The sequence below is a fragment of the Dehalobacter sp. genome, assembly GCF_030063005.1.
Classification (GTDB): domain Bacteria; phylum Bacillota; class Desulfitobacteriia; order Desulfitobacteriales; family Syntrophobotulaceae; genus Dehalobacter; species Dehalobacter restrictus.
Genome location: NZ_JAPDHR010000027.1, coordinates 1 through 57,671, shown reverse-complemented (window position 1 = coordinate 57,671; position 57,671 = coordinate 1). Strand labels below are relative to the sequence as shown.

At 46.9% G+C, this 57,671-nt stretch carries 63 protein-coding genes (2 of these 63 only partly in view); 61 read left to right on the top strand and 2 right to left on the bottom strand.

What is annotated here, in order from left to right; all coding sequences use genetic code 11:
* A protein-coding gene (gene fliM, locus OKX56_RS08800; protein ID WP_019226138.1) for a flagellar motor switch protein FliM crosses the window boundary here: on the top strand, positions 1 to 3 show its final stretch. 990 nt of this gene lie to the left of the window's left edge; only the last 3 of its 993 coding nucleotides appear in the window; its start codon lies off the left edge, out of view; its stop codon occupies positions 1 to 3.
* On the top strand, positions 1 to 1,183 hold the 3' portion of the coding sequence (fliY, locus tag OKX56_RS08795) for a flagellar motor switch phosphatase FliY (protein WP_019226139.1). 5 nt of this gene lie to the left of the window's left edge; only the last 1,183 of its 1,188 coding nucleotides appear in the window; its start codon lies beyond the left edge, outside the window; it ends in the stop codon at positions 1,181 to 1,183. Before fliM ends, fliY begins: the two co-directional genes overlap by 8 nt.
* A 17-nt stretch (positions 1,184 to 1,200) precedes the next feature.
* Positions 1,201 to 1,563, top strand: coding sequence for a response regulator (locus OKX56_RS08790; protein ID WP_019226140.1), 363 nt, complete (start codon positions 1,201 to 1,203; stop codon positions 1,561 to 1,563).
* A gap of 2 nt (positions 1,564 to 1,565) precedes the next feature.
* Entirely contained in the window at positions 1,566 to 2,054 is a 489-nt protein-coding gene (locus OKX56_RS08785; protein WP_019226141.1) for a FliO/MopB family protein, read from the top strand.
* Entirely contained in the window at positions 2,038 to 2,688 is a 651-nt protein-coding gene (fliP, locus tag OKX56_RS08780; RefSeq protein ID WP_019226142.1) for a flagellar type III secretion system pore protein FliP, read from the top strand. Before OKX56_RS08785 ends, fliP begins: the two co-directional genes overlap by 17 nt.
* 58 nt (positions 2,689 to 2,746) lie before the next feature.
* Entirely contained in the window at positions 2,747 to 2,995 is a 249-nt protein-coding gene (gene fliQ, locus OKX56_RS08775; protein ID WP_423779586.1) for a flagellar biosynthesis protein FliQ, read from the top strand.
* A 23-nt stretch (positions 2,996 to 3,018) separates the two neighbouring features.
* Positions 3,019 to 3,798: a flagellar biosynthetic protein FliR gene (gene fliR, locus OKX56_RS08770; RefSeq protein WP_019226144.1), complete on the top strand. Its 780-nt coding sequence runs from the start codon at positions 3,019 to 3,021 to the stop codon at positions 3,796 to 3,798.
* Positions 3,786 to 4,853: a flagellar biosynthesis protein FlhB gene (gene flhB, locus OKX56_RS08765; protein WP_019226145.1), complete on the top strand. Its 1,068-nt coding sequence runs from the start codon at positions 3,786 to 3,788 to the stop codon at positions 4,851 to 4,853. The genes fliR and flhB overlap by 13 nt, the downstream gene beginning before the upstream one ends.
* A 545-nt stretch (positions 4,854 to 5,398) precedes the next feature.
* Positions 5,399 to 7,462 (top strand): flagellar biosynthesis protein FlhA, encoded by a 2,064-nt coding sequence (gene flhA, locus OKX56_RS08760; protein ID WP_019226146.1) that lies wholly within the window; start codon positions 5,399 to 5,401, stop codon positions 7,460 to 7,462.
* The gene (gene flhF / locus OKX56_RS08755) at positions 7,463 to 8,653 is read left to right on the top strand and encodes a flagellar biosynthesis GTPase FlhF (protein WP_019226147.1); all 1,191 of its coding nucleotides are present in this window, start codon (positions 7,463 to 7,465) and stop codon (positions 8,651 to 8,653) included.
* Positions 8,646 to 9,512 carry a MinD/ParA family protein gene (locus OKX56_RS08750; protein ID WP_019226148.1) on the top strand — a complete coding sequence of 289 codons (867 nt, stop codon included), beginning with the start codon at positions 8,646 to 8,648 and terminating at the stop codon, positions 9,510 to 9,512. The genes flhF and OKX56_RS08750 overlap by 8 nt, the downstream gene beginning before the upstream one ends.
* Before the next feature lie 54 nt (positions 9,513 to 9,566).
* Positions 9,567 to 10,217, top strand: coding sequence for a flagellar brake protein (locus OKX56_RS08745; RefSeq protein WP_242837088.1), 651 nt, complete (start codon positions 9,567 to 9,569; stop codon positions 10,215 to 10,217).
* A 2-nt stretch (positions 10,218 to 10,219) separates the two neighbouring features.
* The gene (locus tag OKX56_RS08740) at positions 10,220 to 10,816 is read left to right on the top strand and encodes a chemotaxis protein CheC (protein ID WP_019226150.1); all 597 of its coding nucleotides are present in this window, start codon (positions 10,220 to 10,222) and stop codon (positions 10,814 to 10,816) included.
* Positions 10,813 to 11,295 carry a chemotaxis protein CheD gene (locus tag OKX56_RS08735; protein WP_019226151.1) on the top strand — a complete coding sequence of 161 codons (483 nt, stop codon included), beginning with the start codon at positions 10,813 to 10,815 and terminating at the stop codon, positions 11,293 to 11,295. Before OKX56_RS08740 ends, OKX56_RS08735 begins: the two co-directional genes overlap by 4 nt.
* Entirely contained in the window at positions 11,295 to 11,711 is a 417-nt protein-coding gene (locus OKX56_RS08730) for a hypothetical protein (protein WP_019226152.1), read from the top strand. Before OKX56_RS08735 ends, OKX56_RS08730 begins: the two co-directional genes overlap by 1 nt.
* 15 nt (positions 11,712 to 11,726) lie before the next feature.
* Entirely contained in the window at positions 11,727 to 12,479 is a 753-nt protein-coding gene (locus OKX56_RS08725) for a FliA/WhiG family RNA polymerase sigma factor (protein WP_019226153.1), read from the top strand.
* Positions 12,480 to 12,578: 99 nt separating this feature from the next.
* Complete coding sequence (locus OKX56_RS08720) at positions 12,579 to 13,856, top strand: flagellar hook-length control protein FliK (protein ID WP_019226154.1); 1,278 nt, start codon at positions 12,579 to 12,581, stop codon at positions 13,854 to 13,856.
* Between the two features lie 15 nt (positions 13,857 to 13,871).
* Positions 13,872 to 14,348 (top strand): flagellar hook assembly protein FlgD, encoded by a 477-nt coding sequence (locus tag OKX56_RS08715; protein ID WP_019226155.1) that lies wholly within the window; start codon positions 13,872 to 13,874, stop codon positions 14,346 to 14,348.
* A gap of 26 nt (positions 14,349 to 14,374) precedes the next feature.
* Positions 14,375 to 15,298, top strand: coding sequence for a flagellar hook-basal body complex protein (locus OKX56_RS08710; protein ID WP_019226156.1), 924 nt, complete (start codon positions 14,375 to 14,377; stop codon positions 15,296 to 15,298).
* A gap of 143 nt (positions 15,299 to 15,441) precedes the next feature.
* Entirely contained in the window at positions 15,442 to 16,275 is an 834-nt protein-coding gene (locus tag OKX56_RS08705) for a flagellar hook-basal body protein (protein ID WP_019226157.1), read from the top strand.
* Positions 16,276 to 16,277: 2 nt separating this feature from the next.
* Complete coding sequence (gene flgB / locus OKX56_RS08700; protein WP_019226158.1) at positions 16,278 to 16,685, top strand: flagellar basal body rod protein FlgB; 408 nt, start codon at positions 16,278 to 16,280, stop codon at positions 16,683 to 16,685.
* Positions 16,686 to 16,716: 31 nt separating this feature from the next.
* Positions 16,717 to 17,496, top strand: coding sequence for a flagellar hook-basal body protein (locus tag OKX56_RS08695; protein WP_019226159.1), 780 nt, complete (start codon positions 16,717 to 16,719; stop codon positions 17,494 to 17,496).
* Positions 17,497 to 17,536: 40 nt separating this feature from the next.
* Positions 17,537 to 17,965, top strand: a complete 429-nt coding sequence (locus OKX56_RS08690) for a chemotaxis protein CheW (RefSeq protein WP_019226160.1) — start codon at positions 17,537 to 17,539, stop codon at positions 17,963 to 17,965.
* A gap of 126 nt (positions 17,966 to 18,091) precedes the next feature.
* The gene (locus OKX56_RS14935) at positions 18,092 to 18,202 is read left to right on the top strand and encodes an RCKP-type rubredoxin-like domain-containing protein (protein ID WP_019226161.1); all 111 of its coding nucleotides are present in this window, start codon (positions 18,092 to 18,094) and stop codon (positions 18,200 to 18,202) included.
* A 116-nt stretch (positions 18,203 to 18,318) separates the two neighbouring features.
* Positions 18,319 to 18,657 (top strand): hypothetical protein, encoded by a 339-nt coding sequence (locus OKX56_RS08685; RefSeq protein ID WP_242836949.1) that lies wholly within the window; start codon positions 18,319 to 18,321, stop codon positions 18,655 to 18,657.
* 115 nt (positions 18,658 to 18,772) lie between these two features.
* A complete protein-coding gene (locus tag OKX56_RS08680) occupies positions 18,773 to 19,396 on the top strand; it encodes an adaptor protein MecA (protein ID WP_019226163.1) in 624 nt (207 codons plus the stop codon).
* 21 nt (positions 19,397 to 19,417) lie between these two features.
* Here OKX56_RS08680 and OKX56_RS08675 read toward each other — a convergent pair whose 3' ends face one another.
* Positions 19,418 to 19,600, bottom strand: coding sequence for a hypothetical protein (locus OKX56_RS08675; protein ID WP_019226164.1), 183 nt, complete (start codon positions 19,598 to 19,600; stop codon positions 19,418 to 19,420).
* Between the two features lie 143 nt (positions 19,601 to 19,743).
* Here OKX56_RS08675 and selA point away from each other — a divergent pair, with 143 nt between their 5' ends.
* The 4 genes from selA (at position 19,744) to OKX56_RS08655 (ending at position 25,869) form a co-directional block, all read left to right on the top strand.
* The gene (selA, locus tag OKX56_RS08670; protein ID WP_019226165.1) at positions 19,744 to 21,189 is read left to right on the top strand and encodes an L-seryl-tRNA(Sec) selenium transferase; all 1,446 of its coding nucleotides are present in this window, start codon (positions 19,744 to 19,746) and stop codon (positions 21,187 to 21,189) included.
* A gap of 151 nt (positions 21,190 to 21,340) precedes the next feature.
* The gene (selD, locus tag OKX56_RS08665; protein ID WP_083221881.1) at positions 21,341 to 22,435 is read left to right on the top strand and encodes a selenide, water dikinase SelD; all 1,095 of its coding nucleotides are present in this window, start codon (positions 21,341 to 21,343) and stop codon (positions 22,433 to 22,435) included.
* Positions 22,432 to 23,673: an LCP family protein gene (locus OKX56_RS08660; protein ID WP_019226166.1), complete on the top strand. Its 1,242-nt coding sequence runs from the start codon at positions 22,432 to 22,434 to the stop codon at positions 23,671 to 23,673. The genes selD and OKX56_RS08660 overlap by 4 nt, the downstream gene beginning before the upstream one ends.
* 246 nt (positions 23,674 to 23,919) lie before the next feature.
* Positions 23,920 to 25,869, top strand: coding sequence for a FapA family protein (locus OKX56_RS08655; protein WP_019226167.1), 1,950 nt, complete (start codon positions 23,920 to 23,922; stop codon positions 25,867 to 25,869).
* Here OKX56_RS08655 and OKX56_RS08650 read toward each other — a convergent pair.
* A complete protein-coding gene (locus OKX56_RS08650) occupies positions 25,866 to 26,783 on the bottom strand; it encodes a Na/Pi cotransporter family protein (protein ID WP_019226168.1) in 918 nt (305 codons plus the stop codon). The genes OKX56_RS08655 and OKX56_RS08650 overlap by 4 nt on opposite strands.
* Positions 26,784 to 27,197: 414 nt before the next feature.
* Between OKX56_RS08650 and OKX56_RS08645 the strand changes: the two genes are divergently transcribed.
* From OKX56_RS08645 to OKX56_RS15035, 31 genes are all read left to right on the top strand, one after another.
* The gene (locus OKX56_RS08645) at positions 27,198 to 27,977 is read left to right on the top strand and encodes a histidinol-phosphatase HisJ family protein (protein ID WP_019226169.1); all 780 of its coding nucleotides are present in this window, start codon (positions 27,198 to 27,200) and stop codon (positions 27,975 to 27,977) included.
* 352 nt (positions 27,978 to 28,329) lie between these two features.
* The gene (fdxA, locus tag OKX56_RS08640) at positions 28,330 to 28,500 is read left to right on the top strand and encodes a 4Fe-4S ferredoxin (RefSeq protein WP_019226170.1); all 171 of its coding nucleotides are present in this window, start codon (positions 28,330 to 28,332) and stop codon (positions 28,498 to 28,500) included.
* Between the two features lie 167 nt (positions 28,501 to 28,667).
* Positions 28,668 to 29,090: a Fur family transcriptional regulator gene (locus OKX56_RS08635; RefSeq protein ID WP_019226171.1), complete on the top strand. Its 423-nt coding sequence runs from the start codon at positions 28,668 to 28,670 to the stop codon at positions 29,088 to 29,090.
* A gap of 253 nt (positions 29,091 to 29,343) precedes the next feature.
* Entirely contained in the window at positions 29,344 to 31,512 is a 2,169-nt protein-coding gene (locus OKX56_RS08630; RefSeq protein WP_019226172.1) for a glycoside hydrolase family 2 protein, read from the top strand.
* Positions 31,513 to 31,609: 97 nt separating this feature from the next.
* Positions 31,610 to 31,804, top strand: a complete 195-nt coding sequence (locus OKX56_RS08625) for a DUF1858 domain-containing protein (RefSeq protein WP_015043552.1) — start codon at positions 31,610 to 31,612, stop codon at positions 31,802 to 31,804.
* Between the two features lie 169 nt (positions 31,805 to 31,973).
* Positions 31,974 to 33,233 carry a patatin-like phospholipase family protein gene (locus OKX56_RS08620; protein ID WP_019226173.1) on the top strand — a complete coding sequence of 420 codons (1,260 nt, stop codon included), beginning with the start codon at positions 31,974 to 31,976 and terminating at the stop codon, positions 33,231 to 33,233.
* Between the two features lie 176 nt (positions 33,234 to 33,409).
* Positions 33,410 to 33,847, top strand: a complete 438-nt coding sequence (mraZ, locus tag OKX56_RS08615; protein ID WP_019226174.1) for a division/cell wall cluster transcriptional repressor MraZ — start codon at positions 33,410 to 33,412, stop codon at positions 33,845 to 33,847.
* A gap of 77 nt (positions 33,848 to 33,924) precedes the next feature.
* Positions 33,925 to 34,863 (top strand): 16S rRNA (cytosine(1402)-N(4))-methyltransferase RsmH, encoded by a 939-nt coding sequence (rsmH, locus tag OKX56_RS08610; protein ID WP_287896176.1) that lies wholly within the window; start codon positions 33,925 to 33,927, stop codon positions 34,861 to 34,863.
* Between the two features lie 21 nt (positions 34,864 to 34,884).
* Entirely contained in the window at positions 34,885 to 35,409 is a 525-nt protein-coding gene (locus OKX56_RS08605; protein WP_019226176.1) for a septum formation initiator family protein, read from the top strand.
* Between the two features lie 47 nt (positions 35,410 to 35,456).
* A complete protein-coding gene (locus tag OKX56_RS08600) occupies positions 35,457 to 37,514 on the top strand; it encodes a penicillin-binding transpeptidase domain-containing protein (RefSeq protein WP_019226177.1) in 2,058 nt (685 codons plus the stop codon).
* Between the two features lie 78 nt (positions 37,515 to 37,592).
* Complete coding sequence (locus OKX56_RS08595) at positions 37,593 to 39,071, top strand: UDP-N-acetylmuramoyl-L-alanyl-D-glutamate--2,6-diaminopimelate ligase (protein ID WP_019226178.1); 1,479 nt, start codon at positions 37,593 to 37,595, stop codon at positions 39,069 to 39,071.
* Entirely contained in the window at positions 39,061 to 40,470 is a 1,410-nt protein-coding gene (locus OKX56_RS08590; RefSeq protein ID WP_019226179.1) for a UDP-N-acetylmuramoyl-tripeptide--D-alanyl-D-alanine ligase, read from the top strand. Before OKX56_RS08595 ends, OKX56_RS08590 begins: the two co-directional genes overlap by 11 nt.
* Before the next feature lie 125 nt (positions 40,471 to 40,595).
* Positions 40,596 to 41,603: a phospho-N-acetylmuramoyl-pentapeptide-transferase gene (gene mraY / locus OKX56_RS08585; protein ID WP_019226180.1), complete on the top strand. Its 1,008-nt coding sequence runs from the start codon at positions 40,596 to 40,598 to the stop codon at positions 41,601 to 41,603.
* An 18-nt stretch (positions 41,604 to 41,621) separates the two neighbouring features.
* On the top strand, positions 41,622 to 42,989 hold the full coding sequence (murD, locus tag OKX56_RS08580) for a UDP-N-acetylmuramoyl-L-alanine--D-glutamate ligase (protein WP_019226181.1): 1,368 nt from the start codon (positions 41,622 to 41,624) through the stop codon (positions 42,987 to 42,989).
* A gap of 19 nt (positions 42,990 to 43,008) precedes the next feature.
* Positions 43,009 to 44,124: a putative lipid II flippase FtsW gene (ftsW, locus tag OKX56_RS08575; RefSeq protein WP_019226182.1), complete on the top strand. Its 1,116-nt coding sequence runs from the start codon at positions 43,009 to 43,011 to the stop codon at positions 44,122 to 44,124.
* Positions 44,125 to 45,234, top strand: a complete 1,110-nt coding sequence (gene murG / locus OKX56_RS08570) for an undecaprenyldiphospho-muramoylpentapeptide beta-N-acetylglucosaminyltransferase (protein ID WP_019226183.1) — start codon at positions 44,125 to 44,127, stop codon at positions 45,232 to 45,234.
* 65 nt (positions 45,235 to 45,299) lie between these two features.
* The gene (gene murB / locus OKX56_RS08565) at positions 45,300 to 46,175 is read left to right on the top strand and encodes a UDP-N-acetylmuramate dehydrogenase (protein WP_025206026.1); all 876 of its coding nucleotides are present in this window, start codon (positions 45,300 to 45,302) and stop codon (positions 46,173 to 46,175) included.
* 21 nt (positions 46,176 to 46,196) lie between these two features.
* Positions 46,197 to 47,459, top strand: coding sequence for a UDP-N-acetylglucosamine 1-carboxyvinyltransferase (murA, locus tag OKX56_RS08560; RefSeq protein ID WP_019226185.1), 1,263 nt, complete (start codon positions 46,197 to 46,199; stop codon positions 47,457 to 47,459).
* Between the two features lie 61 nt (positions 47,460 to 47,520).
* Positions 47,521 to 48,246, top strand: coding sequence for a cell division protein FtsQ/DivIB (locus tag OKX56_RS08555; protein WP_019226186.1), 726 nt, complete (start codon positions 47,521 to 47,523; stop codon positions 48,244 to 48,246).
* A gap of 13 nt (positions 48,247 to 48,259) precedes the next feature.
* On the top strand, positions 48,260 to 48,604 hold the full coding sequence (locus OKX56_RS08550) for a small basic family protein (protein WP_019226187.1): 345 nt from the start codon (positions 48,260 to 48,262) through the stop codon (positions 48,602 to 48,604).
* Between the two features lie 152 nt (positions 48,605 to 48,756).
* Complete coding sequence (gene ftsZ, locus OKX56_RS08545; protein ID WP_019226188.1) at positions 48,757 to 49,821, top strand: cell division protein FtsZ; 1,065 nt, start codon at positions 48,757 to 48,759, stop codon at positions 49,819 to 49,821.
* 340 nt (positions 49,822 to 50,161) lie between these two features.
* The gene (locus tag OKX56_RS08540; RefSeq protein WP_019226189.1) at positions 50,162 to 50,614 is read left to right on the top strand and encodes a peptidoglycan-binding domain-containing protein; all 453 of its coding nucleotides are present in this window, start codon (positions 50,162 to 50,164) and stop codon (positions 50,612 to 50,614) included.
* Between the two features lie 312 nt (positions 50,615 to 50,926).
* Positions 50,927 to 51,820, top strand: coding sequence for a sigma-E processing peptidase SpoIIGA (locus tag OKX56_RS08535; RefSeq protein WP_019226190.1), 894 nt, complete (start codon positions 50,927 to 50,929; stop codon positions 51,818 to 51,820).
* A gap of 32 nt (positions 51,821 to 51,852) precedes the next feature.
* A complete protein-coding gene (gene sigE / locus OKX56_RS08530) occupies positions 51,853 to 52,557 on the top strand; it encodes an RNA polymerase sporulation sigma factor SigE (protein WP_051008283.1) in 705 nt (234 codons plus the stop codon).
* 80 nt (positions 52,558 to 52,637) lie between these two features.
* Positions 52,638 to 53,411 (top strand): RNA polymerase sporulation sigma factor SigG, encoded by a 774-nt coding sequence (gene sigG, locus OKX56_RS08525; RefSeq protein WP_019226192.1) that lies wholly within the window; start codon positions 52,638 to 52,640, stop codon positions 53,409 to 53,411.
* A gap of 69 nt (positions 53,412 to 53,480) precedes the next feature.
* Positions 53,481 to 53,738: a YlmC/YmxH family sporulation protein gene (locus tag OKX56_RS08520; protein WP_019226193.1), complete on the top strand. Its 258-nt coding sequence runs from the start codon at positions 53,481 to 53,483 to the stop codon at positions 53,736 to 53,738.
* A gap of 87 nt (positions 53,739 to 53,825) precedes the next feature.
* Positions 53,826 to 54,626 carry a peptidoglycan editing factor PgeF gene (gene pgeF, locus OKX56_RS08515; RefSeq protein WP_019226194.1) on the top strand — a complete coding sequence of 267 codons (801 nt, stop codon included), beginning with the start codon at positions 53,826 to 53,828 and terminating at the stop codon, positions 54,624 to 54,626.
* A gap of 24 nt (positions 54,627 to 54,650) precedes the next feature.
* Positions 54,651 to 55,622 carry an efflux RND transporter periplasmic adaptor subunit gene (locus OKX56_RS08510; RefSeq protein ID WP_019226195.1) on the top strand — a complete coding sequence of 324 codons (972 nt, stop codon included), beginning with the start codon at positions 54,651 to 54,653 and terminating at the stop codon, positions 55,620 to 55,622.
* A 120-nt stretch (positions 55,623 to 55,742) separates the two neighbouring features.
* Positions 55,743 to 56,432 carry a YggS family pyridoxal phosphate-dependent enzyme gene (locus tag OKX56_RS08505; RefSeq protein WP_019226196.1) on the top strand — a complete coding sequence of 230 codons (690 nt, stop codon included), beginning with the start codon at positions 55,743 to 55,745 and terminating at the stop codon, positions 56,430 to 56,432.
* Positions 56,433 to 56,481: 49 nt separating this feature from the next.
* Entirely contained in the window at positions 56,482 to 57,009 is a 528-nt protein-coding gene (locus tag OKX56_RS08500) for a cell division protein SepF (RefSeq protein WP_019226197.1), read from the top strand.
* Positions 56,960 to 57,349 carry a YggT family protein gene (locus tag OKX56_RS15035; protein ID WP_502851079.1) on the top strand — a complete coding sequence of 130 codons (390 nt, stop codon included), beginning with the start codon at positions 56,960 to 56,962 and terminating at the stop codon, positions 57,347 to 57,349. Before OKX56_RS08500 ends, OKX56_RS15035 begins: the two co-directional genes overlap by 50 nt.
* Positions 57,350 to 57,671: the final 322 nt, after the last annotated feature.

Genomic DNA, 57,671 nt, shown 5'->3' with positions numbered 1-57,671 from the left:
TAACGGAATGCTTTCGCAGGAGGAGATAGATGCCTTGCTGTCCGGTTCGATGGATATCGATTCCCATGAGGCCGACGAGCCTGTTTCCCGCAGCAGCCAGCATATTGAGCTTACTGATATGGAAAAAGACGCTATGGGAGAAATTGCGAATATATCGATGGGGACAGCAGCAACGACGCTATCTCAGCTTGTTGGAAAGCGCGTTGAGATAACTGCTCCAAAAGTTGATTTGACCACAGCAAAGAAAGTATTTGAAGATTATCCCGTGCCGCATGTACTGATTGATGTCAAATATACAAAAGGGATTGAAGGATCCAATATGCTGGTTCTTTCCCGAGAAGATGGTTCCATTATTGTGGATTTGATGATGGGAGGAACCGGCAAGAATCCGACAAATGAACTGTCCGATATCCAATTAAGCGGCATTTCAGAAGCGATGAATCAAATGATGGGGTCAGCGGCCACATCCATGTCCACGGTGTTTAATTCCGTTGTGGATATTACACCACCCCGCGTTATCGTAGCGGAGAAGGACGAGGAGGCCTATGAATTAAGCAAGAATCTGAATGCCGATGAATTATTGATCAGAGTATCTTTTAGAATGATCATTGAAGGAATTATTGACAGCGTTCTGATTCAGGTACTTCCGTTTGACGTCGCCAAAGGCATGGCCGATAAGCTTCTGGGACAAATGTACACGGCATCGGCTCAGGAAACAGTACCGGAGCCGATGCCCCAGTATACTGCACCGTCCGACCCGGTACAGCTTGAGCCGAATATTCCGAGACCTCAGGCTCCGCCACCTTTGCCAATGGAAACCAAATGGCAGCCGCCCGTGGATTTCCCCTCCCCGAAGGTCCAGCCGACCTTTGTGCAGCCGGCGCAGTTTGCACCGCTTTCTTCAGGGGGGCTCGCAAGTCTACCGAACAATTTAGGATTGATTTATGATGTTCCGCTTCAGGTCAATGTTGAACTTGGTAAAGCAATAAAAACCATTAAGGAGATCCTGGACTTGGGTCCCGGATCCGTCGTTGAACTTGATCGCCTGGCAGGTGAACCGGTTGATATGATTGTCAACGGAAAACTAATTGCCAAATGTGAGGTTGTCGTGATCAACGAGACCTTTGGTATCCGTATCACAGAAATTGTGAATCCAAATGAAAGAATTGACACATTAAACTAGATCGAGGAGGAAGAATCGTGAGTAGAACAGTTTTGCTTGTTGATGACGCTGCTTTTATGAGAATGATGCTCAAGGATATCCTGGTCAATAATGGTTATCAGGTTGTTGGTGAGGCAGAAAACGGGAGGGTTGGAGTCGATAAATACATGGAGCTGAAACCGGATATTACGGTTATGGACATTACCATGCCCGAAATGGACGGGCTTCAGGCTGTAAAAGAGATCAGAACCAAGGATCCGCAGGCCAAAGTCATCATGTGCAGTGCAATGGGTCAGCAGGCCATGGTTATTGAAGCCATCCAGTCCGGAGCAAAGGATTTCATCGTCAAGCCCTTCCAGGCGGAAAGAGTGCTTGAAGCGATCGCCAAGGCGCTGAAATAGCCATGAACGATTATGATAAACTGCCTTATCCCGGTGCTTCAGGAGCTGCGGGATCAGCGGTAACCCCAACGGAAGCTTTTTCCTGGCCCGGTCTGATCGGGATGATTGTGGTTTTTCTGATTATTCTTGTCGTGGCCTTATGGCTGATCAAACGGCTGAACCGTTTCTCCATGCGGAGTATCCAGTCTCCGTGGGTAAGGGTCCTTGACCGGCAGGTTTTAAACGGCCAGCAGGCACTGTACCTGGTCGAAATAGCCGGGAAGATCCAGGTTCTCGGTGGGACGGACCATCATATTACAAAGGTGGCTGAGATCGATGATTTGGATGTGGCGGCTGAAATTCTTGATGAAATTGCACGACAACCGCAAGAAAAAATGGATGAATGGATGTCCGTGATCTGGAAGAAGTTAAAAAAGAAACAAAAGAATGAACCGTTTTCTGCTGAACTTGAGAGATTTCTCAAGGAGGAAAAAAATGAACATTACACTTGATGCAGGCCAGACCGGCTCTGCCGTTCAGATCCTTTTACTTGTTACGGTCCTTTCCTTTGCACCGGCTATTCTGGTATTAATGACTTCTTTCACCCGAATTGTTGTCGTTTTATCTTTTGTCCGTAATGCGCTGGGAACACAAACGCTGCCTCCTACCCAAGTCATTATCGGACTTTCCTTGTTTCTGACTTTTTTTGTCATGATGCCAACGTTCAACGAGATTAATACCCATGCGCTTCAGCCTTACATGAAAACCCAGATTACCAAGGAGGAAGCCTTGGACAAGGCCGAACAGCCGCTGCGAACGTTTATGTTCAAACAAACCAGAGAAAAAGATCTGGCGTTGTTTGTGAATATGGCCAAAATAGAGCAGCCCAAAACGTATGGGGATATCCCCACGTATGTTTTAATCCCGGCTTTTGTCATCAGTGAATTGAAGACGGCTTTCCAGATGGGTTTTGCGATTTTTATTCCTTTTATTATTATTGATATGGTTGTATCGAGCACGCTGATGTCGATGGGGATGATGATGCTACCTCCGATGATGATTTCCCTGCCGTTCAAGATATTGCTGTTTGTTTTGGTTGACGGATGGTCATTGGTGGTGAAGTCTCTGGTTTCAAGTTTCAGTTAAAGGGTCCCAAGAAATTTGCCAGAGGTGAAACGGAATGTCTGAAAATCAAATTCTTGCGATGGCTAAAGAAGCCATAGCGGTAGCAGTCATTGTTGGCGGACCGATCCTGGCCGTGAGCTTGCTTATCGGCCTTGTTGTTAGTGTCTTCCAGGCTATGACGCAAATACAGGAGCAAACGCTGTCCTTTATTCCAAAATTATTGGGTGTTGCCGTGATTCTGCTTATCCTGGGTCCTTGGATGCTCAATGTGATGACCACTTACACGGCAACGCTCTTTACGGAGATTGCCAAATATGCCCGGTATTAAAGCGGTCCAATGGAGGACGTAACTTGAACCTGTCTGATTACTTACAGTGGAATCTTATTTTATTTATGCTTATCTTTTCCCGCTGGGCAGGAGTGGTCATGCTTGCGCCGGTGTTCGGTGCCAAAGGCGTTCCGGCGATGATAAGACTTGGTCTCGCCGCAGGGCTGTCAGTCGTTGCCTATCCGCTGATTCAAGCCCAAAACCCCATGATACCGAATGAATGGATTCCGCTGATCGGAGTACTGGTGAAGGAGATACTCCTGGGGCTGACGATGGGATTCATTATCAGCTTGCTTACGATGGCTATGCAGGGAGCCGGGCAGCTGATTGATTTTCAGCTCGGGTTTATGACCGGAAACATTGTTGATCCGATCAATGGTATGCAAAGCCCGATGACAGGAAGTTTCCTAGCTTTGCTGGCGACCATGCTTCTTCTGGCTACCAATTCCCACTACTATATCATTGCTGCGGTGACCAGAAGTTATGAATTTCTGCCGATTAATCCTTCTGGTGTGAACTACGGCGCAGCATTCTTTATAGACATTACCGGGAAGGTCTTAAGTTTATCGCTGCAGATTGCGATGCCGATCTTTGGTGCCATCTTACTGGCCGATGTCGGTATCGGCCTTTTAGCGAAGACCGTACCCCAGCTTAATATATTTTCTGTGATATTCCCAGTAAAGATCATCTTTGGCCTCGCCATGCTGTACTTGATGATTACTTTCTTTGGTGATACGGTATCGCGGGTTTTTGATGTTACGATGCAGTGGTTTTTTGAACTGTTGAGGGGGTGGCGTACATAGCAGAAAAAAGGTTCCCGGCGACTCCTAAAAAAAGGCAGGAAGCCCGTAAAAAAGGCCAGATACTGAAGAGTCAGGAACTGACTTCGGCCGTAATGCTTCTGGCTATCGTCGGTTTGCTGAAAATGTGGCTGCCGAATGTGTTTCAAAGATTAGCCAACATTTTTACGTACACAGCAAATTTTTCCGGGGACTGGAATCTTCAGTCCCTCTGGAAGGTTGTTATCGATATTTCCTGGCAGTGCCTGCTGATTCTGGCTCCAGTATTTGCGGCTGCGCTGGTGGTCGCATTTGCTGTAAATATCCTGCAGACGGGACCGGTATTCATTACCGAACCTATGATTCCGAAATTCTCGAGGATGAATCCTGTTGAAGGGGCCAAGAGGATGTTCGGGCTGAAGGCCCTGGTCAATTTGGTCAAGTCTTTATTCAAAGTACTGGTAATCGGTTATTTTCTTATCGATATCATTCGCAAAAACATGGATGTATTTCCGGCGCTGCAAGGGGCTGAAGTCGGGCAGTCCGTCATTTTTTTAAGCGGATTGTTGTTTGAAATGGCCTGGAAGATCGCGCTGGCCTTTCTGGTGATTGCGTTTGCAGATTTCCTTTATCAATGGTGGGATTATGAGAAAAACCTTAGGATGTCCCAGGAAGAAATCAAAGAAGAATACAAACAAACGGAGGGAGATCCGCTCATCAAGGGTCAGATTAAGAAGCGCCAGCGCATGATGGCTATGCGCCGAATGATGGAGGACCTGAAGCAGGCAGATGTCGTCATTACAAACCCGACGCATTATGCAGTCGCCTTAAAATATGATACAGCCAAATATCCTGCTCCCTATGTCGTCGCCAAAGGGCAGAATGAAATAGCTTTAAGAATCAGGGCGGTTGCGGAAGAAAACAATATTGTGATTATGGAAAACAAGCCTTTGGCCAGATCGCTTTATTCCCAGGTTGAGCTGGGACAGGTTGTGCCGGGGGAGCTATACAAGGCGGTCGCCGAAGTCCTCGCGTTTGTCTTCCGTCTCAACAAGAAGAGACGATCCTATTCCGCGTAGCGGGAGCTGGCACCATTATGTCGGGGCAAGTCTGCGTGCCACAATTCCGCTTTCGGCCGTTGTGCCATCCATGGCACAAAAGGCCGCGTTGCGCCATCCAGGCTCCGCTCGCCGCGGAACTGTGGCACGCAGACTGATCTTATGCTTATTATAGGGTCTAGCTTTTTTGCCCCGAATTGAACGTAAGCTCATTCACGCAGGTTTGTATGCCATTGTGGAATTATGTACTTGCAGACCTATTCCAAACTATGAGAACATGCAAACAGTAAACTTCTTGAAGGAATACCCAAACAAAGATAGCTTCAGAGATAGGTCTCCGTGATATATAGCCAGCGTCAGCGGAGCATGGAGTGCGCAGCGCGGCCTTTTGACGGCCACGGATGGCCTAATGTCGCGGTGCCACGGATGGCAAGGAGCGACGCGTCAGGAAGACGCAACGGCCGAGAGCGGCTATATATCACGGAGACTTACCCCAAAAGTTTTTTTGAATGGATCCAAGGATCATTTTTGAAAACACAGAATTAAGTAAAGGAGGATACGGCAGAATGGCGACGACAACTCGCGCGGGCAGATTAGCAAGAAATACGGATATTATCGTAGCCATCGGCATCGTCGGCATTATTGTCGTCATGGTCCTTGGCGTGCCCGCAGGCTGGCTTGATTTTCTTATCACCTTGAACATTACCGGGTCAGTCCTGATTCTTCTGCTGGCTGTCTTCACGAAGGACCCGCTGGAGTTTTCCGTACTGCCTTCTTTACTGCTGACCATGACACTGTTTCGACTGGCCCTGAACCTTTCCACCACAAAACTGATTTTGCTCGAGGCTCACGCGGGGCAGGTCATTCAGCAGTTTGGACAGTTTGTTATCCAGGGAAATCCGGTTGTCGGTTTTATTGTGTTCTGCATCCTAGTCGTGGTACAGTTTATGGTCATTACCAAAGGTGCGGAGCGCGTATCCGAAGTCGGGGCACGCTTTACCCTGGATGCGATGCCCGGAAAACAGATGAGCATCGATGCCGATCTGAACGCCGGCATCATCACGGATCAGGAAGCCAGGACCCGAAGACTCAATATCCAGCAGGAAGCGGATTTTTACGGCGCGATGGACGGGGCCAGCAAGTTTGTCAAAGGGGATGCCATTGCGGCAATTATTATCCTGCTGATTAACATTATCGGTGGCTTTATTATCGGGATGGTAACCAAGGGCATGGCGGTCACCGACGCGCTATACACCTATACGCTGCTGACGATCGGAGACGGTCTGGTAACCCAGATCCCGGCACTGCTTATTTCCACAGCCACAGGTCTCATCGTGACAAGAGCCGCATCGGACAGTAATCTTGGCCAGGATCTAGCCAAACAGCTCTTCAGGACGCCAAAGGCGCTCTATATTACTTCCGGGGTATTGATAGCCCTTGCTATTTTTGGTATGCCTCGGGTACCCATGCTGATGTTTGCCGCAGCTACTGCCGGCATGGGTTACTATCTTCAGCGCAGCACTGCTCAGGCAGCCAAAATAGAATCGGCGGCGGCGGTTAAAAACGATATGGATGAGACCAAGAAGCCTGAAAATGTGATGAATATGCTTGGAATGGATCATATGGAGCTGGAGATCGGCTATGCGCTGATTTCGCTGGTTGACGCCGGTCAGGGAGGGGATCTTTTGGACAGGATTATTCTGATCCGCAAGCAGCTGGCTGGGGAACTTGGATTTATCGTTCCGGTGATCAGGGTCAGGGATAATATGAACCTGCAGCCGAATCAGTATACGATCAAACTGAAAGGCGCTGAGGTTGCTTCCGGGGAATTGATGACCGATCATTACCTAGCTTTCAGCGGGGGGATCGAGGATGATTCCATCCAGGGCGTTCCGACCAAAGAACCGGCCTTTGGCCTTGATGCCAAATGGATTAATGCGTCGGTCAGAGAGCAGGCAGAACTTTCCGGATATACCGTCGTCGATGCACCGACAGTACTCGCGACCCATCTGACGGAAATTCTTAAAACGCATGCCCATGAGATTATCAGCCGGCAGGATGTGAAGAAGTTAATGGACCATGCCAAGGAACAGTCGCCGGCAGTCGTTGAAGAGCTTATTCCTGACCTGCTCAGCCTGGGGCAGGTTCAGAAGGTGCTCAGCAATCTGCTGCGGGAAAGGGTATCGGTCAGAGATCTGGTGACGATCCTGGAAACGCTCGCGGATAGTGCTCCTTTGACAAAAGATATCGACAGGCTTACCGAACATGTCCGGCAAGGCTTGGCCCGCCAGATTGTACAGCCCTTCCTGAATCCTCAAAAAAAATTGCCGGTACTCACGCTTGAACCGAGGATTGAGCAGATGATTTTAGATAACCTTCGTCCTTCGGACTATGGCAGTTACGTAAATATTGATCCGAATGTTTTGCAGAAGCTCTTAAAAAAAATAGGTGCCCAAGTGGAAAAAATCATGCTGCAGGGACACAATCCCGTAATGTTGTGTGCTCCTGTGGTCAGGATAAGTTTAAAAAGAATGACAGAGCGTCAGCTTCCTCACCTGGTCATCTTGTCTTATAATGAACTTGTACAGGGAATAGAGGTTCAGGCTCTTGGAATGGTGGTGTTGGATTAAATGAGGGTGAAACGGTTCATCGGTGACAATGTGGCGGATACAATGGGGAAGATCAAACGGGATCTTGGGTCGGAGGCAGTGATTCTGCAGACCCGCCAAATTAAAGAAGGCGGATTCCTGGGTTTTTTTGCGCGTACAAAAGTGGAAATTACCGCAGCGATTGAAGATAGGCAGCCGAACCATGCCGCGATGAACCCAGCGGAGGAGGAACCTGTCAAGGTCGTTAATACGGATGCGATAAAGAAGGCCTATGAAGCTTACAGAGAAAAAGAAAATGAAAACACGAGAGAGCAGCGTATTTCCTATGATGCCCAGTCCGAAATCAAACAAATGCACACGATTCTGAAAGAAATCAAAGGGCATATCACCAAAGGGGACGTAAGCATCAGTGCCGAATCCAAACCTTACTCTGACTGGATCCATTTTATGACGGATAGAGGGGCCAGCAGAGAAACTGCCGCTGAACTGCTCGAGCCTATTAAAAACGATCTTGCCGAAGATCAATGGAAAAATAATGTGAAAGTATTTGAACTGTTGGAAAATCAAGTAGAGCGGCTATGTTCAAATACCGAAGTTATCAGGCCCAGCAAATCCAGGACATTGGTGGTCGCGATGGTAGGACCTACCGGAGTCGGGAAAACAACAACCATTGGGAAGCTTGCGGCAGGTTTCAGCATCATTGAAAGAAGAAAGGTCGCGCTGATAACAGCCGACACATTCAGAGTAGCGGCAGTGGAACAACTCAGAACTTTCGGAGAAATCATCGGTGTTCCGGTTGAAGTCGTTATGACGCCGGAAGGGTTAAGAGAAGCGATTGACATCCATGCCGACAAAGAGCTTATTTTTATTGATACAGCCGGACGCAGTCCACAGCACGATCTTCATATGGATGAATTGGAAGCTTTTCTGGACAAGGCAAAACCTGATCTGACAATGCTTGTCATGAGTGTTACGACCAACCTGGCTGACCAGATGAAAGTCTATGAAAGATTTAAAAAATTATCCACGCATCTGATCTTAACGAAGCTGGATGAGAGCTTTTCTCTCGGTTCCATACTTGATCTCTTGGCAAAAACCAATTTGCCTGTTGCTTATTTAACAAACGGACAGAATGTCCCGGATGATATTGATGCAGCTACTTCCGAGAAACTTACCCGGTACGTTCTTGGGGAGGAAAATCCATATGTATGACCAGGCCAGTACACTCCGGCAGATGGCGAGTGAAAGAGAAGTTACGGTACCAAAAAATATGCGGGTCATTGCAGTCAGCAGCGGGAAAGGCGGTGTGGGCAAAACCAGTTTTGTGGTGAACTTGGCCCTTGCTCTGGCTGAATACAATTACAAGGTGATCATTCTGGACGGTGATCTCGGGCTGGCTAATGTTGATGTCGCTTTTGGGATCACGCCGAAATACAATATTAAGCACCTGCTGACCGGCGAAAAAAGAATTGAAGATATTCTTTACCCGATTGGCAAAGGAATCAAAGTATTGCCTGGAGCATCCGGGATGGTAGAGCTCGCCAATTTGGACAGGGGACAGCTGAAAAATGTTCTTGTTAATCTTGGCCGTCTCGAAAAAATGGCGGATATTCTGCTGATTGATACCGGAGCTGGTTTAGGACATACCGTATTGAACTTTATCAGTGCTGCGGACGATGTCATTCTCGTTCTGACGCCGGAGCCGCCTTCCATGACCGATGCTTATGGGCTGATCAAATCAATCAAAAGCCCGACCGGAAAAGTGAATCTCAACATTGTGGTGAATCGGGTCAAGAGTGAGGAAGAAGCCAGGCAGGCCTATGAAAGACTGGAGCATGCGGTTACGAAGTTTTTGGGTATGCCCATCAGTTTATTGGGATGGGTTTACGACGATCCGTCAGTCGGGCGCTCCGTGATGGAACAAAAGCCGGTTGGGCTATTGGATCCTCAAAGTTATGCTTACCGATGCGTCCAATGGATTGCAGGAAATGTTGCGGGCGTATTTATGCAGCCTCCGACTCAAAACAGCGGGATTAGAGGATTTATTTCTTCTCTGTTGAAATTAAAATAACGTCTTTTGTCAAACGAAAATGATATGCCTGGTCAGAGCGCTATTTGGGGAGTGATGAAGGTGCTCTATAAAGACAAAATCTATGAGGGCTTAAGTGTCCAGATCGTAGTCCCTGAAGGAGAATATCAAGGCAGATATAAGACCAGGGTTGAAGAGGTTGGGCAAAAAATCATAACAATCGGGGTACCGGTTGTTGATGGTCAGTTTATTCCGCTCAGAGAGGGAACCGCGTTGGAAGTTGTATTTGTCGACGATCTGTCGGCGTATTCCTTTTCGACCGTTCTGATTAAAAGGTTTTCTGTGCCTATTCCAACGTTTATCATTGAATTTCCGGAAAAGATATTCAAAGTTCAAAGAAGAAAATATGTCAGGATCCAAGTCGTCAGTCCTCTTCAATATAGGACCGTGGAAAAAGAAGGTTTAGGGATTGAGCAGAAAGGATTTATGCATGATTTAAGCGGCGGCGGTTTGCTTTTTCAGACAAAAGGGTGTGTACCCGAAAAAACGCTGGTCGTAGTGGAACCTGTCATTGGGGATACGGCGATGCAGATTCCGGCAATAGTCGTTCGTTGCGTGAAAGAAGAAGAAAAAAATGCTTTCCTGGTTTCAGCGGAATTTTATGAGATTTCTGAAAGAATGCGTGATAAAATCATTTCCTATGTTTTTGAGCTGCAACGAGAGATGCGTAAGAAAGGATTGGTTTGAACATGGAGATATCTGCAATCAGGCTGGAAGCCTTTAAGGAAATTGGGAATATAGGTTCCGGGCATGCGGCAACATCACTTTCTAAGCTGCTGCAGGCAAGAATAGATATGTCCGTTCCGAAAGTTTGGCTTGTGCCACTCGAAAAGCTTAACGAGGCGCTTGGTGAGTATGATACGGTCCAGGTGGCCCTTTATCTTAAAGTTGAAGGTGATGCCCCCGGAAAGGCCATATTTGTCCTGCCGACTGAAAGCGCCAGGGTTATTGCCCAGAAATTGCTTGCGCTTCCGGAACGCCCGGATATTTTTGAGGACGAAATGGCGCAGTCGGCACTGCAGGAAGTCGGAAATATTCTGGTTAGTTCCTTCGTGATTGCATTATCCAAGTTTTCCGGAGTTTTTCTTCAGCCGTCCGTTCCGGCCATGGCCATCGACATGGTCGGCGCGATGATTGACGGTGTCCTGCTGGAAGAAGGGATGATCGATGACGACGTTTTGATCATAGATACGAAATTATCCGGAGTTAAAGAGGTGGAAGGAAAATTTTTCTTTATTCCGAATAAAGGTTCACTTGATAAATTATTAGGAGTATTCGGTATATGAGCAAGATGATCGTTGTAGGGATGGCTGATTACAAAGTAGGAAGAGCGCCTGACAAGCTGATGACGGCCGGCCTGGGTTCGTGTATCGGGATATGTGTCTATGATCCGTCAACCCAGATCGGAGGAATGGCCCATATCATGCTTCCAAGCTCTTTGGAGAGCCTTCAGGGCAATCCGGCAAAGTATGCTGATACGTGCCTGGCCATGATGCTTGAGGAAATGCTTAAGTTAGGGGTCATGAGATCGAGACTCAAAGCCAAAATGGCCGGCGGGTCTCAGATGTTTTCGTTTGGGAATAAGGCACCGCTCTTGAAAATCGGAGAGCGCAACGCGCAGGCAGTGGAACAGGAATTAAAGAAGGTCGGGGTTCCTCTGCTCGTCTATGACGTTGGCGGCAGCTTCGGGCGGACGATCACTTTTGATATTCAATCTGGCGATTTGCATGTGAGAACGATTAACCATGGGGAAAAGGTGATCTAATGGTGGAGTCTGATAAAAAACTTGAAGAAAACGCATTCAGACTGTCAGTTGTCAGCGCCGGAATTGTTCTGGTGTTTTCCATCTTCAACGGTTATCGTTATCCTGCTATTATACTCCGAACCATACTGGCTTTTTTATTTATTTATCTTTTAGGCAAAGGGCTTATTCTATTATGGAACGGAGTTGCTCCTCCGGTTAAAGAAGAAAAACCGTCTTCCAGAATCGATATCTTCCTAGGGGATACTGAAAGTCAGGACGATAACGCTCCCTACGAGACGGGGCAGCCGAAAGAGAGCCTTCAGTCACTGAAAAAACGGGTTCCGGGCCAAATCAACAACCAGATGATGGATCATTTGCCGGATGCAGCGGCCAGAGCGGAGATTGTCAGAAAAATGGGCTGGAGTGATGATCAGTAAGGAGGTGTAAGCCGCATGTATCAAGGACAATATAATACACCCAAACAAGCTGTATGGACAGAAGAGCATTTAGAGAAATTCCTGCCGCTCGTGAAGAGGATTGCAGGTCGGCTGGCGATGTCACTGCCGGAACATATTGATCAGGAAGACTTATTCGGTTACGGCGTATTTGGATTACTGGATGCGCTTCAGAGATTTGACCCTTCCCGCAGCGTGAAATTTGAAACGTACGCAACGTTAAGAATCAGGGGTTCGATCATCGACGGATTAAGATCGATGGATTGGGTTCCGCATTCGGCCCGTCAGAAGGTTAAACAGGTTACCCAGGGTTATGCTCAGCTGGAAAACCAGCTCGGACGCAGCCCAACACTGGAAGAAGCAGCCCGGCATCTGGATATTTCCGTTGATGAATTGAATGCGACCTTGCTGCAGGGACAGTATATGACACTTGTATCGATCGAAGATGCCAATTTCCATGATAACGAGGACATTACCGGTTCACCTCTTGATTTGATCATCGACCCGAGCTCGCAGGATTCGTTCGGCCAGATCGAAAAAGAGGAGCAGAAACAAATTTTGACAGAAGCCATTGAGAAATTATCAGAGAAAGAGAAGCTGGTGATCGCTTTATATTACCGGGAAGAGTTGACTTTAAAAGAGATATCGGCGGTGATGAACTTATCGGAATCGCGGATCTCCCAAATTCATTCTCAAGCCATCTTACGGTTACGGGGCTATCTCGGGAGACAGAAAAAAAATATTTTTTAAACCATTTTTGAGGACAAAATGGTTTTTTTATTTGACAGACACTAAAGTCCGGACGAAAGTTTGCCGATATATTGAATAGCAGTACAAGGAGGTGAAAGGATGAATGTAGTTTTGACGCCTGTCAATGTTGAAGGAGCAAAAACGGATTCTGCAGCAGGAAAAGAAGGGAAGGGCATTGACCAGAACAACCTTCTGTTTGCGCTTTTTATGCAGAATTTGGATCCTTCCAGCAAGGCTGATGAACAAACGCTTGGAGAAGTGGCGGGAGATCGTTCGGATTCCAATTCCGGAGAAGACACCGTTTCTGACGGGATGGCTTCGGAACTGGGCACATATCTGCAATTTCTTCAAAATTTATTTCCGGCTGGCATGGAGGCCACTTCCGGATCAAACGGAGACCAAAATAGTTCCCGGGTATCAGGTTCAGCGTTAAAAGAAAGCAATGCTGCCTGGATGATGCTTGAACAAGCCTTGAAAGAGGTTCTATCCTCATCAGCAGGGCAACCCGATAAGATTATGGCTAAGGGTGAAGGTTTGCACCTTGGGAATTACCTGAAGGCTTTCGGACTAAAAGGGATTTCTAGTTCAACAGCCAATTCTCTCGATCCAGCGGAGTTGGATGATATAGTAGGTTATTTAAAAGAACTTTCTGGGGAAATTATTTCACAGAAAAACCAGAATAATCAAGCAACAAACGTTTTTAATACGAATGCGAAGCTGCTTAACTGGCTGTCCGATAAATTATCTCTGATTCAAGATAAGTACGGAGCAGACAATTTGGACACGGCAGTCCAGGATAACCTAACCGGTGTGGCAGCGGCCGATGACGCTCAAAACCACGCGATGGACAGCATGATAGACCCCAACCAGATCTTTGGTTCGGGAGACAAGACCGATGCGGCGCTTTCCGGTTCAATGACGGATTTAAGCAGTGGGAAAGCAGGATCGCTTAGTGCAAATTCGGTCTGGAACCAGGTTTTGGACATTCTGAACAAACAGGGTCTGAATTCTCGAGAGATTAAGGAGCTCACCATTCAGTTGCAGCCGCAGGATCTTGGAAAGCTGAATGTATCGATGAAGCTGGAGAATGGGCAGCTGCATCTGGTCCTTAATGCTTCTGAGCAGGCTACGGGATCTTTGCTCCAGAACAATCTGCAGGACCTTCGGAACGGTCTTGCCCAGATCGGTGTTTCGTGCGGAACGCTGGAAATGGGCTACCGTCAGAATGACCAGCAGTCTTCACAGGACAGGAGCAATTACCGCAGTCAGCAGGAGACAGCCTTAACCCTTCAAGAAGAGGCAGGCGGTATTTTGCCGGTGTTTACTTCTTACCTGACTTCAAATATACAGGGCAATCGCATTAATGTCAGTGTCTAAAACGAGGAGGAAACGATGGCAAGCGTTTATCATGTAGCCGGTTCGACGACGGATACAACCAAACCCACAGACACCAAAAGCAGTACCGACAATGCAGCTTTGGATAAACAGGCTTTTCTTCAGCTTTTGATTGCTCAGTTGAAAAACCAGGATCCAATGTCTCCGATGGACAATTCCCAGTTTGTTGCCCAGCTTGCTCAGTTCAGCTCTCTGGAACAAATGGGCAATATGGCAACGGCGATTGATGAATTGAAGGAAAGTATGGTTACGTTAAACAGCCAATCGCTGCTTACCCAAGGTGCTGCGATGATCGGCAAAGAGGTTGTCGGGCAAATCACGACCGATGGGAAAACAGAAAAAATCACGGGAACAATCTCCTCAGTTAAATGGTCGGAGGGTTCTTTAACACTGATGATCGGCGACCAAGCGCTGGGTATGGAAGATATTCTGGAAATAAGAGAAGCCGGAACCGCTGATCCCGTTACGGAATAAAAAATAATTATTGGAGGTAGCGCCTTATGATGCGTTCATTATATTCAGCCATTACCGGTCTGAAAAATCATCAAACCAGTATGGACATCATCGGTAATAATATTGCGAATGTGAATACTGCCGGTTATAAAAGGCAGAGGGCCAGTTTTGCAACGATGCTCGGCCAGCAGATCCGCGGAGCTTCCGCGCCGACAACAACGATGGGGGGGACGAATGGCGTCAGCATCGGTTTAGGCAGCATCCTTGGTTCTGTGGATAAAGTCATGGGCCAGGGCAGTTCACAATATACGGGAAAAGCCACCGACATGATGATCCAGGGAGAAGGAATGTTTGTCTTGAATACCGGGACCAACAATGTGTACACCCGCGTTGGTAATTTTGATTTTGATAAAGACGGCACTTTAATTAATGTGGGAACCGGCGCTAAGGTTCAGGGGTATACCAGTGTCTGTGCTGTTACTGCAGGAAACGCGACCACAGCGGCTGTGGTTACCCCTGATGCGGCTAATCCGTGGGGAAATCCTCCTGTTCCGAATGGCATCAAGTTTAAGCTTGGTGAAACGCTTACCGGAGATACAGATTATACCTTGTCGAGCTATAGCATCGGTCAGGATGGTGTCGTTACGGGCGTTTATTCCGACGGAATATACTCGGTAACGAAGGCGATGTTTAAAATCGCCATTGCGACATTCCCGAATCCGGGTGGTTTAACTGCAGAAGGAAATAACTATTACTCCGAGAGCAATAACTCCGGACCTGCCGCTATCGATTCGCCGGGAGCAAAGGGCCGCGGGATGATTATCCCGAATTACCTGGAAATGTCCAACGTTGACCTTTCCCAGGAGTTTACGGACATGATCGTGACCCAACGCGGGTTCCAGGCCAATTCCAGGGTTATCACGGTATCCGATACGCTTCTGCAGGAACTGATCGACTTGAAGCGGAACTAATAATCCAGCTATGAATGGTATATGTAGTAAAAAGATGTAATCAAAAGATTAAAGGAATTTAGGCTTTTACAGAGAATTAGATGTTTAAACATTTATGAGCTTGAATGTTATTTTGCGACGAAAGAGTAAAAGGAGTAAAGGATATGCAGGTATCCACAGAATATCTCCGTACCCTGCAAAGCAGAATAGACCGGGTCGGTAATAACATGGCCAATAATCTGTCTTCAGGGTTTAAAGCGCAGCTGCTCTCCGTTGAAGAAGGCTATGATGCGCAGGATTACAGCAATACAATAGCTCTGTATGGTGGTGTGCCGGGAAGCGGAAAACCGGTTTTGAATATTAATCTCTACACCGGAAACCGGTTTGATTTTAGCCAGGGTAACCTTGCGAATTCAGGTAATGATTTTGACATGGCTATTGTCGGGGATGGTTTTTTTCAGGTTAGAATGCCGAATGGACAGCTAGGGTATACACGCGCAGGAATTTTTAGCAAGGACGGTGCGGGTAACCTAGTAAATAACCAAGGTATGCTGCTTGAGCCGCGGATTACTATACCCGGGGATGTTTCAGAGATCAGTATAGATGATAAAGGGATTATCAGTGGTGTAAAAATAGCCACATCAGAAGAGGATACAGAGTACTCTTCTGATGATCAGAATTCTAATGATGAAGAAAGCCAGGACAATAGAGTTCAATTAGGTAAAGTGCTGCTTTTTCGATTTGCTAACCCTAATGGTTTGGAACACACAGGCAATAATATTTTCCTGTCTACCGATGCTTCAGGTAAAGCAGTTGAAGAAGTCCCAGGTGAGGACGGCTGTGGAATTATTAAGAGTGGTATGCTGGAAAAATCCAATGCCAATTTGTTAAGCTCGATGACGGATCTGATCCAGATTCAAAGAGCCTATCAGGTGGAATTAAGGCTAAGGCAGGATCAAGATGAGATGACGGTTCAAACTATTGCGATGAGGAGATGAGTATGGCAGGTTGGCTGGATAGTCCGATTTTTAATTTACTCGAGGGCGGGTTGGATGGACTCGGACTGCGTCAGCGTGTCTTAGCCGACAATATTGCTAATAATGACACGCCCGATTTTAAAAGATCAGATGTTAGTTTCGATAAAATCCTGCAGGCCACGATGGACAGCATGAACAATACAGCAGCAGTATCCGGTACAGAGCCCGGCCATATCCCTATTATCGGGACAGGGCTGACTTCAGACGGCTTTGTAGTTAAGGATGAGAACACCACCTACCGCAATGACGGAAATAACGTGGATATTGACCTCGAAATGACCAGGCTTGCAGAAAATACGCTTCAATACAATTCATTATCCAGGATGCTGACGATGCATCTTTCCATGCTGAAACAGGCAATTCAAGAATAGCTATCCAAGAATAAACGTTCGTTGGAGGGGCGTGAGTTTTTTGCTCAGAGGATTATATACAGCAGCTTCAGGTATGATTATGAATAACCAACAGAGTGAGGCAATAGACCGGAATCTTGAAAACATGAACAATCCCGGTTATCTCGAGGAAAGTGAAAGAGTCACTTCATTTCCGCGTCTGCTGGTCAGCAGGCTTACCCCTTCTACGACCAGTGATAAGCCTTCGGAAAATGTTCCACTGGGAATCATGGGAACGGGTGTCTACGCGGAGAAAGTCTTATACAGCACAGAACCCGGTTTGATCCGGGAAACCGGGAATATGACTGATGTGGCGCTTAACGGTGACGGCTTTTTCGCCATTGAAACGCTTGACGGGGAACGTTATACCAGAAACGGACATTTTCAGGTTGATCCTTCCGGCATGCTCAGAACAGCAGGCGGTAATCTTGTTCTTGGTCAAAATGGAGCAATCGGCCCTTTGCCGGACGATTTCACCATTCTGCAGGATGGAACAATTATCAGTACTGAGAGCAGCCAGGTCATAGACAGACTTACAATTGTGAACATCCCTGCGGAAGATCTGGATCGTGACGGACTTACGAGTCTTTATAACAGCCAGAATCAGCCTACGGAGATACCACCGAAAAACATCCGGGTTGAACAAGGTTTTATTGAGGAATCAAACGTCGACCTAAATGCGCAAATGGTCAAAATGATTCAGGTAACGCGCTCGTATTCAGCGAATCAAAAAGTGGTCCAAACCAATGATGAAATTTTACAGAAAGCCGTCAATGAAATAGGAAAGGTCTAACCGGCTTCTAAAAAGTAGAAACGTGTAAGAGGTGATTACGATGGGCTCCCAATCCGTCATTTTCTCACTTGGTAGCGAAGAATACGGCCTCCCGATCGAGACTGTTCAGGAAATAACTCAGTTGACAGAAGTTCATCCTGTACCACAGTGCTCGAGACATGTCAAGGGCCTTATTATTATCAGAGGTCAGGCAATTCCGTTGATTGATCTGCATGCCAAATTTGCGATTCCGTCCCGGAATGAGGCTGGTTTTGCAATCATTATGAAAATTAATGACAATGTTGTCGGCATTGCCGTTGATGAGATCATTGAGGTAAGGACACTCGAGAATGTTGTCCAGGCTCCTCCTTTGGTTGCTGCCTCATTTATCGGAGGAATTGTCAATCTCCCGGATAGACTGATCGTTCAGCTTGATCCGGCATTTATTTTTAGAACCGATGAGCTGGAAGATTTAAAGGCTTTGGCCTGATTGGCTCCGCCTGCCTGTTTACTGGTGGCTGGAGGCTTGGTAGGCTAACTTGACTTTTTTCAGATATTGATTTATATTAATTTAAAATTGAATTCATTTTAAATTAGAAAAGGAGGGCATCTGAGTATGGCTTTGTGGGAATGCAGTGTATGCAAAAAGGTCTCTGAAGGAAGATGTCGTCCAAAACAATGTCCCGAATGCGGCGCTGATAAAGAAAAGATAGTGAAAAAGGATTAGCAGTGCATATCGACTATTACTTATATCTTTTTAAAATTAGTTGGCCGGCTTTGAGCGGTCTTTTTCTTGTCTGCATTTTTATAGGGACAAAATGTCTTTCTATACTTAGAAAGGCGTTGGCCGAAAAGAATTATTTCAGCAAATTTCTTGCTGCAGCCAAATCGCTTTTCCTGGTCTTGATCGTTTTTATTTACTCCCTGATGTTTATGGATTACAATCAGGATTGGCTGAACGACCCTGCAGTATCGAAAGGGGTCATCGAAAGCCTCACGGCGGAAGCTGAGCAGTATACGCTCATTTTACGCAGCGGAGAAGAGATACTCACGTTAAGTATTAATGCGGCTGCTTTCCATAAGCTTCATAAGAACGATTTAGTGGAAGTCACTTATCTTCACCAGAAAAAACAGGTAGTTCAATGCAGCGTATTAACCCGACAAGCTGACAATTTCATATAATAGCATAGCTTATGTTTGACATTTAATGGAATTGATTATTGACGTCTCATGATATAATATAATTAAGCAATCGTGTTTTTATCAATCACGTCCATGGAAAGGAGAGGTGGAACTTATGCGTATTCTTAAGGTAAATGACAATACGGTTCGCATTTTTATCTCCTTTACCGAGCTCGCAGATCGCAATATATCTCTTGCTGACTTGTTTCAACGTTCCGCGAGAACTGAACAGTTTTTTTGGGAATTGATTTCAAAAGCCAGAGATGAGGTAGACTTTAGTTTAGATCAGCCTTTCTGGATCCAGGCTACTGTTGCTTCAGAAGATGAATTTGTCATAACGGTAATTAAGCAGGAAGAACAAATTGATGCGGAAATTAACCATATTATTCAAACCGCTTTTGGAGAAAAGAAAAAGAATCCACGCCCTTCTCCGAAGTTTGCGTCTGAAAAGCAATGGGTATATTTGTTTGAAGAATTCGAAGATGTTATTTCCGCAGTCCGTCTTTTGCCGGGGATTCTCCAGCTTCAATCCGCGTTGTTCCAATATGAGGGTGAATATTACCTGACAATCAGCAATATTGGAAACCCGCGTAAAAAGAAACTGGCTGAAGCGATACTGGATGAATTTGGGGAATCTGTCATGACCACGGATACTTTTCTCAAAGAGCACGGTGAAACGATTATCGAGGAAGATGCCGTAAAAATCTTAAAACGCCTCGAGAAAAAGAAAAGGAGCTAACAGCTCCTTTTGTTTTGGGTACTAGCCGGCAGGATTGAAATGGCCTGCCTTGTAGAGCTTGCGGATACTGATCAGGCAATCCGGGCAAACGGGTTGCTTTTTAAACAACAGAAGCTGATCCTTGCCATTGCAGAAAATGCATTTCGATTTTTTTTTTGCTTGAAACACGCAGAAGTCGTATATTTTTGTTCCGGACGGCTCCATTGCCTTTCCCCCTTGGATTTATTTCAGTGGGCTGAAATGTTATTATGATAATATTAAACGATCCGGCTTGTCGAAATCCTAAAAAAAACCAAGCGGGTAAGAATGAACATTTTGTCTTAGATTGCAGAATTCGGGGTGTTTTTTTGAGAAACAGCAAACTGCGTCTTCTTCCTCCGGTAAACGAGGTCATTGCCGAATTAGCAAAAACCGATGCCTGTAACGGTTATGAACTTTCGGCAATTACCTGGGCTGTAAGGAAGGCTTTGGAAAAAGCCAGAAAGATTCTTTTGGATGATCTGAATCAAGATGGTGAAGAATTGAATAGTGGAAAAACTAAAAAACTTCAGAATTTTTTGCACTGTCAGCCTGAAGAATTTGTACCGGTCTTTCGAGCGTGGTTGTATAAGGAGATCCGGGCAGAATTGAGAGGTTACGGAAGTATGAAGAGAGTCATCAATGCTACAGGTGTAATTCTGCATACGAATTGCGGACGAGCACTGCTTGCTCCGGAAGCCGCCGCTTATGTCGCGGAACAGGCTGTTGTTTACAGCAATCTTGAGCTTAACCTTGAAACCGGAAATCGCGGTTCGAGGTACAGCCATATCGAAGAAATTCTGGCAGAGCTGACCGGGGCCGAGGCATCCCTTGTTGTGAATAACAATGCAGCAGCGGTACTTTTAATCATGAATACTTTTGCCGTCCATAAAGAAGTCATTGTTTCCCGCGGAGAACTGGTGGAAGTCGGCGGATCTTTCCGCATTCCTGAAGTGCTCAAAGCAGGAGGGGCAAAACTGGTGGAAGTCGGAGCAACGAATAAGACCTGGCTGAAGGATTACCAGGAGGCGATTGGCCCGGAGACGGCGATGCTGCTGAAAGTACATACCAGTAATTATCGGATTCAGGGATTCCAGCATGAAGTTCCGGTTGATGAGCTTGTGGTGCTCGGTAAAGAGTCGGGGATTCCGGTTGTCGTGGATCTTGGCAGCGGCAGTTTCCTGGATGGATCGGAATATGGTCTTCCGCAGGAACCGACGGTGCAGGATACGCTGAAAAGCGGAGCTTCACTGGTCTCTTTCAGTGGAGATAAACTTTTGGGAGGCCCTCAGGCCGGAATTATTATTGGCAAAAAGGAACTGATTGATTGCTTGAAAAAAAATCAGCTTACTCGGGCTTTGAGAGTTGATAAGCTGGTTCTGGCTGCCTTGATTGGAACGCTCCGTTTCTATCAGAGAGGGGAAATCGGTAAAATACCTGTCTGGAATATGCTTTCCCATACAAAAGATGATCTTCGGAAAGACGCGCTGAAGCTTAGTGAAATGCTTGCCGGCCTGCCCGGTTTGGAAATACAGGTTATGGACGCTGAATCCTGCGTCGGAGGCGGGGCTTTTCCGACGGCGGTGCTTCCGACTTACGTATGTGCGGTAAAGCCAAAGCAGAATTCCGTAGTTGATCTTGAAAGTTTTTTAAGACAGGGAGACGTACCTATTCTTGCCCGCATTGTGAAAGATGCAGTTGTTTTTGACCCTCGGACGCTGCTTCCGGAGGATTATCAGGTGATTGCAGACCGTTTACGGGAATGGAATCCGTGACAAAATACTCGTACAGCATTCTAAAATTTCTTACTAAATTGTTGATTTATCCTTTTGTATTTTATATTAGGTCTGCAGATCATGTTGTGATATAATTGCTTTTGAAAAAAACAAAGTGAGCAACAAGGAGAAAACGAAAGGAGGGAAAGCAATGTCCGGTGACAAAATAAGACTGACGCAGTACTCGAGCAAATCTGGCTGAGGGTGCAAGATTGGTCCTGGTGACCTGGCACAAGTTTTGTGTCACTTTCCAAAACAAACGTCCAACCCGGATCTTCTGATCGGCTTTGATACGTCAGATGATGCGAGTGTCTACCGTCTTAATAACAATCAGGCGATCGTCCAGACAGTTGACTTTTTTACTCCGATCGTTGATGATCCATATTCTTTCGGGCAAATTGCCGCAGCCAACGCCCTCAGTGATATCTATGCCATGGGTGCGCGTCCGCTGACTGCGCTGAATCTTGTTTCTTTTCCGATTGATAAGCTTGATAAAAGCATATTAATGGAGATACTAAGAGGGGGAAAAGACAAAGTTGAAGAAGCCGGAGCCTTAATCATCGGTGGGCATTCGATCGATGATCCTGAACCGAAGTATGGTCTGTCCGTAACAGGCATTATTCATCCTGATCGGGTGCTGACTAATTCCAGCGCCAGGGAAAACGATTTGCTCGTTCTGACAAAACCATTAGGACTTGGGATTATCACGACTGGGATAAAAAACGGGATTGTCCCAGCAACGGATGAGAAAGCCGCCATTGAGGTCATGGCACGGCTGAATAAGGAAACGTCGGAGATTGCAGTCCAGACCGGAGTAAATGCCTGTACGGATATTACCGGCTTTGGTCTGTTGGGACATCTTCACGAAATGATGAAAGCCAGCGGTATGCAGGCTGAGATATTTGCAGGGAATGTTCCGGTTTTGGACTGTGCCTGGGACTGTCTAGAGAAAGGAACAATCCCCGGAGGAACGTTGTCCAACCTGATTTATCTCGAGGATTATCTGGATGCAGAGTGCAGTCTGGACTGGAAATTGATCCTCGGTGATGCTCAGACTTCAGGTGGGCTGCTTCTGGCAGTGCCTGAAGAAAAAATTGAAACGCTAATCACGGAATGTCATAACAGGAATGTGCATTCTGTCGAAATCATTGGCAGAATATCGAAGGGAGAACCCGGAAAAGTATTAATTCGTGGGGGAACCCATGCCTTTACCAAGACAACGATAAATGGAGTGGGACAGACTTGAGGAAAAAAAATAAAAAAAGGAAAGCTTTTACGATCATTGCAGTTCTGCTCGCAGGGATTATTGCCGGTTCGGCTGCCTTTGGCTACTTTTTCTTAAATCAAGGAAGTACAGGTATGTGGGAGAGTACAGAAAACGCAAGTACGGACTCTCTTAACAAACGGATAAGCTTCCTGTTAATCGGCGCAGACAAAAGGCCCGGACAGACTTCCTATAATACGGATACTATTATTGTTGCGAGTGTGGATCCTGATACGAAATTAATTTCTCTCTTGTCCATTCCCAGGGATACCAGGGTCAGCCTTCCCGGATCAAATTCTTACATCAAAATTAATTCGGTCGTGATGTACCGAGGAATTCCTGAGCTGATGGATGAGGTTACCGAACTGACGGGCATACTGCTTGACGGCTATGTCGTAACCAATTTTGACGGTTTTAAAAGTATTATCGACACAGTGGGCGGAATTGAACTCGATGTTGAAATGGATATGTACAAAGAGACCGGAGACGAAGTTGACGGCGTGATTGACCTGAAAGCCGGAGAGCAGCATCTGACCGGGACTCAGGTGCTCCAGTATGCTAGATTCCGGGGAGACAGCACCGCGGACATCGGCAGAACTGCACGGCAGCAGAAGGTTTTGAAAGCAGTGGCCAAAGCAGTCCTGCAGCCCTCAACCATTATTAAACTACCCAAGCTTATTCCTCAAATCAATGAAGTTGTTGAAAGCGATCTGAAACTCGCGGATATTCTAAGACTATCCAAGGCAGCTGCGGCTTTCGACAGTTCAAACATGGTGAATCAAACACTGCCTGGCTATGGACTTTATCTTGACAATATCAGTTACTGGGAAGTCAATCCCGATCATGCCAAACAAGTGACTAAGAATCTTCTGCTCGGGATTACCACCGATATAACCATCGACGGGACAGTCCTCGACCTGCTGAGCCCGGAACTTCGATCCCATATCACGGTACCCGGAGGCTCTTCAGATCCAAACGGCACCGCATCTCCAGGTCACGATGACTCGGGCAGTACGAGCGGGAGCAGTAAAGAATCATCCGGAGCAGCGTTGAATGACGGAAGTACGGGAACAAGCGGCGGAACCGGTACGGACATTGGACAGGGTACGGGTAGTCCGGACCAGGGCAACAGCTTGGGGCAGGATGAAAGTAATTTGAACAATGGCAATGCTTCAAATAAAAAGACGAAGGAAATAAAGCTATTAATCATTCCTGAATAATTCTCTTGTAGACAAATATCGAAATAGTCAGTAAAATGAGAGAGAATAATCATAAAATACTGTAATCATGCTATTACAGTATTCTTTTTTTAAAAAAATTATAAATTAACAGATAATCTTTGGCTAATTTTCGTTAATAATCTAATACATTTATTTAATATATATGTTTTTTTAGGACTAAAGTCCTGTGTGCTTTGTTTTTGAAATAAGACTATTTTTCCAGGTTGTTTAAGGAGAGTGCGGGCCATGAAAGAAATGATTGCAACAGGTAAAACGTTGGAAGAAATCAGAGAGAGATGGTCTCGGGAATGGGGCTGTGATCCTGAAGCGCTGCAGATAGAGACCATAGAGAAACCGGGAGTCTTCAGCAGACTCTATAAGGTAAAAGTAATTTTGCCGGATTCGGATAAACAAAATTTTCCGCAGGAAGATACTCAGGAGGAAGATACCCGGGTCCTCTGGGATCAAGTCAAATATACGATTTATCCCGGATCGCAGGTGCAAAGCATCGTTCCTTATCCACATGCTGGGAAATTATTTATGCTGGGCAACGAAATTGGATATGAAATGCCCGTTAATAAAGGTGATACCTTTGAATTCTATCCTTTGGTCCAGCAGGGTGGACTTTCCTGGGGAATCTCAGTTGAGCCGGATGGCAGCAAAGCTGTCGCGAGAGTCAGACACGCCCGTGCGGGTAAATTCGTCCTAGCCAATTCTCTCCCGAATTATTCGCAGTTTGTACTGGAACAACATGTTTCCTTTGACGCTTCCCCTGAACCTGATGAGCTGCCAACGGAAGCAAACCTGCTGAAAGAAATCAATGACAAAGGAATTGTTTATGGAATAAAGAGCAATCTTTGGGCGGATTTTATGGCAGTCGATGGTGAAAGGGAAATTGTCATCGCTGAAGCAACCCTGCCGATTCCAACTGTTCAGCCCCAGCTAATCGACTATGTTGGTGAACCCGTATTTCAGAATGAAGAAAGCAATGAAGAAAAAATTGATTATTTCGCCTGTAAGATTGTCCTTTGCCAGAAGGATGATATTCTGGCCAGGAAGATCCCGGGTAAAGAAGGGGTCCCCGGTACGAACATTTTCGGAAAAGCCACTCAGGTTGATAAAATCAAAGACTTCATGATTACAATGAAGAAGAATGTCTATCTGACTGAGAATATGGAAGTTAAAGCCTCCTGTTCCGGTACACCGGTAAGGGTCAATAAAAATACATACTTAGTTGAAAACGCGTTTATTCAAAACAAAGATGTTGATCTGAGTACCGGAAGCATCGACTTTCCAGGCGATGTGTTTATCGGGGGCAATGTTGCGGACGGACTGTATATTCATTCCTCCGGCACAGTCAAAGTACAGGGTTCTGTCTCAGGCGCTGATATTAAAGCGGAAACGGGACTGGCAGTAAGAAATAATATTATAGCCAGTAAAATACTTGTCGGAGAGAAACATGTCTCTAGATCCGAGTTTATCAAAACCATGCAGGAAGTCAGTGAAGGGCTTGCGCTCTGTGTTCATCAGATTGAGCAGCTGCAGGGAGTATCCGCCAATACGAGTGTTGGCCAGCTGTTCAAGGTCATCCTGGAGAAGAATTTTCAACAATTGCCAAAGAAGGTTGAAGAGCTGGAGAGACTGCTTAACAGCCAGGAACGCGGGTTTGTATCCCCGGAGCTTGATCAGGCGATACGTTCGGTGAAGCATTTTATGATCGGATTAGGACCGCTTCAACTTAAAGATACGCTTTATCTTAAAAATGCCCTGAAGATTGTAGGTTTCTTCATGGCCACCAAAGGACTGGCCGCCTCGGCCAGTGTTCTTTGTGACGTCAGTTATGTCCAGAACTCTGAAATCAGCTGCGCCGGCGATTTCTTCTGCCATAAAGGCGTGTACAATTCCATTTTAAAAATTGAAGGCTGTATGAAAATTCATGGTGTCTGCCGCGGCGGCGAGATCAGTTGCTCGGGTGATGTTTACATTTGGGAACTTGGCGGCTCGAATATCAGTGCCACGACAATCAAGGCATCCAAAGACAGCCATATCAATATTGAGTTTTGCCACGCCAATATTAAAATTTTCATTGGCAAAGAGCTGATCAAGATTGATGAACCGGCTCAAAAAGTTGATATTTTCAGGGACAAAGGGAACCTTCAGGTTGGAAAGCTAAGATGGGACGGTAGTACGCGCTAACGGGATCTGGCCAGTAACCGGCTGATATAGGGCAGCAGAGGAAGAACCATAAGCGAAGACAGGATGTTAAAAATTGTATGACCGTTGGCAATCTGGCGGCTTAGGCTTCCTCCAAGGAACCTGATCATCTCGGTCAGCGGATCCAGAAGCGGGTAAAACATCAGAACGCCAAAAACGTTAACGAACACATGAAATAACGCAACCCATTGAGCTGATCTTGAGGTAAAAGCTGAGACAATCAAAGCGGTGAAGCAGGTCCCGATATTGGCTCCGAAAATAAACGCAAGGGAGGTTGGCAGATCAAGCCAGCCTCTTTCTGTTAAAACCATCACAAGGCCTGCCGTTGCACTTGAAGAATGCAGGGCCGCCGAGAGAACGGTACCTGCCACAATGCTTTCAAGATAGCTGCTGTTTAGATGGAGTAGCCGTTCCTGGAAATATGAGGTCGAGGCAAGCGGGATCATCGCGGATTCCAAAACGGAAAGAGAGAAAAACATCAGGCCTAAGCCGGCCAACGCATAGCAAAAGAATTTTATTTTGCCTTTCAGCAGCCAGAACCCTAGAAATCCGGGCGGGACCAGCCATATGGCGAAATCCTTGAGCGGCAAAGACAAAAGCTGGGGCGTTACCGTGCTGCCAATATTGCTTCCGAGGATCAGTCCGAACGTATTTTGAAAGCTTAACAAACCGGCGTCAACAAAGGAAATTGCCATTACGGTCAGCGCTGTGCTCGATTGCAGGATACTTGTCGCCAGAATGCCGCTGATGAATCCTCTCCCGGTGGTTGCGGTGAATCTCTGCAGAACGAGCTGGAAATAAGACCCTGTGAATTTTTCCAGGCCATCTCTAAGAATTTTTATTCCTGTCAATAATATCATCAGGCCTAAAAAAGTAAAACAGATGGGGACAAGCATCAGCAGCTCCTTCAGCTTTTCAGAATAAGATTACTCGGTTAATTCTATTCGCTTGAACCAGCCGCATGTCTGAATTATCAAACGCTAGTACAACTTTCGTTAAATAATTACACAAGCAGCCCTAACAACATGATTTTTAATATATATATTTCTGTTAAATAACAAAAAAACTTGCGACCATCTGCCGCAAGTTAAGAAAAGAGAGGAGTGGGGATAAAATTGGAAAACGTGAGACTAATATCATTGTGTCCTGTTTTCTAAGAAACTATGCAAAAGTTTTTTTGCAGGAATTTGGTGCTTTTTATGGAAAATAGATTGCATACAGATGTTTCATATTCCGCCGGATAATCTTTAGATAGAATGAATCATTCGATCTAAGATTTAAAAAAAGTATTAAAGGTTACGAGGTAGGTTATGCTTGATTTACATGTTCATTTGCTCGGGCATCTTGACCGGGAAGTAACAAGGGGAAATATCCGTCTTTTTCTTGACGAGGCTAAAAAGAAGAATTTAGTTCAGATTGGTTTTGCAGATCATGATATGTACTGGAATGACCTAAACCTGGATCTGATCAGGGAAGTCGCCGAAGAGTATCCTGAATTGCAGGTGAGAATAGGTCTTGAGGTCGACTATCGGGAAGAAAATGAAGAACTGATCCGCAAACGGATTAGTTCATATCCCTTTGACTATACGATCGGTTCTGTCCATGAAATTAGCGGATGGTTCTTCGATTATCCCGAGGAAGAAGAAGAACATCTTAGGCGGGACCCTGACAGCTTGTACCTGGAGTACTTCGCGCTGGTGGAAAAAGCAGCTGCCAGCGGAATGTTTCAGATTATCGGGCATTTCGATTTGATCAAACTGTTCAAAATCAGGCCGCGGACAGACGTAAGGATTCTTGCAGGCAGGACCCTGGAAACGATTAGGAAGCAAGGACTGGCCATCGAAGTCAATACCAACGGACGGTATAAGCCTGTGCAGGAATTTTATCCGGAGCCGAAACTGCTTGAACTGATTTACCAGATGGGCATCCCAATCACCCTAGGCTCAGATGCGCATGAACCAAGTACGGTGGGACGTGATCTTGAAGAGGTTGTCCAGCAGTTAAAGCTATTCGGCGTAAAAGAAATAACCGGGTTTGCGGGGCAAAGACCTCATGCTTTGATGTTTAAAAACACGCTGATTGGAGAATAATAGAACTAAACATTGACGTTAATTGTTAATTGCGTTTCTTTGTTCACAATAACACAAATGGGAGATGGAAATTCAATGATTGAAAGATGCCGTTCCTGCGGACACGAACACGATGATATTTCCAGGGTCACATTTCGCCGCAACCACGTCAGCAACCGGATGCTTCCATACTGTTCCTATTGCCTGAGGAGATTATACAAGGTGCCATACAGGCCTTAGTATTTCAAATATTTTAAGGTTTGCATGGCAATCATTTTTCTTTCCGGAAATAGCTTAGCTCAAAAATACACTTGTCTTTTTGTCTGCACTTTGATATAGTTGCTGGTGAAATAGGAAAAGGAGGGTTGGGACTATGGCATACATTATTACTGACGACTGCACAACATGCGGATCCTGTGTCGATGAATGTGCAGTAGGAGCTATTAGCGAAGGCGACGGCAAATATGTCATCGATGCTGATACCTGTGCAGAATGTGGCGCTTGTGTAGACGCTTGTCCTTCTGGTGCAATTATTGAAGGATAATTAAATACTGCAATAAAGAAAGAGTATCTGAAAGATGCTCTTTCTTTTTATTGACGGCATTTGTCCAGTGGGTATATAATACAAATAATTATAATGATTCTAAAAATAGACTAAATTTATATACAAACTCAAAGCTTCTCAACAATTGACGAAAGGAATTGAAAGCCGTGAATGCTGTCGAAATTCTAAAGGGATTAAAGGATAAGGGAATACGCTTTACTCCCCAAAGGCAGGCAATTTTGGAATTTTTATTAGTTACTGATTCCCATCCCACTGCGGAAGAGATCTACAAACAGGTGAAGACGAAGTTCCCCGGTGTGAGCCTGGGCACGATTTACAACACACTGAATATGCTCAAGGAACATGGGTTTCTTCTGGAACTTCCTTGTGGGGATATGTCCAGCCGTTTCGATGGTAATCCGGTAAACCATTATCATGTGATGTGTTCGAGATGTGGCAGGGTTGTCGATTTTCATAGCGCATTAATTGATATGGATGCAATGGTCACTGATAAAACAGGCTTTGATGTGCATACCCATAACCTGGTGTTTTATGGGGTATGTCCAGGTTGTCAAGACAGCAAAGAATAAGGCTCTCCGTCAAATGTTGGGGTGAACTTCTAAACAAGAGAACGCTAAATATGATGCTGGTAATAGTTTCAGACTGTTATCAGCATTTTTGATGTCCGTGGATGGATAAATGCCGCGGTCATAACATCTTTCTGATGGATATAAGTGTAACTAAGGCTGCCAAAGCTTGGCAGCCAAGTTTTCTAATTTTTTGCAGGTTTTTTTAGGGCTTTGCTCGAAATAAATATGAAAATGCAAGATTTTGCGAGGTTTTATGTTTAAAAGATTTACAGTCATACTTGTTTCGATGTTTATTATTGCTGCTCTTGCAGTATCCATATGCTGGGAAAACACTCCGGGTGTTGAACTATACAGTGATAACCCTGTCACTAAACCGTACAGGATTGCCCAGGACTTAGGCGGAAAATGGAATAGCTATTCAAGCTTAAGACAGGCTTTGACCTATGAAAATGAGGCAATGGATAACATGATTGATGTTTTGGACCTCAACCAGGCCAAAGATTTGATTATACCTTCGAGTCAAGGGTTCGATGTTGCCGCTAAAAAATTTTCTGTTACCGGCAAATGGAGTTACAAGACGGCTCAGTTGGTTCTGGAAGGGGTAAACGGAAAGGTAAGCGTATTCTTAAACGGCATTGATGATGTGAATTTGATCGGTGAAGTTGAAGGAAACGGCGGCGTATATATTTTAAACTTTCCTGCCTCCAGATTTGATTTCAGCAAGGAAAACACGTTGTACCTGAAGGCTGAGAAGAACAGCGTTCAGCAGAACAGAATTTTTGGCTGGTTATGGCCGGAACAAGGAAAAATTACCGGTCAGGTACGCTTGGAGGCAGTATCAGAAACGACCATTGATTTATCGAGCATAGCTGTTTCGTATGATTCAGCGAAAAAGCAAGTGAAGGCCCGCGTGAAGATCAAGCATCACGATATGCTGGAGCAAGGACCTTGGGTCTTAAACGGAGCTTTAACCGCTAATCAGCAGAAGCTCGCCGAATGTGTACTTCCGCTGAGTACCAACGGCAAATTTGAGCAAGACGCGGAGCTGGTTTTTCAGGTGCCGACTGCGCATTCCTGGAGTCCGGAAGATCCTTTCCTGTATGAGCTTAATCTGAATATAACCAATAACCGCGGAGGCTATGACAGTCTTCAGCTCCCGGTCGGAATCCGTCAGCTGGGAACAGCAAACGGAAAATGGATAATGAACGGTACAGCCTTGGACGTCCGGGGCCAAATCATTTCCCAGGAACAGGATTACACAATTCGAAATCAGCGCCAGACGGAGACCTTTCTGAAGAACCTTAAATCCGGCGGCTATCATGTGATCTGCTTTATGGGCTTCTTCCCTGATGAGAGCTGGCTGTATGCCGCAGACAAGCTTGGCGTGGGCGTATGGCTGGAAATGCCTGTCGGTTTTACGGCGTCGTCTAAGATACCGGATCCGGCGGTTTTTGAAGATCTTGCTGCCGTTGCGGCAAAGCATCCGTCGGTATTAGCCTGGACGATTGCCAAAGGCATTGATGATTCCGCGGCTTCCTCAGAATACTTTCGGAAGGCTGGAGATATGATTTCCGGCTTTTCACAGTATCAACTTTCATTCCCAAAAGGTCCGGTTGATTCAAGCGTAACAGAGAATATTTTGATCCTGCCTGAAGGATTGCAGGGTGAATGGGGAAAACTGACTTATTATTCCGATGGGTCAGCCAACATGGTGCAACCATCAGATTCCAAATGGAAAACGGAAAAAGTTGCCGTAATTTTATGGCTGATCTGCCTCGTGTTTTTGAGCGCCCAAAACTTCTTCTCGATTAAATGGAAATACCAGGAGCTGTTTAATGATTTGCCCAAAAGGGCCGTGCGCAGAGCTTTTTTTTGGTGTTGTCTGTCGCTCGTGGCCCGCATGGGAACGCTCGGAGCGATTGTTGCTTCTCCACTTTTTAATTTGCCGGTCGATACCATACCGCCCTGGATTTCTTATGACTTCACCTGGCTTAAGGAAGTACAGGATCTCCCGTTCGCACTTGTCTGCATCCTTATCTCCTTCTTTTTGATCGTCTTAAGATTGCTGCAGGTTGGTGTTGCAGCTTCAGCCTTCCCTCAAAATCCGGGGACGTTGGGGCTGACATGCTGGATGGAAAGAAAATACGGCTGGATTGTTCTTGTTGGCGTTGCTTTCGTGCTGACAATATACGGCATGCCTTACTATTTCCCGATTGCGACGTATATCCTTCTGTCCGTTATATTCCTGCCTGCCAGGATCAGAGGCTCCTGGAAAGCCGGTGGGAAACACTCACGCCTGCTGATCGTTCCAGCCACAGTCTTTTTTGGCATTCTGATCACGTGTTCATGGCATTATCAGGATTTTTTCTATCTGATTCAAATGGTCTTGCCTAACATCGACTTTTCTTTTCATTTATTTTAATATTTATTACTAAATTCTAATCGCGATGAATTTGTTTGCTTCTTATAATGAAATATTTTATAATAGCATTGAACTAACTTGTACAGGAGGAACTCGAATGATCACGAAAGATATGGTTATCGGCCAGGTTCTCAGACAATACCCGCAAACTGCAGAAATTTTTGTGGCACTTGGTATGCACTGTCTGGGATGCCCGTCTGCAACAAGGGAGAGTGTTGAAGGCGCTGCGATCACGCATGGCAAAAACCCTGATGATCTGGTGGCAGAGCTTAACAAAGCCGTCGGACAGTAAGGACTCTAAATACACTCTAAGTGCCCCGATCATTCTCACAACAACAAGGCTCTGCGGTATATTCCGCAGGGCTTTTTTAGTGTATCATAAAAGTGTAAGCATTTTTGATAGAACTAAGTGCAGGTGAGATCGGTATTAACCTCAGGAGTTTGAGTGAAGGAGTGGAAGGATGTACGGTCTTGTTTTGGAAGGCGGAGGGGCAAAGGGCGCCTATCAGATTGGAGCCTGTAAGGCGATGCAGGAATTGGGCATAAGCTACGGGGCAGTGGCCGGTACGTCTATCGGGGCGCTGAATGGAGCGATGATTGTTCAGGACGAACTGGATAAAGCGTATGAGCTGTGGTATGAGATGTCTCCCTCGAAGGTATTTGATATCGAAGAAGTACGGCTGGAAGAACTTAAAAAGTTGGACATATCCCATGATGGACTGCTTTACTACATGAAAAAGACCAAGGAGATTGCCTCCAGCAAAGGCCTGGATATCACATTTATCAAAAAACTGCTTCAGGAAATCGTGGATGAAGACAAGCTTAGAGAATCCAAAATGTTGTTCGGATTTACGACGGTTTCCCTGTCGGATATGAAACCCATGGAATTTTTTCTCGAGGATGTCCCCAAGGGCAAAGTTGTAGAATATTTACTGGCAAGCTCAAACCTTCCTGCTTTTCAGCAAGAAAAAATTGACGGAAAACACTATCTTGACGGCGGTTTCTATGACAATCTGCCTTTAAACATGCTGGTGGGCAAAGGTTTCAAAGAGATCATTGCTATCAGGACCAACGCGCTGGGCCGTCGCAGAAAGCTTACGGACAGGGAGGTTCATGTTCAATATATTTCTCCCGCCGAGACGCTTGGCAGTATCCTGGATTTCAGCAATGAACAGGCCAGATACCATCTTGAACTTGGTTATTACGATGTTATAAGGCAGTTCAGGCGTCTGAAAGGCCAAAAGTATTATATCGAACCAACAGGGGATGAGGACTTTTTTATTCGCATGATGCTGTCTCTCGGTGAGAAAAAAATTTTGGCGTTGGGAGAAAAGCTGGGCTTTAAAGGCATTCCTTACAGGAGGATGCTTTATGAATATATTATACCGAAGATTGCTGCTTTGCTCGATATGAAAAAAGAAACAAGTTATGAGGAAATGGTAATTGCTCTTTTGGAATTTATTGCCCTGGAACAGGATATTTATCGGTTTCGAGTCTATTCGTTTCAGGATTTTCTGGAATTGGTCAGTACGAATTTACGGGAAGTGAAAACAAAAAGCAGCGGGGAAGCATTCGCCCTGCCTGCTTTCGTGAAGCAAAGCGGCGTTCTGCCCAAGATGGTGAAAAATCTGATTCTGCGGGAACTGATTCGTGAACTTTTCCAAGAACAGAATTTTGCTGCTGCGATCCTGCCAAATAAAAATTCGCAGGACATTACCTAACCATTATGTTTGGATTTTTTTGATTAGCGGATTAAGGAAAACATGAAAGATAGGGACTAAATTCCTATTTTTTTTGTTTTCTTTTTTTTGTAGCAGGAATTCTCAGAAAAATAGAGAATATGTGGGGTATAGTGGGTTGAAGTGGTAAGTTAGTGGTGCCTGGTGGGGTGAAGATTATGTTCATGGGGGAATTTCTCCATACGATAGACAATAAAGGCCGTCTGATCATACCGGCAAAGTTCAGAGAGCTTCTTGGCAATAAGTCGTTTATTACCAAGGGGATGGAGGACTGTCTTTTTCTTTATCCTGAAAACGGATGGTTTGATTTTGTGGAGAAGCTGAAACAGCTTCCGGTATCGCAAACCAGAGCCCGTGAATTTACCCGCTTGTTCTTTTCCAGCGCTGCCGAGTGTGAATTTGATAAACAGGGGAGGATCTTGGTACCTGCAAATTTGCGGGAGCGTGCTTTTTTGGAAAAAGATGTCGTTGTTGTCGGTGTCATGGATAGAATCGAGGTCTGGGATTCCTTGAAATGGAGAGAATACAGCACCAACGCTGCCAAAAATTATGAAGATGATGCTGAGTCCCTTGCTGCAATGGGTTTAATGATCTAGAAAAATACACCATCGTACATAGGGTAAACGAAAAGTGGGTACGCTTGCGATAAAGCAAAGGAAGGAATGGCTCTCAAGTGGTTTTTGAACACAAAAGCGTCCTGCTGCAAGAGACAATTGAAATGCTGTTTACAGACCCTGACGGACTATACGTGGACTGTACGCTGGGGGGAGCCGGACACTCGGCACTGTTGCTCCAGCGGTTGAGTGCTTCGGGCAGGCTGGTATGTTTTGATCAGGATGAAACTGCTGTTGCCAATGCCCGTATGAAGTTCACCAATGACTCAAGAGTCACTGTTTTTCAAAAGAACTTTGTGGAACTTGAGGATACGATTCGAGCGAATAGCTTATTGCCGGTAGCGGGGATCATGTATGATTTAGGGGTCTCGTCGCCCCAACTGGATGAAGCGGAAAGAGGCTTCAGCTATATGCAGGATGCAGCGCTCGACATGCGCATGGACCGCAGAAAACCGCTTACTGCCGAAGAAATCGTCAACAGCTGGAGTGTGGAAGACCTGACCGGAATCGTCCGGGATTACGGAGAAGAAAAATGGGCGCTGAGAATTGCAAAGTTTATTGGCGAAGCCCGAACTCACGATAGAATCAGAACAACAGGGCAACTTGTTGAAATCATAAAGAATGCGGTCCCTGCTGCAGCCCGCAGAGAGGGACCTCATCCTGCCAAGCGCACTTTTCAGGCTTTAAGGATTGCTGTGAATAAAGAACTTGAGGTACTGGAAGAAACATTGGATCAGGCTCTGCGTTGCCTGCAGGATGGCGGAAGAATAGCCGTCATTACCTTTCATTCTTTGGAAGACAGAATTGTTAAAAACAAATTTCAGTCCTGGATGGGCAAATGTACATGTCCGCCTTCTCTTCCGGTATGTTGCTGCGGGGCAAAACCCCTTGCGAGGCTGGTCAATAAAAAACCGATTGTTCCATCCAGGGAAGAGGAAAATGATAATCCCAGATCGCGGAGCGCCAAGCTTCGTACTGCTGAGAAACTTAAGGTCTAAATAGGGGGGGAGAAGAATACGATGTTAACAGCACAGAGAAAACTACAATTCAATGAATCCTTTGCCTATCAGGAATATGATCAAATTGTTGATAAAGGCAAGCCAAAGGCCAAAAAAGCCACCCCGTCCAAAAAGACCTCTCAGATGTTGAAGTACCGGGCCATAGCGCTCTTGGTCATGTTGGGGATCATTGGAATGTTCGGTCTGATTGGGGCCAAAACAGTACACATCACCGTGGTCAAAGCTGCGGAAATCAAAGCCCTGCAAAAAGAAATTCAGACCCTGAACGTAGAAAATGATCTGTTGCAGGTTGAAGTCGACAAGCTCAGCTCCGTTTCCAGAATTGAAAAGGTTGCTCTGGCGATGGGCATGGAGAAGCCGGAAGGAACGATCTATATCGCCAGCAGCCTGATCCAGCCTGAGAGTACAGCAGAGGTTGACCAAACTCAGAAGACTGCGGCGGTGCCGGATGAAGGCAAAGCCAATTCTATACTTGGAAATGTATTCAGCATATTTTCTAGTTTTTTTGCTTCAACCCAAAGATAGCGTCGCCTGAGTTTAATCTACCTCTGTTCAAAAGGGGTAGATTTTCTATGGTGCAATACATCAAGACGCGTAAAAGAATTCTCTTATTATTTGGGCTATGCAGCCTTTTCCTGCTGATTCTGATTATCCGGCTCGCGTTTGTTCAGCTGCGGGACGGCCCTTTTCTAAAAGACCTGGCGGATGCCGAGCATTACCGCGGCGTTCCGGTCGCAGCTAAAAGAGGCAATATTGAAGACTGCAACGGCAATATCCTAGCGATGAGTGTCAGTGCCCAGACAGTCTATGCGATTCCGGCCGAAGTCAGAAAATCCAAGAGGCAGGATGAAATAGCGGCCGGACTTGCCGCTATTCTGGATATGGAGCAAGGACAGGTCCTGCAAAAAATTACGAAACGGACTTCCGTCGAGTATGTCAAAAAGAAAGTATCTGCGGAAGCTGCGGCAGAGATCACCGGGAAAAATTTCCCGGGTATCGGTATTATCGAAGACAGTACACGGTTTTATCCGAATGGCTCACTGGCGGCGCATATTTTAGGTTTTACCGGAATTGACAGTCAGGGGCTGGAAGGAATTGAATACTCCAGGGATGAAGAGCTTACAGGAACATCCGGCAGCATCCTTACCGAATACGGGGCAAACGGCATAAAAATTCCCGGAGGCCAGCATGAATTTATCCAGCCGGTTCAGGGAAATACAGTCAAACTTACCATAGACAAAAACATCCAGGCTTTTGCCGAAAGAGAGCTGGCTAAACTGATGGCCGGCCAGGGTGTCAACATGGAAGGCAAAGTCCCAAAGAATGCCTCTATTCTTGTTATGGAGCCTTCAACAGGACGGATGCTGGCGATCGCTTCTGCACCCACTTATGATCCGAATAACTACCAAGCGTCCAATGCGTCAACCCGACGGAATATTGCAATTCAAAATGGCTATGAACCAGGGTCAACCTTTAAGATCATTACACTCGCAGCAGCGATTGAAGAGGGTGACTATAACCCGAAAGAAAGCTTTACAGATCCCGGTTATGCGACAATTTTAAACAAAAAAATCCGCTGTTGGAAAGCTGGCGGGCACGGAACTCAAACCATGGTGGAAGTTGTCGAGAACTCCTGCAACCCGGGATTTATTATGCTGGGGCAGCGCCTCGGGATGGATAAGTTTTATCAATATCTGACGGCGTTCGGTTTCGGGCAGAAGACAGGGATTGAAATGTCCGGAGAGGCGAAAGGTATCCTGGCCAAAAAGAAGAAAGCAACGGCCTTGGATCTGGCTACGATGTCCATTGGCCAAACCAATAATGTTACCCCTATTCAGCTCCTGACAGCAGTTTCGGCAGTTGCCAACGGGGGCACGCTGCTTGAGCCCCAGTTGGTTCAGGAAATCACGCTGCAAACGGGTCAAGTGGTTGTCCCATTTGCAAATAAGACGGTACGTCGGGTCATCAGTGAGGATACAGCTAAGCTCGAACGTGAAATCCTGGAGTCTGTCGTCACCAATGGCACGGGAAGAAGAACCTTTCTTCCCGGCTACCGGGTAGCCGGGAAAACCGGCACAGCCCAGAAAGTCGGCAGCGGCGGTTATATCCAGGGAGAATATGTTGCTTCTTTTATCGGGTTTGCGCCGGCAGATAATCCACGTCTAGCGATTCTGGTCGTCATTGATGGTGTCCCTTTCTACGGCGGGGTCGTGGCAGCCCCGGTATTCTCGAGCGTTATGCTCGATTCCCTGAAATATCTTGGCATCCAGCCTGATCTGAATGCTCCGCTCACTCCGGGAGAACCGCTTTATGGTGTGGAGTTTCCCGCTGTTAAAGAGGCCGCTACAGTGCCTTCCGTTTTGGGGTATTCTCCAGCTGAGGCTCAAAACGCCCTTAAAAAACAGGGATTCAACGTGAAAGTTGAAGGAAGCGGCGCAGTTGTAATTGACCAGATCCCGCATGGTGACGCAGAGATCGAAAAGGGTTCGACAGTGCTGCTTTATCTCGGAACGGAAACAGGTAAAGAAACCTTAGCTCCCTGGCTGGAAGTGAGTGACCCGGATGTGGAAGCGATTGAAAACCTGGGAGAGCGGATCCCGATCAGCCTGAATCCGGACCTGGCCGAATAAAGACGATAGGTCACAATCGGGATGGAGTTAGAAAAAAAAGCATGATTGTGGTAAGATAGCTGAGAAGAGGTGTAGCTCGTGTCTAGTTTTGAAAAAACACTGGCGGAAATCATTGACACTATGAAACAGGTTGAAGTGCTTGGAGATACGCAGACGGTAATTAATGGGATCGCTCATGACTCAAGAACGGTATCTCCGGGCAATCTATATGTATGCATTAGAGGTTATCAGGCGGACGGTCATGCGTTTGCCGAGGCTGCGGTCCGGGCTGGTGCTACAGCGTTAGCCGTGGAGGAGTTCTTGCCGCTAGCCGTACCCCAGCTTAAATTTACGGATACCCGGAAGGCTATGGGTTTTTTAGCTGCTGAGGTCTTCGGGAAACCATCCGACCGACTTGAACTTGTCGGTGTAACCGGGACGAACGGCAAAACCACAGTGACGCATCTGATTGAGCGGATCGTGCAGCAAAGCGGCAAGAAAACTGGTCTGATCGGTACACTTGGCAGCAGAATAGGAAACAATGCGTATCCCGGCCAGCATACCACGCCTGAATCGACGGAAATTCAACTTTTATTAGCTGAAATGGTTGCGGAAAATGTGGATCTCGCTGTGATGGAAGTATCTTCGCATGCGCTCGATTTGGGAAGAGTCAACGGCTGCGTATTCAATGCCGGGATTTTTACCAATCTGACACAGGATCATTTGGATTACCATAAGGATATGCAGGAATACCTCAAAGCGAAGGCGCTACTTTTCTCCGGCTTGAACGGCGGAAAAGCCGGCCAGCTGGCTGTGCTCAATGCTGACGACGGCTCCTGCGTTTTTCTGAAAGAACAGGCAGGTTGCAGGGTAGTCACGTATGGCGTTGACAACGAGGCGGACTACCGGGCTGTGAATATCAGGCTTTCAGACAGAGGTGTTGAATTTGACGTGCTTTTTCACGGGAAAAGCGCCGAACTTTTTTACAGTACCCCTGGTAAATTCAGTGTTTACAATGTCTTGGCCGCAATTGCCTGGGCACTGGAAAGCGGATATCCGACTGAGATTGTGATGCAAGCGCTTCACAGTATCAAAGGGGTTCCGGGCAGATTTGAGAGTATTCGCAAAGGCCAGCCTTTTCTGGTTATTGTCGATTATGCACATACACCGGACGGCCTGGAAAATGTTTTGCGTACGGCCAGAGAAATTACTGCTGGAAAGCTGATCACAGTATTTGGCTGCGGCGGGGACAGGGACCGAAAAAAAAGGCCGCTCATGGGAGAAGCCGCCAGCCGTTTTAGCGACTACATTGTCGTAACCTCAGATAATCCCCGGACTGAAGATCCTGATGAAATTATTGAAGATATTATTCCGGGGCTTAAATCAGCCAATTACAAGGTGATAAAAGACCGCCGCAGTGCGATCGACGAGGCCTGTATGGCAGCCGGTTCCGGGGACACGGTACTTATCGCCGGCAAAGGACATGAAGACTATCAGATTCTTGGCACGGAGAAAATACATTTTGATGACCGGGAAGAAGCAGATAAAGTTCTTAGGAGATTGGGTTATGTGGAATAGCGGTATAATTGCCGAAATTCTTGGCGGCAGACTTTACGGTTCGGAGTCGGCTTATTTTAAGGGATGCGTCATTGACAGCAGGGCAGCTTTCGAAGGAGTGCTGTTCACTGCGATCCGGGGAGAAAAGACCGACGGGCATCTATTCATCAACAAAGCTTTTGAAGCCGGGGCGTCAATTGCGTTGGCGGAAACCCGCAGCCTGGGAGAATTGGGGCTTCCGGTTATTCCCGCAGGCAAAGCAATCATTGCTGTGGAGGATTCTCTACGGGCTTTGCAGGATTTAGCCAGGGCGTGGAGAAAAACGCTGGATCCTGTGGTCATTGGGATTACCGGCAGCTGCGGCAAAACTACGACCAAGGATATGACGGCTGCCGTACTTGCTAAAAGCTTTAAGGTTCATAAAAATCTGGAAAACCATAATAATGAGATCGGGCTGCCACTGACCATCCTGAATGCACCGGCAGGAACCGAGATCATGGTTCTGGAGATGGGAATGCGCGGACTCGGGCAGATTAGGGCCCTTTGCCATATTTGCAGCCCTTCGGTTGCTGTGATCACGAATATCGGGACAACACATTTGGAGTTGTTAGGATCACAGGAGAATATTGCGAAGGCCAAATGGGAACTGGTTGCCGCTCTGTCGGAAGGAGGCATAGCCGTGCTGAATGCAGAGGATGCGTTCAGTGTCAACAAGGCAGCCGCTGCTGATGTGAAAAAAGTCTTCTACGGGATTTCCGGTAAATATGCGTCTCCAGATGTTTATGCTGTCAATATCCACAGCTCCGGGACGCTAACGACGTGTTTTGAAGTTGTATCCGGCGAGGACAGAGCTGAGGTTCGCCTCCCGCTGCCAGGAGAGCACAATGTGCTCGATGCACTGGCGGCTTTGAGTGTTGGGCTGGCTAAAGGGGTATCCCTGGCTGAAGGAGCCAAAGCACTCGAGGAAATGGAACTGTCCAAAATGAGGCTTGAGATTCAGCAGGGCGTTTTCGGGAGTACGATCATTAATGACGTGTATAATGCAAATCCTACCTCCATGAAAGCTTCACTGCACGTGCTGGCTGAAAGGGGAGGGGCAAAGACGATCGCAGTGCTTGGCGAAATGTATGAATTGGGGGATTCTGCCGTCCCCGGTCACCGGGATGTCGGTCGGACTGCTGCGAAGTTGGGAATCAACACGCTGATCACGGTCGGCAAAATGGCTGAAGATATTGCGCAAGGAGCCTCGGAGGCAGGCTTCCCTGTCTCCGGCCTTCATGTTTGCAGCGAATGCGCTGAGGCCGCTTCGCTTGCGAAGTCACTTATTAAGGAGATGGGTAGTGACGTGTGGATTTTAATTAAGGGGTCTCGCGGCATGAGGATGGAGCGCGTGAGCGGTGCGCTTTGTCAGGAAGAGTAGACGACGATATTTTTTCGGGTTGGTCTGCGAGCCACAATACCGCAATTCGCCGAAAAGCGGTATTGTGGCCTGCAGACCTACCCCAATGACTAAGTTATTTTAGCTAAGAAAGGAACATTCGGGAAGTGACGGAAAAAATCTATTTGGCGGCAGGAATTGCCCTGCTGGTAAGTCTTCTGGCGGGACCTTTTTTGATTCCGGTTCTGCGTACGTTAAAATTTGGTCAAAGTATTAGGGCAGATGGTCCCAAACGGCATCTTGCCAAGGCCGGGACACCGACGATTGGCGGACTTATATTTCTTATTGGAATAACAGCCGGGGTGCTGATTATTGCGGAAAAACCTTATTCACCCGGAATAATAACCATGCTCCTTGTGACCTTGGGCTTTGGCTTGCTTGGTTTTCTGGATGATTTTTTAAAAGTAATTAGGAAGCAGAACCTTGGCTTACGAGCATGGCAGAAACTGACCGGGCAAATCCTGCTTGCGGTGATATTAGTCGGAGTATCCACCCTGTACCTTGGTAGGGGTACAGCGGTAGAACTTCCGTTCACTGCTTTGGAAATAGATTTAGGGATTTTCTATTATCCGCTGGTCATACTTATTGTGGTGTATATGTCCAATGCGGTTAACCTGACAGACGGACTGGACGGACTGGCCGCAGGCTGTACAGTTATTTCAGCTGTCGGCTATGTTGGCATCGCTTATCTGGCTGCGCGGACAGGATTTATTGACGGCATCGATGTTTCTTCCAGCGACCTCGCGGTTTTTGCCGCGGCCATTGCGGGAGGCTGTCTGGGATTCTTAAGGTTTAACATTCACCCAGCCAGGATCTTTATGGGCGACTGTGGATCACTTGCTCTGGGCGGAGCGCTGGCTGCGGTCTCGGTCCTCAGCAAGAGTGAATTTGTTTTGCTGATTCTCGGCGGGGTCTTTGTCCTGGAAGGTCTGTCCGTTGTTTTTCAGGTTGTTTCTTTTCAGACCCGGGGGAAGAGGATATTTCGGATGAGTCCGGTGCACCATCATTTTGAATTGGGCGGCTGGAGCGAAAAAAAGGTTGTACGTGTTTTTTGGCTGGCTGCAGCCATCTTTACGTTGATTGGGGTTAGCGCCTTTTGGTTGATGATCAATTAAGGTTGGAGGGATCGTACTGTGGAATTAGCCGGAAAAAGAGTATTGGTCGTAGGCGGCGGCAGGAGCGGCCTGGCTGCGGCCCGGAAGCTTCAGGGCAAAGCGGCGGAGGTCTTTCTTACTGATATGCAGCCTTTGGCCAAGCTTACAGGTATAGATGAATTGAAACTGGACGCTGCTCATCTTATTTTGGAAAGGGAACCGGAGCTGAAGGATATCAGGCCCGATTTACTGGTTTTATCACCGGGGGTTTCCCCGTTCCTGCCGTTTATACGGCAGGCTTCAGCGACGGGTATTCCACTCTGGAGCGAGGTAGAGCTTGCTTTGAGGGATTCAAGGGCAGTGATTACCGGCATAACCGGAAGCAATGGCAAAACGACGACCACGACGCTTGTCGGAGAGCTGGCTAAGGAAACCGGACGTGAGACGGTCGTCGCTGGGAATATAGGGCTTGCTTTATGCGGCCAAGTTGAACATCTTGATCAGAACGGAATTGTCGTTGCAGAGCTTTCGAGCTTTCAGCTGGAACTGATTAATAAGACCAGGGTGAACATTGCGATCTTTTTGAACTTGACACCGGATCATCTGGACCGGCACGGTTCACTGGAGAAATATGCTGCAGCTAAAGCCAGGATTCTTGAAAACCAGACGGAACAGGATTTGGCCATCCTAAACTGGGATGATCCGACTGTTAAAGAATTAGCCGCTATAGCCAAGGCCCGGGTGGTATTCTTCAGCTTGAAGGAAAATTTGCCAGACGGAATCTGCTTAAATGGAGAGGATATTGTCCTGAAAAAAGATCATAGCGTTGCCGCGACGATCATCGGACGCAAGGAACTGCTGTTGAAGGGTGGCCATAATCTTGAGAACGTGATGGCTGCAGTGGCAGCTGCGCTCGAGTTCGGACTCGATATCTCCAAAATTGCTGACGTACTGCGTCACTTTCGGCCGGTGAAACACCGCCAGGAAATCGTTGGCAGATTTGAAGATATTCTGTATATTAATGACTCCAAGGGAACCAATCCGGACTCATCAATCAAAGCCCTTCAGTCCTATGAGGAACCGATCGTGCTGATTGCTGGAGGTAAAAACAAAGGCCTTGATATGACAGAATTCTTGCAGGAAGCACGTATAAGGGTAAAAAGTCTGATTTTAGTGGGGATGGCGGCTCCAGAGCTCGAGGAGATTGCTGTCCGTTTAGGGTTCCCGAAAATTATCCGGACGCTTGATTTTAAGGATGCTGTCAGTATTGCTATTACCGAGGCAGTGCCGGGTGACGTCGTCTTACTGTCGCCAGCCTGTACAAGTTGGGATATGTTTAAAAGTTATGAAGAAAGAGGGGAATTGTTTAAGGATTTGGTGCGTAAGCATTATAGCGAACCCGAATGATTTTGGAGGGGGGAGCTATGTGATCCGAAAATTTCTAAAGGTCGACCCGGTTCTGCTAGGCGTGATTCTTATCCTGCTGCTGATCGGGATCATCATGACCTATAGTTCCAGTGCTGTGAAAGGCTACCTGTACTATGAGGATCCTTATCATTATTTCAAAGCGGATCTGCTGTGGGTGGCTCTGGGGCTTGCAGCCATGGGTGTCGCCGTTATGATCGATATCGCGTTTCTGCATAAGTGGGCGAAACCTATTTTATACACAGCTTTGGTTCTGCTGATCCTGGTTAAGATCCCGGGAATCGGCAGGACAGTGAATGGTGCAACCCGCTGGATTGGACTTGGTCCGATGTCCATCCAGCCTTCCGAAGTGGCGAAACTGGCCATGGTGCTGACCATGGCGAGGTTCCTTACCGTGAATCCTTATCAAATCAAGTCATTCCGTAAGGGCATCATCCCTTCCCTGGCTTTGCTGGGTGTGGTCTGTGCCCTGATTATGCTGCAGCCTGATCTCGGCACAACGCTGGTAATTGCCGCTACTGTTTTCTTTATGCTTCTGGCCGCAGGGGCCAGAATGTGGCACATGGCAGGCCTTGGTCTGGCCGGGCTGGCGATGGTGGTTGCCGCGATTGCAGCTGCTCCGTACAGAATGCGCAGGATCTTTGCTTTCCTTGATCCATGGGCTGATCCTTCAGGTAAGGGCTATCAGACTATTCAGTCGCTCCTGGCTCTCGGGCCTGGCGGATTATTCGGACTGGGACTCGGTCAAAGCAGACAAAAATTTCTTTATCTGCCTGAGAACCATACAGACTTTATTTTTGCCATGGTTGGAGAAGAGCTTGGTTTTGTCGGTGCCTCACTCGTTGTTCTGCTCTTTTTCCTTTTCATCTGGCGCGGCTTCCGGACAGCCATGCTGGCGCCGGAACCATTTCTTGGTTTGATGGCCGTGGGTTTGACATCCCTGATCGGGATCCAGGCAATGGTCAATATGGGTGTGGTATCGGGCGTTTTGCCGGTAACGGGAATCACCCTGCCATTCCTAAGCTATGGGGGTACATCACTTTTATTTACAATGATCGGAGCCGGGCTGCTCTTGAATATTTCTGCGGCTGCGGGCAGATCTGAGGAGGTCTTTTAATTGCGGGTTATTGTAACCGGAGGCGGCACAGGCGGGCATATCTATCCTGCAATGGCAATCGCCAAAGCGCTGCAGGAGCGACTGAATGATATCCGTGTCCTGTACGTTGGAACAAGAAGCGGCATGGAAGCGAAGCTGATTCCGGAAAACGGTCTCGAATTCCGCGGGATATCCGGTCAAGGGATGCCGCGGCAGTTAAGCGCCGAAATACTGAAAGCAGCCGGCACGAACGTTCGGGCCTTATGGGAAACGAAAAGGATCTTGAAAGAATTCAGTCCGGATCTGGTTGTAGGGACCGGCGGCTATGTATCCGGCCCGGTGGTACTTACAGCAGCCTTTTTTGGTATCCCGACCGTTTTACACGAACAGAACGCTTTTCCGGGCAAGACCAATAAAATATTGGCCAGAATGGTCAAATGTATTTTGTTGACATTTTCGGAAAGTGAAAAATATTTTAGGGTTAAAGACAAGCTTAAGGTTGTCGGCCTGCCGGTCAGGGAAGAAATCGGCAAGATTGACCGCAAAGCCGGAGCTAAGGCCTTTGGTCTTGATCCCGGCAAGAGAACAATCTTGGTCACCGGCGGTAGCAGAGGTGCACTGAGCATCAATCAGGCGCTGACCGGACTCCTGCCAAAGCTGGCCGAATACCCGGATGTCCAGCTGATCTGGGCAACCGGGACAGCGACGCATGATACGGTTTTACATGAGCTTGAAACGCGTAACATCAACTGGCAAAGAGAGCAATGGAGAATCTTAGCCTACGTTGAGCATATGCCTGAAGCTCTGGCCTGCTCCGATTTGTGCATCTGCCGGGCTGGGGCATCCACGCTGGCAGAAATCTCGGCTGCAGGGAAGACCGGTATCCTGATCCCGTACCCGTATGCAGCTGAAAATCACCAGGAATATAACGCCAGGGCTTTTGAAAATAAGGGAGCAGCCTGTGTTATTTTAGATAAGGAACTGAATGCGGAGATTTTGTGGGACAATGTTCAAAAAGTGCTGTTGAATTCGTTTAAACTGGAAGAAATGGCCGCGCGGGCCAGGGAGGTATTTGCGCCTGGAGCTTTGGACCGCATTATCAATCTCTGCCTGCAGAATGCCTGGAGATAAACTTCTTTAACACTGCAAGCCGGATCAGCATACGATATGCTGTAAGGAAAAGGGAAAGGAATATCATGTACTTACCGAACATAAAGGGTAGGATTGAAAAAGATTATCCTTTAAAAAAGCTGAATACCTGGAGGATCGGCGGTATGACCGAACTTGCTGTCTGGCCCCGGGACACTGAGGAACTGGTCTCCGTGATTGATGGGTGCAGGAAGAATAACATACCGTTTCTGCTTCTGGGCCGGGGTTCAAATGTATTGCTGCCGGATCACGGATTCAAGGGCGTGGTGATTGTTGTTACAGCCATGGACAGCATTCGCTGGCATGGTGAAGAAGTCACGGCCGAAGCAGGTTATCCTCTGATGCGTCTGGCCCGGGAGGCAGGAGAGAGCGGCCTTAGCGGGCTCGAGTTTGCCTGCGGGATACCAGGGACACTCGGCGCAGCAGCAGCCATTAATGCAGGTGCTTATGGCGGAAAAATTGGTGATTTGGTTAAGAAAGTTAGTGTATTGACGGCCGAGGGAAAAATTGAAATTATACCGAAGAACCAGATTGCTTTTGGGTATCGCAGCAGTTCCCTTTTAGAAAAGGAATGCATTGTCCTGGAATGTACGCTGTCCCTCCATCCAGGGGATCAGGCCGTGATCCAGGCTCAGATGCAGGGTCTTATGGCTAAAAGGAAAGAACATCAGCCGCTGGAGTATCCCAATGCAGGAAGTGTATTCCGCAATCCTGTCGGAGACTCCGCGGGAAGGCTGATCGAGCAGGCAGGGTGGAAAGGACGCCGCCTTGGGGATGCTCAGGTATCTGAGAAACATACCAATTTCATTGTGAACAGAGGGAACGCCTCATCCACTGACATTTTAACGCTTATTCAGGTAATTCAAACAGATGTGTCCGAAAAATTTGATATTCAGCTCGAAACAGAAATACGCGTCATTTAATTGGCTAAAGGGGGAGGAGACATGACGATGGATCGTTATGTCATTACGGGAAAACAAAGACTTGAGGGAAGTATTCGGACCAGCGGAGCAAAAAACGCATCACTGCCGCTCATGGCAGCCGCCATTCTGGCCGATGGAAAAACAGGACTGCAAGGAATTCCTCATCTCACAGATATCCTTTGTATGGGCGAAGTTCTGAAAAGCCTTGGCTGTAAAACACAATTCAGCTCAAATGAACTGACCATTGATTCCTCTTCACTGAATGACTGCATTGTCGATGAAGCGTTAATGCGGAAAATGCGGGCATCCAACTTGATTTTAGGCCCGATGCTCGCACGAAACGGAAGGGTAAAAATATCCAGACCGGGCGGCTGTGCGATTGGGACACGTCCGATGGATCAACATATTAAAGGATTGCAGGAGCTCGGCGTACGTGTTGAAGAGAGACATGGATACATAGAGGCCACAGCGGGGAAACTCAGGGGCGGAGATGTCTATCTGGATATCCCGAGTGTCGGGGCTACGGAAAATATCATGATGGCTGCGGTTCTAACCGAAGGCACAACCATCATCCGCAATGCGGCCAGAGAACCGGAAATTGTTGACCTGCAAAATCTACTGAATAAAATGGGAGCCAGGATCAGAGGGGCTGGGACTCACGTCCTGCGCATCGACGGCGTTGCGAAACTTAAGAGTACGGAACACACCGTTATCCCTGATAGGATAGAAGCCGGCACGCATATGGTCGCTGCTGTCATGACAGGCGGGGATATCCTGGTGGAAAACGTGATTCCCGAACATATCAGCCCCATTATTGCCAAACTGCGCCAGGGGGGGGCTGAAGTGACTCCTTATGGAGACAGCGTCAGGGTACGCCAAAAAGGACAGTTTAAAGCGCTCGAAATTAAAACGCTGGTCTACCCAGGATTCCCGACCGACATGCAGCCGCAGTTCCTGGCACTGTTAACGATTGCTGACGGAACAAGTATTGTTTCCGAGACGATTTTCGAAAACCGCTTCCAGCATGTCGCTGAGTTGAGACGGATGGGTGCCAGAATCACCGTCGAGGGAAGAACCGCAATTATTAACGGCCGGCCCAACCTCGAAGGTGCGTTTGTGGAAGCAACTGATTTGCGCGCTGGAGCAGCTCTCTTTTTGGCAGCTTTGGCTGCTGAAGAGGGTACGGTTCTGGAGAGAATCGATCATATTGACCGGGGTTATGAAGATCTTAAGGAAAAATACAGGGCTTTGGGAGCAAAAATACAGCGGGTTGTCAAACAATAGTGTTGCACCTTGCCAGGCGGATAATGTAAAATAGATAAAACGAGAGCAGGAGAGGAAGATTTTGGCTCAAACCAGATCAAATACATTTTGGATCTACGCAGCGGCTTTGATCTGTCTCATTGCTGTAGGATTTTATATGTTTTCCAAATCAGATTTTTTTAACGTGAAGGAAGTCAGGACAGAAGGATTAAGCAATGTCACCGCGAATGAAGTATTACAGCTTTTGGGAACAGTAAAGGGTGAGAATATTTTTTTGACCGATAGCGAAGCCCTGGCGATGAAGGTCAAGCTGCACCCGCTGATTGATCAGGTGCAGGTAAAAAAAGAACTACCGGCAACGCTGGTGGTCAAAGTACAGGAACGTGTTCCGGTCGCAATGATCTTAACTGGTGACGGGGTTGTCGTCGTGGATCTTCATGGCGTCATTCTGAAGTTTTATGATTCCTGGCCCGCGGAAGACAACCCAGTGCTGACCGGAATCGAAGTCCCTGAAACAATCGGGCCTGGGCAAAAGATTAACAATGTGAATCTGAACAAAGCCCTTCTTTTGCTGGGACAAGCCCCTGCGGAACTTCTGCCGCTGATTGGAGAGGTTCACAGTACAACGGACGGGCAAATAAGCCTTTATATGACCTCCGGCATTGAAGTGAAAATAGGATTTGACGCCGAGTTTACAGAAAAGCTGAAGCTGCTTCAGGAATTGTTAAACAGTGAAGAATACAAAACAGTTGAAAAAGCAATTAAATATATCGATTTAACTGCAGGGAAACCTGTTTTAGGAAGATAGCGAGGGATAGATCATGTGGCTGCTGCCGGTTTTCGGATTAATTATTGGACTGTTCATTGGGTTTGTAAGTCCGTTTAGTATTCCGGTTGATTATACCAAATACTTTTCAGTGGCGATTTTAGGTGCACTGGACTCAGTCATGGGCGGCATAAGATCCTATCAGGAAGATCATTTCGACAGCACGATCTTCCTCAGCGGTTTTATTGTCAATATCATTATGGCCAGCTTGCTGGCATTTATCGGGGACAGAATAGGCGTAGACCTGTATCTTGCTGCCGTGGTGGCCTTTGGCACCAGATTATTCCAAAACATCAGTATTGTTCGCCGACATATCATTAATAGATATCATAAAACCTGATTGGAATCAAAAAAATTTAAATATTATGACGGAAAAAGAGGAGTAATAGTTTCTCATCTCGAACTCATATAGTTGGGTTGACGATTAACCGTTTGCATCGGAAAAACATAACCAATAGATGAGGACTAGAATAAGGAGAGGCAGGGGAAAAGATGCTCGAATTCATTAGTGATGAGATGCAGTTTGCACGGATCAAGGTAATAGGAGTCGGCGGCGGCGGAAACAATGCCGTAAACAGAATGATTTCCGTTGGTCTTAAAGGAGTAGAGTTCATCGGGCTGAATACAGATGCTCAGGCGCTTCAAATGTCCAGAGCAGCTGAAAAAATACAAATCGGCATTAAACTCACCAAAGGACTCGGTGCAGGAGCTAATCCGGAGATCGGTCACAGTGCGGCCGAAGAGAGCCGCGACGAGATTGCCAAAGCGCTGCTCGGTGCCGATATGGTTTTCGTTGCCGCCGGTATGGGCGGGGGCACAGGAACGGGAGCTGCACCCGTTGTTGCCGAGATCGCCAGGGAAATTGGAGCCTTGACAGTCGGCGTTGTTACAAGGCCTTTCTCGTTCGAGGGACGCAAAAGAGCCATGCAGGCTGAAAGAGGAATCCTTGAACTGAAGGAAAAGGTTGATACGCTGATTACCATTCCAAATGACAGACTCTTGCAGGTTGTCGATAAACATACGACGGTCCAGGAAGCCTTCAGCATTGCAGATGACGTACTGCTGCAAGGCGTACAGGGAATTTCCAACCTGATCACTATTCCGGGACTTATCAATCTTGACTTTGCCGATGTCAAGACCATCATGTCCGATACCGGTTCGGCACTGATGGGTATTGGACAGGCTTCCGGAGAAAACAGAGCGGTCGATGCCGCCCGCAAGGCGATTTCGAGTCCGCTGCTTGAAACCTCGATTGAAGGCGCGAAGGGTGTTCTGCTGAATATCACCGGCGGTCCAAGCCTGACCCTGCTTGAAGTCAACGAAGCTTCCGAGATTGTCGGTGAAGCAGCCGATCAGGAGGCCAACATTATCTTCGGTGCAGTCATTGATGAAAACCTAAAAGATGATGTCCGGGTAACGGTCATCGCCACAGGCTTTGACCAGCGGTCCAGCTTTGTCAAAAAAGTAAAGAACCCACAGGAAACAGCCAAGATGGATGACTTCAATCCATTCAAGGATCACGTGGATATCCCGAATTTCCTGAAGTATAAAAGATAAACACCGACTTTTAATCATAAAAGTTGGTCTATTTAATGCTGAAGGCGTCTCAAATAAGGCGTCTTTTTTGCTATCCTCATTAACTCAGAAAACTGCCGAAAGACTGATCAGGCTCTTAAAAGAAAACGACTCCGGAAGAATACCGGCACAACATAGCAAATTACAGATACCCACTCACCACCGCCAGGCCTGTCCCAGAATCTGAGGCGCCTCAGATTCTGGGACAGGCCTTTTTCACATAGTCACCCTAAGAAAACATAAGATGGTGGTAAGCTTATAAAAACGATAATGCCCAGAACTTACTAGAAAATATAAGGATAATTACGAGGGGGTAGCTTCAATGAGCCTTCGGTTAACTAGAACTCTCAAGCTAGAGATGCGTGGCAATGACGTCAGACAGCTGCAAATTGCACTGATCGAACTGGGTTATAATCCGGGGAATCCGGATGGTATCTTTGGTCCCCGTACCCAATCAACAGTAATGGCCTTTCAGCAAAATAACGGGCTGGTACGGGACGGAATTGTAGGTCCGGCAACTATAGCAGCTTTGAACAGGACCCTTACTGAACCTGCTTTTCTCAAAGTCGGTTCCCGAGGTCCGGAAGTTGCTACACTGCAGTCAATCCTTAAAGAACTCGGCTATGACCCAGGAATGGATGATGGAGTATTCGGGCCTAAGACCAGGGAAGCTGTGATTGCTTTCCAAAGAAATTATGGACTTACCCAAGATGGGATTGCGGGACCTCAGACTTTTACAGCTTTAGATCAGGTAATCCGCCGCAAGACGACGTAATTTCCACAAACGTTAATATTTAACGAACTACCACCAATATGCTGGTGGTTAATTTAGCGACCACATACATTGAATCCCAGAGGTTTGGCACGTCAGCGAGGATTAGAGCGAGCAGCTGCGAGAACGTGCAAGCGGGGTGCTTTGGGCAAGGCTGATACCCCGGAAAAGAAAAAATAACCAAATATCCCCCATAATCTGTATTCCCTTAGCCAAAAAAATCGCATCCCAAGCCCACGTAAAGCGACAGGATTTCTCTCTGTGCAGAGGTATAATTTGTTAATGAAATGACTTCGCGCAGAAAGGATTTCGGGTATGGTCTACCTGGATATTATTCTGTTCATCAATGGGGCTATGGATGCTTTTTTGTTGGTTTTTACGGCCCATCTGCTTCGAAAAAAGATTCAGGTTCGAAATCTACTGGGAGCAGTTCTTCTTGGCGAGCTGCCAATTGTATTCATCATCTTTGGTCCCTCGTGGGTCATCGCTGTTTCCAGAATCCTGATTCCTGTCGGCATGGTCGCAGTAGCTTTGAAAACCAGAACAATCCTTGACCTGGCTAAAGGACTCCTGTATTTCAGCCTTCTGGCATCCTTAAGCGCCGGAATCTATTATGCGCTGGCGGGTTGGCTTGGGCTGGAAGGCACAGGGCTGGCTTTAAAGGATTTATGGGTCCTGCCTGTGATTGCCCTGATTCTGACCGCAGGCTGCCGGGTCTGGGAGAGAATCCAAAAAACGACGTTATTTCTCGATAATGTATGCTACGAGGTTGAGCTGTCTTTTGAAAATGGACGGCAGGCACAGATTAAGGCACTGCTGGATACCGGAAACGAACTGCGGGATCCGCTGACCGGGACACCTGTGATGGTTGTGGAAGAAAAAGCTGTGGCCCAGGCCCTGCCGGAAGGAATTCAAAGGTTTCTGCTTATGCCCTGGCGGGAAAGTGCCAACCCCTGGACTTATATCTGGAATAGTGAAGACCCCTGTATACAAAAAATGGTGTTTATTTCCGCCAGGGGAATCAATGGCCAGACCTGGCTGCCGGGAATCCGGCTCGGATCTGTTAAGATCCGTCAGGGGGAAAAGGTATGGGAACATGCCGTTACCGCCGCCTTGGTCCCGCATGGTCTGAACTCGGAAGGTAAATTTGTGGCCCTGCTGCATCCGGAACATATTCAAAAGCCAGTTGGCAAGGAGGAGATCGCCTGATGAACCGCATCAAACAGTACTATAGGGTAGTTATGTCAGCATTTAAGAGAAAATTAATTTTTTTGTTCCTGAAACTGCATCGGGTAAGGGAGGTCTTTTATGTCGGCAGCAGCGAAGCCCTGCCGCCCCCGCTGCGACTGGAAGAAGAGGAATATCTGATCACGAGACTCGAGCATGGGGACCTTTCGGTGAAAGATATGTTGATCGAGCGCAACCTAAGACTGGTTGTTTATATCTCCCGCAAATTTGAGAACACGGGAATCGGTATCGAGGATTTGGTCTCGATCGGGACGATCGGTTTGATTAAAGCGGTCAATACCTTTGATCCCGCCAAGAAAATCAAGCTGGCCACTTACGCTTCCCGCTGTATTGAAAATGAAATTCTGATGTATCTGCGCAGAAATAATAAAATAAGGACAGAGGTTTCTTTCGATGAACCTCTGAATATCGACTGGGACGGCAATGAGCTGCTTCTGTCCGATGTACTGGGAACCGAGAACGATATCATCTCGCGCCCGATTGAAGAGGAAGTCGACAGGCAGCTGCTGGACCTCGCAATGGGCAGTCTAAGTGAGCGGGAAAAACTGATCATGGAGCTTAGATTCGGCATGGGCGGATGCGAAGAAAAGACGCAAAAGGAGGTGGCTGACCGCCTCGGGATCTCGCAATCATACATATCCAGACTCGAAAAGCGCATCATACGCAGGCTGCGGAAAGAATTTGTCCGGTTGGAATGACGATTTGGAATAACTTGTCTGCTGTCAGGGCATACTCTCCAGAGAATAACCATGAAAAACCACATCTGGAGGGTATTTTAATGGTCTTAAACAAGGTTGAGATCTGCGGAGTGAATACGTCCAAACTGCCCGTCTTAAGTGGTGCCAAGATGAAAGAACTGTTTTTGAAATTTCAGGCCGGGGACAAGTCGGCTCGCGAACAACTAGTCCGGGGAAACCTTCGCCTGGTGCTCAGCGTGATTCAGCGGTTCAGCAATAGAGGGGAGCATGTGGACGACCTTTTTCAGGTAGGCTGTATCGGCTTGATGAAGGCGATCGACAATTTTGATCTTGGTCAGAACGTCAAGTTTTCTACCTACGCTGTCCCAATGATTATCGGGGAGATACGGCGCTATTTAAGGGATAACAATCCGATCAGAGTCAGCAGATCTTTACGGGATATCGCCTATAAAGCCCTACAGGTTCGGGATAAGCTGGCGTCCGAGTGCTCGCGGGAGCCGACAATCAATGAGATTGCCGAGAAACTGGAAATCTCTCACGAAGATGTTATTTTTGCGCTCGATGCGATCCAGGAACCTGTGTCGCTTTTTGAACCGATCTATCATGACGGTGGCGATCCGATTTTTGTCATGGATCAGATCGGTGATGACAAACAGTCGGACAAACTTTGGTTGGAATCACTTTCGATCAAGGAAGGTATGGGCAAACTCGGAGAAAGGGAAAAGAAGATTATTTCACTGCGCTTCTTCCAGGGTAAAACCCAGATGGAAGTGGCCGAAGAAATTGGGATATCCCAGGCCCAGGTTTCCCGCCTGGAAAAGGCAGCTCTGAAGTATATGCGCAAGCATGTCTAAATTCAATTCAAATATGTCATGATTGCAACCCCTCCTCATATGATAGTAAGTGAGAGGAGGGGCTTTGCCATGAGAGTCTCTGAATTGAGGGTACTCGATATTATCAATATAGAGGACGGGCGGCGCTTAGGGCCGGTCATCGACCTTGATCTGGATTTGGAAAAAGGAATTGTGAAAGGCATCGTTATCATGGCTTCCTCCCGGGCGAAAGGCTTCTTTGGCAGTGGGAAGGCGGGCGACGTATTTGTTCCTTGGGAAAAAGTGATCAAGATCGGTATTGATGTAATCCTGGTCGACGGCAGGGATTTAATCAATATCAACTATTAAAAATTGTAAAAGAGCTGTATTCAAAGGTTTTTTTCGATATAATAGATAGAGATGATTTAAGGTTTGACTGCAATGAGGTATAATCATATGGCATGGGAAAGACAAACGGTCGGCGGGCTGGCTTACCTGAAAATTCCTAAATGGTCCCTTCACGGAGTAACCGCCGTGTTCTCGACCAGGGACGGGGGCGTCGGCAGCCCGCCTTATTCCTCTTTGAATCTGGCTTTGCATGTCGGTGATACGATTGATGATGTTTTACATAATAGACGGATATTTCTGGCCGGAATAGGGCGTTCACCAGAAGACTGTGTCACCGCTGAACAGGTTCACGGCACTGCTGTACGGTTTGTAACAGAAAAAGACCGGGGCAGGGGTATGCAGGATTTGGTATCGGCGCTGCCATCCTGCGATGGAATGCTTACAGCGCAGGATGTAGGGTTGCTAACTTTTTATGCGGATTGTGTGCCTGTCTTCTTTTTTCATCCGCGCAGCAGAATCATCGGGCTTGCGCATGCCGGCTGGAGAGGAACGGCAGCTAATATCGTCCAAGAGATGGTGAACAGGATGATTCAAGTTGGAGCTGATGCGGAAGAATGTTTGGCCGCGATCGGCCCCTGCATCGGACCGTGCTGTTATGTCGTTGGAGATTCCGTCGCTTCAATATTTCGAGAAAAATGGAACGAACCTTCCGTGCTTTCGGAAACGGAACCGGGTGAGTACAGTCTGGATTTACAGGAAGCAAACCGTCAGTTGTTGATCTCCGCCGGAATTCGTGCAGAGAATATATCGACCGCTCAAATGTGCACATCTTGTCATGCCGGGGAATTCTTTTCTTACAGGAGAGAAGGGATAACCGGCAGGATGGCCGCTTATATCGGATTCTCATAAGTACTGTTTGTAAGAGGAATGATGATGGCTAAAAAAACCAGAAAAAGATTTAATGTATTTTTTATGATATTGGTTTTGTCTATAATCGGCCTATTCCTTTGGGATTACCGGTCATCGTGGATTGCCGGCTCACTTTCGTTTGAGACTGTTCATCAGGGCCTTGTACAACACGAAAAAACAGTGAAGGCCGTATTTGCCAATACGGAAACCGTACTGACGGCGCCGGCTGAAGGAACCGTTGTACTGGTTGGCGCGGAAGGAAGAAGATTTAAAAAGGGTGAATCAGTAGCCCGCGTGATCCCTGCCGGAGTAGGACATGAGCAATCTGACTCAGGGATATGGATAAGCGCACCGGTTTCGGGCCTGTTTTATTCGCAGCGGGACGGGCTGGAACAGATCATGACATCGGAAAATCTGATGAATATGGATCTGGACAGATTATTGGCCCAGACGCAAAATGACGGGACAGAAACGAAGCAGACAGAGACTGCCCAGGGGAACGGTCAATCTGCGGATAACAGTCAGAATACCACGGTCAGTCTGCATTCCCCGATCGGCAAGATGGTGAACAACCTTTATCCGAGCTGGGTATTTGTGTATCTGGGGATCCAGGATTCCCTGGCTATTGGAGATGTTGTTGAGTTTGTGATTGATGACGAAGAATGCTATGGTACGGTCATGAAACTTTCGGCGCAGCCCGGAGGAGCAGTGATCCGTTTTAGTCAATATGTTCAAGGGACAACGGAGAACAGGATACGCGAAATTATCTGGAGATTTCGGTCCCCGACCAAGGGTTCGGTCGTTCCTGCCAGTGCCTTGTGCACCTCCGGTGAGGAAAAAGGAGTCTATGTCCTGGAGGATGGCGTGATCCGCTACCAGAGTGTCATCGTCAAGGACAGCAACGAGAATTTAGTCTGTGTCGAAGGTCTTCCAGAAGGCGTTCGGGTTGTCGTTAACCCGGTAGAGGGCATTGAAGGCATGTATGTAAAGTCTTGATTTAAAAAAGTTTTAAAAAAGTCAACAAATCCAAGCCATTTCTTGCATAAAAAGCAGGGAAATCAAGGAAAATGTAGAACATATAAATGATCATACGCCAACAAAGGCGGCAGGAGTACAATGAGTATAGTCAATAACATTTCGGAAGTACAGCAAAAAATCGCGGCAGCTGCTGCGAGAGCAGGCCGCAGCCCGAAAGATATCGCACTTCTGGCCGTATCCAAGACAGTACCTGAAGACAGGATCATGGAAGCATACAGGGCAGGCTTAAGGGCTTTCGGGGAAAATAAAGTACAGGAGTGGCAGACCAAGCATCTCTTGCTGCCGCAGGATTGCCAGTGGCATATCATTGGCCACCTGCAGACGAATAAGGTAAAATACCTAGACGACAGCATCGCGCTCATTCATTCGCTGGATCGCTTTGCTCTGTTGGAGAAGCTGAATCTGGAAGGGGAAAAACGCCAGATCAGATGGAAGACGCTTGTCCAGGTCAATGTTGCGAGGGATGAGGCCAAAGCCGGTCTCGAGATCGAAGAAATTCAGGACTTTATGGATAGCGTGCACGATTTCCCCTATGTGACTGTTCACGGACTAATGACGATTGGGGCCCTTAATGCCGGACCCGAAGAAACAAGAGGGTATTTCCGGAAACTCAGGGAGATCAGAGATGATTTACTGACGAAAGGTGCCGGAGGGCCTGATGGTCTTCCCCACTTGTCGATGGGGATGAGCCAGGATTATGAAACTGCGGTCGAAGAGGGCACTACGATTGTCCGGGTCGGAAGCACGATTTTTGGACACAGGAATTAATATATTTTAAATAAAACTTATAGAAAAATTAAAATCATGGAGGATGAAAATGGCAAAGATACTTGACAAATTTATAGGTATTATGGGTTTTGGGGACGATGAGGACGATTTCGAACCTGAAGAATTAGAAGAAGAGTATTCCGGAAGAGCAGAAAAGTCCAGAAACAGCAGTTTCAGAGATAATGCGCTCAGAGAACCTGCTCCGAGCGAATCCTTCAGCAGGGAAACATACAAAGACAATGCCCTGAAAAGAAAACAGGCTTCTGTGGTCAGCATTCACACCCAAAAGCAGGTAAGGGTCATCGTCGTAGAGCCGGTCTCTTTCGAGGAAGCCCAGGGAATTGCCGAACACCTTAAAGCCCGCAAATCAGTTATTCTGAACCTGGAACGGACCGACGGTCATTTGTCCCAGCGAATCGTTGATTTTATCAGCGGTACGACCTATGCTTTAGGTGGGAATATGCAGAAGGTTGGCAATGGTATTTTTCTGTTTGTCCCAAATAATGTGGATATTAGCGGCGAGCTGAATTACAAAACGACCGAGCGGGATATCCTCTGGCCTAAAACCAACAATTAACCGAAGGCATTCATCCACAGGCATTAATCTTGGGGGGGTAATCAGAATTACGATTCTTTATTGGAGTTACGCAATTATCGACAAGGTCCTTCTGATCTTGGAATGGCTTGTAATCATACGCTGTATTTTATCCTGGATACCTCATTCGCCAAGTAATCAATTTATTCGGATCATTTACGATATCACTGAACCACTTTTGAGGCCTTTTCGAAAAATACGGCTTGGTAACCAGGCAATGATGGTGGATTTTGCCCCGTTTTTTGCTGTCCTGGCCATCGTACTGATCAAAAGTGTGATTCTTGCGCCGCTTTATGCGCTTATTGCCAGGCTCATTATTTAGAACGGAAGAAGCGTCCAGCAAATGAAGTGAGATATTGAATATCACAAATAGAAAACTCGTCCTGAGACGAGTTTTCCGTATTCTCAACCGAATGCCATGTCATCCATGACGTATTCGACACCGTGAAGGCCATTTAAACGCCTTTACACTTCCTGTACCGTCGCGGGGTTTGACTTCATATGGTAAAATAATTCTAGGGAAACACTGATTAAATCGCCCCCCGGACAAAAAAATGGTAAAATTAAAGAAAACAGTAACAGGTGGTAAAAATGGGGCAACAAACCTTTTCGGATATAGAATACTCAAACCGACGGAAGAAAAC

Bases quoted from the DNA above. Each gene is read 5' to 3' on its own strand.
- OKX56_RS08785 (WP_019226141.1), top strand. From the start codon at position 1,566: ATGAACGATTATGATAAACTGCCTTATCCCGGTGCTTCAGGAGCTGCG.
- fliP (WP_019226142.1), top strand. From the start codon at position 2,038: ATGAACATTACACTTGATGCAGGCCAGACCGGCTCTGCCGTTCAGATC.
- fliQ (WP_423779586.1), top strand. From the start codon at position 2,747: ATGGCTAAAGAAGCCATAGCGGTAGCAGTCATTGTTGGCGGACCGATC.
- flhA (WP_019226146.1), top strand. From the start codon at position 5,399: ATGGCGACGACAACTCGCGCGGGCAGATTAGCAAGAAATACGGATATT.
- flhF (WP_019226147.1), top strand. From the start codon at position 7,463: ATGAGGGTGAAACGGTTCATCGGTGACAATGTGGCGGATACAATGGGG.
- OKX56_RS08750 (WP_019226148.1), top strand. From the start codon at position 8,646: ATGTATGACCAGGCCAGTACACTCCGGCAGATGGCGAGTGAAAGAGAA.
- OKX56_RS08745 (WP_242837088.1), top strand. From the start codon at position 9,567: ATGAAGGTGCTCTATAAAGACAAAATCTATGAGGGCTTAAGTGTCCAG.
- OKX56_RS08740 (WP_019226150.1), top strand. From the start codon at position 10,220: ATGGAGATATCTGCAATCAGGCTGGAAGCCTTTAAGGAAATTGGGAAT.
- OKX56_RS08735 (WP_019226151.1), top strand. From the start codon at position 10,813: ATGAGCAAGATGATCGTTGTAGGGATGGCTGATTACAAAGTAGGAAGA.
- OKX56_RS08730 (WP_019226152.1), top strand. From the start codon at position 11,295: ATGGTGGAGTCTGATAAAAAACTTGAAGAAAACGCATTCAGACTGTCA.
- OKX56_RS08725 (WP_019226153.1), top strand. From the start codon at position 11,727: ATGTATCAAGGACAATATAATACACCCAAACAAGCTGTATGGACAGAA.
- OKX56_RS08720 (WP_019226154.1), top strand. From the start codon at position 12,579: ATGAATGTAGTTTTGACGCCTGTCAATGTTGAAGGAGCAAAAACGGAT.
- OKX56_RS08715 (WP_019226155.1), top strand. From the start codon at position 13,872: ATGGCAAGCGTTTATCATGTAGCCGGTTCGACGACGGATACAACCAAA.
- OKX56_RS08710 (WP_019226156.1), top strand. From the start codon at position 14,375: ATGATGCGTTCATTATATTCAGCCATTACCGGTCTGAAAAATCATCAA.
- OKX56_RS08705 (WP_019226157.1), top strand. From the start codon at position 15,442: ATGCAGGTATCCACAGAATATCTCCGTACCCTGCAAAGCAGAATAGAC.
- flgB (WP_019226158.1), top strand. From the start codon at position 16,278: ATGGCAGGTTGGCTGGATAGTCCGATTTTTAATTTACTCGAGGGCGGG.
- OKX56_RS08690 (WP_019226160.1), top strand. From the start codon at position 17,537: ATGGGCTCCCAATCCGTCATTTTCTCACTTGGTAGCGAAGAATACGGC.
- OKX56_RS14935 (WP_019226161.1), top strand. From the start codon at position 18,092: ATGGCTTTGTGGGAATGCAGTGTATGCAAAAAGGTCTCTGAAGGAAGA.
- OKX56_RS08680 (WP_019226163.1), top strand. From the start codon at position 18,773: ATGCGTATTCTTAAGGTAAATGACAATACGGTTCGCATTTTTATCTCC.
- OKX56_RS08675 (WP_019226164.1), bottom strand. From the start codon at position 19,600: ATGGAGCCGTCCGGAACAAAAATATACGACTTCTGCGTGTTTCAAGCA.
- OKX56_RS08655 (WP_019226167.1), top strand. From the start codon at position 23,920: ATGAAAGAAATGATTGCAACAGGTAAAACGTTGGAAGAAATCAGAGAG.
- OKX56_RS08650 (WP_019226168.1), bottom strand. From the start codon at position 26,783: ATGCTTGTCCCCATCTGTTTTACTTTTTTAGGCCTGATGATATTATTG.
- OKX56_RS08645 (WP_019226169.1), top strand. From the start codon at position 27,198: ATGCTTGATTTACATGTTCATTTGCTCGGGCATCTTGACCGGGAAGTA.
- fdxA (WP_019226170.1), top strand. From the start codon at position 28,330: ATGGCATACATTATTACTGACGACTGCACAACATGCGGATCCTGTGTC.
- OKX56_RS08630 (WP_019226172.1), top strand. From the start codon at position 29,344: ATGTTTAAAAGATTTACAGTCATACTTGTTTCGATGTTTATTATTGCT.
- OKX56_RS08625 (WP_015043552.1), top strand. From the start codon at position 31,610: ATGATCACGAAAGATATGGTTATCGGCCAGGTTCTCAGACAATACCCG.
- OKX56_RS08620 (WP_019226173.1), top strand. From the start codon at position 31,974: ATGTACGGTCTTGTTTTGGAAGGCGGAGGGGCAAAGGGCGCCTATCAG.
- mraZ (WP_019226174.1), top strand. From the start codon at position 33,410: ATGTTCATGGGGGAATTTCTCCATACGATAGACAATAAAGGCCGTCTG.
- OKX56_RS08605 (WP_019226176.1), top strand. From the start codon at position 34,885: ATGTTAACAGCACAGAGAAAACTACAATTCAATGAATCCTTTGCCTAT.
- OKX56_RS08600 (WP_019226177.1), top strand. From the start codon at position 35,457: ATGGTGCAATACATCAAGACGCGTAAAAGAATTCTCTTATTATTTGGG.
- OKX56_RS08590 (WP_019226179.1), top strand. From the start codon at position 39,061: ATGTGGAATAGCGGTATAATTGCCGAAATTCTTGGCGGCAGACTTTAC.
- murB (WP_025206026.1), top strand. From the start codon at position 45,300: ATGTACTTACCGAACATAAAGGGTAGGATTGAAAAAGATTATCCTTTA.
- murA (WP_019226185.1), top strand. From the start codon at position 46,197: ATGACGATGGATCGTTATGTCATTACGGGAAAACAAAGACTTGAGGGA.
- OKX56_RS08550 (WP_019226187.1), top strand. From the start codon at position 48,260: ATGTGGCTGCTGCCGGTTTTCGGATTAATTATTGGACTGTTCATTGGG.
- ftsZ (WP_019226188.1), top strand. From the start codon at position 48,757: ATGCTCGAATTCATTAGTGATGAGATGCAGTTTGCACGGATCAAGGTA.
- OKX56_RS08540 (WP_019226189.1), top strand. From the start codon at position 50,162: ATGAGCCTTCGGTTAACTAGAACTCTCAAGCTAGAGATGCGTGGCAAT.
- OKX56_RS08535 (WP_019226190.1), top strand. From the start codon at position 50,927: ATGGTCTACCTGGATATTATTCTGTTCATCAATGGGGCTATGGATGCT.
- sigE (WP_051008283.1), top strand. From the start codon at position 51,853: ATGTCAGCATTTAAGAGAAAATTAATTTTTTTGTTCCTGAAACTGCAT.
- sigG (WP_019226192.1), top strand. From the start codon at position 52,638: ATGGTCTTAAACAAGGTTGAGATCTGCGGAGTGAATACGTCCAAACTG.
- OKX56_RS08520 (WP_019226193.1), top strand. From the start codon at position 53,481: ATGAGAGTCTCTGAATTGAGGGTACTCGATATTATCAATATAGAGGAC.
- pgeF (WP_019226194.1), top strand. From the start codon at position 53,826: ATGGCATGGGAAAGACAAACGGTCGGCGGGCTGGCTTACCTGAAAATT.
- OKX56_RS08510 (WP_019226195.1), top strand. From the start codon at position 54,651: ATGGCTAAAAAAACCAGAAAAAGATTTAATGTATTTTTTATGATATTG.
- OKX56_RS08505 (WP_019226196.1), top strand. From the start codon at position 55,743: ATGAGTATAGTCAATAACATTTCGGAAGTACAGCAAAAAATCGCGGCA.
- OKX56_RS08500 (WP_019226197.1), top strand. From the start codon at position 56,482: ATGGCAAAGATACTTGACAAATTTATAGGTATTATGGGTTTTGGGGAC.